This is a genomic window from Glycomyces tenuis DSM 44171 (assembly GCF_000427885.1).
Taxonomy (GTDB): domain Bacteria; phylum Actinomycetota; class Actinomycetes; order Mycobacteriales; family Micromonosporaceae; genus Glycomyces; species Glycomyces tenuis.
Window position 1 is genome coordinate 51313 of record NZ_ATYW01000017.1, and the last position, 55121, is coordinate 106433.

The 55121-nt window shown below is 69.2% G+C and carries 59 protein-coding genes, 1 tRNA gene and 1 pseudogene (1 of these 61 running past the window's edge); 27 read left to right on the forward strand and 34 right to left on the reverse strand.

Going from position 1 to position 55121, the window contains the following annotated elements; genetic code table 11:
- From YWW_RS0118215 to YWW_RS34275, 7 genes are all read left to right on the forward strand, one after another.
- Positions 1-439, forward strand: the 3' portion of a protein-coding gene (locus YWW_RS0118215; protein WP_035696914.1) for a hypothetical protein. The gene continues 59 nt to the left of window position 1, outside the view; only the last 439 of its 498 coding nucleotides appear in the window; the start codon falls outside the window, past its left edge; it ends in the stop codon at positions 437-439.
- Positions 440-464: 25 nt separating this feature from the next.
- Positions 465-650: a hypothetical protein gene (locus tag YWW_RS0118220; RefSeq protein ID WP_026931233.1), complete on the forward strand. Its 186-nt coding sequence runs from the start codon at positions 465-467 to the stop codon at positions 648-650.
- Positions 650-1783, forward strand: coding sequence for a peptidoglycan-binding domain-containing protein (locus YWW_RS0118225; RefSeq protein ID WP_026931234.1), 1134 nt, complete (start codon positions 650-652; stop codon positions 1781-1783). Before YWW_RS0118220 ends, YWW_RS0118225 begins: the two co-directional genes overlap by 1 nt.
- 14 nt (positions 1784-1797) lie before the next feature.
- The gene (locus YWW_RS0118230; RefSeq protein WP_026931235.1) at positions 1798-2067 is read left to right on the forward strand and encodes a hypothetical protein; all 270 of its coding nucleotides are present in this window, start codon (positions 1798-1800) and stop codon (positions 2065-2067) included.
- A complete protein-coding gene (locus YWW_RS0118235; RefSeq protein WP_026931236.1) occupies positions 2064-2759 on the forward strand; it encodes a hypothetical protein in 696 nt (231 codons plus the stop codon). The genes YWW_RS0118230 and YWW_RS0118235 overlap by 4 nt, the downstream gene beginning before the upstream one ends.
- Before the next feature lies 1 nt (position 2760).
- Positions 2761-2955 (forward strand): hypothetical protein, encoded by a 195-nt coding sequence (locus YWW_RS0118240; RefSeq protein WP_026931237.1) that lies wholly within the window; start codon positions 2761-2763, stop codon positions 2953-2955.
- A 683-nt stretch (positions 2956-3638) separates the two neighbouring features.
- Entirely contained in the window at positions 3639-4454 is an 816-nt protein-coding gene (locus YWW_RS34275; RefSeq protein ID WP_051326003.1) for a phage antirepressor KilAC domain-containing protein, read from the forward strand.
- Between the two features lie 64 nt (positions 4455-4518).
- On the opposite strand, the gene YWW_RS0118255 is transcribed toward YWW_RS34275, so the two are convergent.
- The 17 genes from YWW_RS0118255 to YWW_RS0118335 all read right to left on the reverse strand — a co-directional run bounded on the left by YWW_RS0118255 (position 4519) and on the right by YWW_RS0118335 (position 16896).
- Positions 4519-4809, reverse strand: coding sequence for a hypothetical protein (locus YWW_RS0118255; RefSeq protein WP_026931238.1), 291 nt, complete (start codon positions 4807-4809; stop codon positions 4519-4521).
- A complete protein-coding gene (locus YWW_RS0118260; RefSeq protein WP_081883401.1) occupies positions 4806-5153 on the reverse strand; it encodes a helix-turn-helix transcriptional regulator in 348 nt (115 codons plus the stop codon). The genes YWW_RS0118255 and YWW_RS0118260 overlap by 4 nt, the downstream gene beginning before the upstream one ends.
- 48 nt (positions 5154-5201) lie before the next feature.
- Positions 5202-5486 (reverse strand): hypothetical protein, encoded by a 285-nt coding sequence (locus YWW_RS0118265; protein ID WP_026931240.1) that lies wholly within the window; start codon positions 5484-5486, stop codon positions 5202-5204.
- Entirely contained in the window at positions 5486-7471 is a 1986-nt protein-coding gene (locus tag YWW_RS0118270) for a hypothetical protein (RefSeq protein WP_155830248.1), read from the reverse strand. The genes YWW_RS0118265 and YWW_RS0118270 overlap by 1 nt, the downstream gene beginning before the upstream one ends.
- Positions 7472-7516: 45 nt before the next feature.
- Positions 7517-9004: a hypothetical protein gene (locus tag YWW_RS0118275; RefSeq protein ID WP_026931242.1), complete on the reverse strand. Its 1488-nt coding sequence runs from the start codon at positions 9002-9004 to the stop codon at positions 7517-7519.
- Positions 9005-9118: 114 nt separating this feature from the next.
- Entirely contained in the window at positions 9119-9337 is a 219-nt protein-coding gene (locus tag YWW_RS36085; RefSeq protein WP_155830249.1) for a hypothetical protein, read from the reverse strand.
- Positions 9334-10692 (reverse strand): DUF2637 domain-containing protein, encoded by a 1359-nt coding sequence (locus YWW_RS34280; RefSeq protein ID WP_026931243.1) that lies wholly within the window; start codon positions 10690-10692, stop codon positions 9334-9336. The genes YWW_RS36085 and YWW_RS34280 overlap by 4 nt, the downstream gene beginning before the upstream one ends.
- Before the next feature lie 282 nt (positions 10693-10974).
- Complete coding sequence (locus YWW_RS0118290; protein WP_026931244.1) at positions 10975-11514, reverse strand: hypothetical protein; 540 nt, start codon at positions 11512-11514, stop codon at positions 10975-10977.
- A 52-nt stretch (positions 11515-11566) separates the two neighbouring features.
- On the reverse strand, positions 11567-11902 hold the full coding sequence (locus YWW_RS0118295) for a hypothetical protein (RefSeq protein ID WP_026931245.1): 336 nt from the start codon (positions 11900-11902) through the stop codon (positions 11567-11569).
- Between the two features lie 95 nt (positions 11903-11997).
- Positions 11998-12318, reverse strand: coding sequence for a hypothetical protein (locus tag YWW_RS0118300; RefSeq protein ID WP_026931246.1), 321 nt, complete (start codon positions 12316-12318; stop codon positions 11998-12000).
- 115 nt (positions 12319-12433) lie between these two features.
- The gene (locus YWW_RS0118305; protein WP_026931247.1) at positions 12434-13276 is read right to left on the reverse strand and encodes a hypothetical protein; all 843 of its coding nucleotides are present in this window, start codon (positions 13274-13276) and stop codon (positions 12434-12436) included.
- A complete protein-coding gene (locus tag YWW_RS0118310; protein WP_026931248.1) occupies positions 13273-13722 on the reverse strand; it encodes an Aca2/YdiL-like domain-containing protein in 450 nt (149 codons plus the stop codon). Before YWW_RS0118310 ends, YWW_RS0118305 begins: the two co-directional genes overlap by 4 nt.
- 52 nt (positions 13723-13774) lie before the next feature.
- On the reverse strand, positions 13775-13984 hold the full coding sequence (locus YWW_RS0118315; RefSeq protein ID WP_026931249.1) for a hypothetical protein: 210 nt from the start codon (positions 13982-13984) through the stop codon (positions 13775-13777).
- Positions 13985-14139: 155 nt separating this feature from the next.
- Positions 14140-14385, reverse strand: coding sequence for a hypothetical protein (locus YWW_RS0118320; RefSeq protein WP_155830250.1), 246 nt, complete (start codon positions 14383-14385; stop codon positions 14140-14142).
- Complete coding sequence (locus YWW_RS0118325; protein WP_026931251.1) at positions 14378-15118, reverse strand: DddA-like double-stranded DNA deaminase toxin; 741 nt, start codon at positions 15116-15118, stop codon at positions 14378-14380. Before YWW_RS0118325 ends, YWW_RS0118320 begins: the two co-directional genes overlap by 8 nt.
- 95 nt (positions 15119-15213) lie before the next feature.
- Positions 15214-15690, reverse strand: a complete 477-nt coding sequence (locus YWW_RS0118330; protein WP_026931252.1) for a protein kinase family protein — start codon at positions 15688-15690, stop codon at positions 15214-15216.
- A gap of 9 nt (positions 15691-15699) precedes the next feature.
- Positions 15700-16896, reverse strand: coding sequence for a helix-turn-helix domain-containing protein (locus YWW_RS0118335; RefSeq protein ID WP_026931253.1), 1197 nt, complete (start codon positions 16894-16896; stop codon positions 15700-15702).
- Positions 16897-17183: 287 nt separating this feature from the next.
- Here YWW_RS0118335 and YWW_RS0118340 point away from each other — a divergent pair, with 287 nt between their 5' ends.
- Complete coding sequence (locus YWW_RS0118340; RefSeq protein ID WP_156037346.1) at positions 17184-17393, forward strand: hypothetical protein; 210 nt, start codon at positions 17184-17186, stop codon at positions 17391-17393.
- A 232-nt stretch (positions 17394-17625) separates the two neighbouring features.
- Here YWW_RS0118340 and YWW_RS36090 read toward each other — a convergent pair whose 3' ends face one another.
- From YWW_RS36090 to YWW_RS0118355, 3 genes are all read right to left on the reverse strand, one after another.
- Positions 17626-17802 (reverse strand): hypothetical protein, encoded by a 177-nt coding sequence (locus YWW_RS36090; RefSeq protein WP_155830251.1) that lies wholly within the window; start codon positions 17800-17802, stop codon positions 17626-17628.
- A gap of 777 nt (positions 17803-18579) precedes the next feature.
- Positions 18580-19338 carry a hypothetical protein gene (locus tag YWW_RS0118350; protein WP_026931255.1) on the reverse strand — a complete coding sequence of 253 codons (759 nt, stop codon included), beginning with the start codon at positions 19336-19338 and terminating at the stop codon, positions 18580-18582.
- A gap of 258 nt (positions 19339-19596) precedes the next feature.
- Positions 19597-20346 (reverse strand): hypothetical protein, encoded by a 750-nt coding sequence (locus tag YWW_RS0118355; protein ID WP_155830252.1) that lies wholly within the window; start codon positions 20344-20346, stop codon positions 19597-19599.
- Between the two features lie 146 nt (positions 20347-20492).
- Between YWW_RS0118355 and phoU the strand changes: the two genes are divergently transcribed.
- The 4 genes from phoU to pstA all read left to right on the forward strand — a co-directional run bounded on the left by phoU (position 20493) and on the right by pstA (position 24359).
- Positions 20493-21140, forward strand: coding sequence for a phosphate signaling complex protein PhoU (phoU, locus tag YWW_RS0118360; RefSeq protein ID WP_051326004.1), 648 nt, complete (start codon positions 20493-20495; stop codon positions 21138-21140).
- A gap of 217 nt (positions 21141-21357) precedes the next feature.
- Complete coding sequence (gene pstS / locus YWW_RS0118365; RefSeq protein ID WP_051326005.1) at positions 21358-22395, forward strand: phosphate ABC transporter substrate-binding protein PstS; 1038 nt, start codon at positions 21358-21360, stop codon at positions 22393-22395.
- Between the two features lie 84 nt (positions 22396-22479).
- Positions 22480-23466 carry a phosphate ABC transporter permease subunit PstC gene (pstC, locus tag YWW_RS0118370; RefSeq protein ID WP_051326006.1) on the forward strand — a complete coding sequence of 329 codons (987 nt, stop codon included), beginning with the start codon at positions 22480-22482 and terminating at the stop codon, positions 23464-23466.
- On the forward strand, positions 23463-24359 hold the full coding sequence (pstA, locus tag YWW_RS0118375) for a phosphate ABC transporter permease PstA (RefSeq protein ID WP_026931260.1): 897 nt from the start codon (positions 23463-23465) through the stop codon (positions 24357-24359). Before pstC ends, pstA begins: the two co-directional genes overlap by 4 nt.
- Before the next feature lie 130 nt (positions 24360-24489).
- Here the strand turns inward: pstA and pstB are convergent, their stop codons facing one another.
- Positions 24490-25374, reverse strand: coding sequence for a phosphate ABC transporter ATP-binding protein PstB (pstB, locus tag YWW_RS0118380; RefSeq protein ID WP_026931261.1), 885 nt, complete (start codon positions 25372-25374; stop codon positions 24490-24492).
- Positions 25375-25565: 191 nt separating this feature from the next.
- Here pstB and YWW_RS0118385 point away from each other — a divergent pair, with 191 nt between their 5' ends.
- Entirely contained in the window at positions 25566-25952 is a 387-nt protein-coding gene (locus tag YWW_RS0118385) for a phage holin family protein (protein WP_026931262.1), read from the forward strand.
- 151 nt (positions 25953-26103) lie between these two features.
- On the opposite strand, the gene YWW_RS0118390 is transcribed toward YWW_RS0118385, so the two are convergent.
- Positions 26104-26580 (reverse strand): hypothetical protein, encoded by a 477-nt coding sequence (locus tag YWW_RS0118390; protein ID WP_026931263.1) that lies wholly within the window; start codon positions 26578-26580, stop codon positions 26104-26106.
- A gap of 253 nt (positions 26581-26833) precedes the next feature.
- On the opposite strand from YWW_RS0118390, the gene YWW_RS0118395 reads away from it, so the two are divergent.
- A complete protein-coding gene (locus YWW_RS0118395; RefSeq protein WP_026931264.1) occupies positions 26834-27769 on the forward strand; it encodes a cation diffusion facilitator family transporter in 936 nt (311 codons plus the stop codon).
- A 120-nt stretch (positions 27770-27889) separates the two neighbouring features.
- The gene (locus YWW_RS35235; RefSeq protein ID WP_081687573.1) at positions 27890-28063 is read left to right on the forward strand and encodes a DUF397 domain-containing protein; all 174 of its coding nucleotides are present in this window, start codon (positions 27890-27892) and stop codon (positions 28061-28063) included.
- Positions 28064-28144: 81 nt separating this feature from the next.
- On the opposite strand, the gene YWW_RS0118405 is transcribed toward YWW_RS35235, so the two are convergent.
- Positions 28145-28999 carry a helix-turn-helix domain-containing protein gene (locus YWW_RS0118405; protein ID WP_162145971.1) on the reverse strand — a complete coding sequence of 285 codons (855 nt, stop codon included), beginning with the start codon at positions 28997-28999 and terminating at the stop codon, positions 28145-28147.
- Positions 29000-29559: 560 nt separating this feature from the next.
- Between YWW_RS0118405 and YWW_RS36095 the strand changes: the two genes are divergently transcribed.
- Entirely contained in the window at positions 29560-29922 is a 363-nt protein-coding gene (locus YWW_RS36095) for a hypothetical protein (protein WP_155830254.1), read from the forward strand.
- Positions 29923-30057: 135 nt separating this feature from the next.
- On the forward strand, positions 30058-31671 hold the full coding sequence (locus YWW_RS31400; protein WP_051326008.1) for a protein kinase domain-containing protein: 1614 nt from the start codon (positions 30058-30060) through the stop codon (positions 31669-31671).
- Between the two features lie 51 nt (positions 31672-31722).
- Here the strand turns inward: YWW_RS31400 and YWW_RS31405 are convergent, their stop codons facing one another.
- Positions 31723-34767 (reverse strand): UPF0182 family membrane protein, encoded by a 3045-nt coding sequence (locus YWW_RS31405; RefSeq protein ID WP_162145972.1) that lies wholly within the window; start codon positions 34765-34767, stop codon positions 31723-31725.
- Positions 34768-34862: 95 nt separating this feature from the next.
- Positions 34863-35834 (reverse strand): YlbL family protein, encoded by a 972-nt coding sequence (locus YWW_RS0118425; protein ID WP_026931267.1) that lies wholly within the window; start codon positions 35832-35834, stop codon positions 34863-34865.
- Between the two features lie 281 nt (positions 35835-36115).
- On the opposite strand from YWW_RS0118425, the gene YWW_RS31410 reads away from it, so the two are divergent.
- Positions 36116-37390: a zinc-dependent metalloprotease gene (locus YWW_RS31410; RefSeq protein ID WP_051326010.1), complete on the forward strand. Its 1275-nt coding sequence runs from the start codon at positions 36116-36118 to the stop codon at positions 37388-37390.
- Positions 37391-37402: 12 nt separating this feature from the next.
- Here the strand turns inward: YWW_RS31410 and YWW_RS0118435 are convergent, their stop codons facing one another.
- Both YWW_RS0118435 and YWW_RS36695 read right to left on the reverse strand, forming a co-directional pair.
- Positions 37403-37924 carry a M48 metallopeptidase family protein gene (locus YWW_RS0118435; RefSeq protein ID WP_026931268.1) on the reverse strand — a complete coding sequence of 174 codons (522 nt, stop codon included), beginning with the start codon at positions 37922-37924 and terminating at the stop codon, positions 37403-37405.
- Between the two features lie 178 nt (positions 37925-38102).
- A complete protein-coding gene (locus tag YWW_RS36695) occupies positions 38103-38264 on the reverse strand; it encodes a DUF5679 domain-containing protein (RefSeq protein WP_169732271.1) in 162 nt (53 codons plus the stop codon).
- Positions 38265-38506: 242 nt separating this feature from the next.
- Here YWW_RS36695 and YWW_RS31415 point away from each other — a divergent pair, with 242 nt between their 5' ends.
- From YWW_RS31415 to YWW_RS0118455, 3 genes are all read left to right on the forward strand, one after another.
- Positions 38507-39814: an ABC1 kinase family protein gene (locus YWW_RS31415; RefSeq protein ID WP_342673583.1), complete on the forward strand. Its 1308-nt coding sequence runs from the start codon at positions 38507-38509 to the stop codon at positions 39812-39814.
- Between the two features lie 143 nt (positions 39815-39957).
- Positions 39958-41103 carry a hypothetical protein gene (locus YWW_RS0118450; RefSeq protein WP_026931269.1) on the forward strand — a complete coding sequence of 382 codons (1146 nt, stop codon included), beginning with the start codon at positions 39958-39960 and terminating at the stop codon, positions 41101-41103.
- A 31-nt stretch (positions 41104-41134) separates the two neighbouring features.
- On the forward strand, positions 41135-41596 hold the full coding sequence (locus tag YWW_RS0118455; protein WP_026931270.1) for a hypothetical protein: 462 nt from the start codon (positions 41135-41137) through the stop codon (positions 41594-41596).
- 272 nt (positions 41597-41868) lie between these two features.
- Here YWW_RS0118455 and YWW_RS0118460 read toward each other — a convergent pair whose 3' ends face one another.
- Positions 41869-42228, reverse strand: coding sequence for a WhiB family transcriptional regulator (locus tag YWW_RS0118460; protein WP_026931271.1), 360 nt, complete (start codon positions 42226-42228; stop codon positions 41869-41871).
- A gap of 692 nt (positions 42229-42920) precedes the next feature.
- The gene (locus YWW_RS37460; protein WP_026931272.1) at positions 42921-45158 is read right to left on the reverse strand and encodes an ATP-dependent DNA helicase UvrD2; all 2238 of its coding nucleotides are present in this window, start codon (positions 45156-45158) and stop codon (positions 42921-42923) included.
- Positions 45159-45305: 147 nt separating this feature from the next.
- Here YWW_RS37460 and YWW_RS0118470 point away from each other — a divergent pair, with 147 nt between their 5' ends.
- Entirely contained in the window at positions 45306-45551 is a 246-nt protein-coding gene (locus YWW_RS0118470) for a mycoredoxin (RefSeq protein WP_026931273.1), read from the forward strand.
- Between the two features lie 577 nt (positions 45552-46128).
- Positions 46129-47088: an EamA family transporter gene (locus YWW_RS31420; RefSeq protein WP_081687576.1), complete on the forward strand. Its 960-nt coding sequence runs from the start codon at positions 46129-46131 to the stop codon at positions 47086-47088.
- Here YWW_RS31420 and nudC read toward each other — a convergent pair.
- From nudC to YWW_RS0118490, 3 genes are read right to left on the reverse strand one after another with little or no spacing between them, the layout of a single operon-like run.
- Positions 47085-47954 carry an NAD(+) diphosphatase gene (gene nudC / locus YWW_RS0118480; protein WP_026931274.1) on the reverse strand — a complete coding sequence of 290 codons (870 nt, stop codon included), beginning with the start codon at positions 47952-47954 and terminating at the stop codon, positions 47085-47087. The two genes, YWW_RS31420 and nudC, sit on opposite strands and share 4 nt — an antisense overlap.
- Entirely contained in the window at positions 47951-49261 is a 1311-nt protein-coding gene (locus tag YWW_RS0118485) for a M16 family metallopeptidase (protein WP_026931275.1), read from the reverse strand. Before YWW_RS0118485 ends, nudC begins: the two co-directional genes overlap by 4 nt.
- The gene (locus YWW_RS0118490; protein ID WP_035696936.1) at positions 49258-50559 is read right to left on the reverse strand and encodes a M16 family metallopeptidase; all 1302 of its coding nucleotides are present in this window, start codon (positions 50557-50559) and stop codon (positions 49258-49260) included. Before YWW_RS0118490 ends, YWW_RS0118485 begins: the two co-directional genes overlap by 4 nt.
- Before the next feature lie 219 nt (positions 50560-50778).
- Here YWW_RS0118490 and YWW_RS31425 point away from each other — a divergent pair.
- From YWW_RS31425 to YWW_RS0118510, 4 genes and pseudogenes are all read left to right on the forward strand, one after another.
- Positions 50779-51495: pseudogene (locus YWW_RS31425) on the forward strand (methionine ABC transporter ATP-binding protein); the annotation flags it as partial.
- Positions 51496-51554: 59 nt separating this feature from the next.
- Positions 51555-52208: a methionine ABC transporter permease gene (locus YWW_RS0118500; RefSeq protein WP_026931277.1), complete on the forward strand. Its 654-nt coding sequence runs from the start codon at positions 51555-51557 to the stop codon at positions 52206-52208.
- Positions 52209-52269: 61 nt separating this feature from the next.
- Positions 52270-53103 carry a MetQ/NlpA family ABC transporter substrate-binding protein gene (locus YWW_RS0118505; protein WP_026931278.1) on the forward strand — a complete coding sequence of 278 codons (834 nt, stop codon included), beginning with the start codon at positions 52270-52272 and terminating at the stop codon, positions 53101-53103.
- Between the two features lie 89 nt (positions 53104-53192).
- Positions 53193-53265, forward strand: a tRNA-Trp gene (locus YWW_RS0118510).
- 62 nt (positions 53266-53327) lie between these two features.
- Here YWW_RS0118510 and YWW_RS31430 read toward each other — a convergent pair.
- Both YWW_RS31430 and YWW_RS0118520 read right to left on the reverse strand, forming a co-directional pair.
- On the reverse strand, positions 53328-54134 hold the full coding sequence (locus YWW_RS31430; RefSeq protein WP_211228615.1) for a nucleotidyl transferase AbiEii/AbiGii toxin family protein: 807 nt from the start codon (positions 54132-54134) through the stop codon (positions 53328-53330).
- 95 nt (positions 54135-54229) lie between these two features.
- Positions 54230-54817: a type IV toxin-antitoxin system AbiEi family antitoxin domain-containing protein gene (locus YWW_RS0118520; RefSeq protein WP_026931279.1), complete on the reverse strand. Its 588-nt coding sequence runs from the start codon at positions 54815-54817 to the stop codon at positions 54230-54232.
- Positions 54818-55121 lie beyond the last annotated feature (304 nt).

The following is a 55121-nucleotide window of genomic DNA, read 5'->3' on the forward strand; positions in this document are numbered from 1 at the left end:
CGTCGCGCTCGCCGCGCTCCTGCTCGTCTTCCGCGCCGGCCCCACACCGGTCGCGGGATCGACGTACACCACCAACGATTCGACGGTCTACCAGGACTTCGGTGGGACCGTCCGGAACACGGGGAGCGGCTGGTACGTCCTCGACGACGCCGGGCACACCCCGGACGACATCACCATCGGGACCGTCACCTCCACCTACGTCCAGGTCCACTACCCCGAATGCGCCGAGATCACCAGCGCCATCGTCGCCCCCGACGACACCTACGCGCGGGTCTACGGGGCTTCTTTCGGTGCGTCCGTTGGGCTCTCCTACCTGCTCATTTACGGGTCGATCAACGACAGCTCGGACTCCGGGACGGCGGCCGACACGTGGGACCCGACCACCGACTACAGCGCATCCTCGAACATCTGGATCACGGGCCGCTGCATCCCGGAATAGCCGTGCTCTGACGAGAGGAGACATCGTGGCCGAAGTACACGACTGGCACCTGCTCGACGCCGAGCGAGGCCTCGAGGTCCGCCAGACCACGCCTGATGGCGAGGGGAACTGCTGGGAGGTCCGATGCCCGGACGGGCGCGTCGAAGTCCTCGATGACGACGAGTTCGAGCAGTTGCGCTGCGAAGGACCCAACCCGAAGGGGCTGGACTGATGGCGATGGGCTCGTCCTACATCTCCCCCGCGATCGAGCGGGTCTGGCTCGGCGCCAAGCAGACGATCCCTGGTGTCCGGCTCGGCGGGATCTTCGCCCGGAAACGCGGCTACCACAACACCCGCCGAAACAACCAGGCCTCCTGGCCTGGCGACTACTCGATTCGCCTGTCGATGGACAAGCAGGGGTCGGCGACGCTCGCCGCGGCGATCGACCTGACCATGTCCACCACGGAGATGAAGAAACGCACCGCCTACCTGCGCCGGTCCGCGCTCGATGCGCGGGATGACCGACTCCGGTGTCTGCGGGAGTTCATCGGCACGCTCAACGGCAGGCGGGTGTTCTGCCTCATCGGGGGGAACGCCGGGCTCGGTGAGGGCCGCGGCGAGGAGGACTGGGGCCGGGATTCGTCCCACCTATGGCACGTCCACCTGAGCATTCTGCGTGCATTCGCTGCGGACTGGGCTGCGCTCGAGGGCATCGTGTCGGTCCTGTCTGGCGAATCGTGGGAAGCGTGGATCGCGCGCAAGGGCGGCTCATCGGTTTCCAACGTCCCGACTCCGACGCTCCGCGAGGGCGACTCCGGGCCGGACGTGGCGGCGCTGCAACGCGCGCTGAATGAGGCGATCGGCGCTGGCCTCACCACTGACGGCGACTTCGGCCCCGCAACGGCTGCGGCGGTCCGGGTACTGCAAGAGCGCGCGGGCATCACCCGAGACTCGATTTACGGCCCGGCTTCGGCGCGGGCCCTGGCTGACCTACTGGAGGACGATATGAGCTGGGATGAAAAGATTCCCCTGGTCACGGGCCAGGGCGTCAGCTATTCAGGTAAGGAGTGGCCGGCGAGTTTCGTGCTCGCGTCGGGCCATTACTACACGCTGAAGTACGGGCAGACCGTTGTCGCCGAGCAGGCGAAGCAGACCGCGCTGCTCCAGGCGATCGCCGCGGGCCAATCGGGGCTGACCGAGGAGGCTATCGCCGCCGCGGTCGCCGACGGTGTCCGTGCCGCAATCCCGCCGGTCTCCCAGATCGCCGAGGCGGTCGCTGCCGCGATCGACCACGACCTGGACACCGCCGCGGTCGCCGAAGCGCTGCGGGAGGTCCTCGGCGGGCTCGACGGGTCCGGCGAGTAGTCGAGGGATGTGGCGTGACGGATGAGGCGATCGGCCGCGAGATCCGGCAGCTCCGTGACGACATCAAGGACGACCTCGGGGAGATCAAGGGCGAGCTGGGGAAGCTCTTGCCGCGTGAGGTGTACACCGCGCGGCATGAGGCGCTCACCCGCCGGGTCGAGTCGCTGGAGCGCGAAGCGGAACTCGCTGAGACACGCCAGACCGCGACCCGCCGGTGGATGGTGTCCGCTGTGGTGATCCCTCTGGTGTCGATGACGGTGATGATCATCCTGGCGGTGACATGAGCAAGCTCGCGAAACGCCGCCTCGGGGACTGGGCGTGGGTCGGTATCGCGGTCGTGATCGCGATCTTGCTGGCGTGGACGCTGACGCAGGTGCAGCAGCAGGCCGACCGGATCGAGGCCCTCGCTGCCGCCCTGGAGGCGGAGCAGCAGGCGACCGAGGACCGGGGTGAGACGCCGGTCGCGCCGGACCCTGACGAGTTGATCGAGGACCCGGACGCGGAGGGCCCGCCCGGTCCTCCTGGCCCGCCGCCGACCGACGAAGCGGTGGCTGCCGCGGTCGCGGAGTATTTCGAGCAGCACCCGGTCGAGGACGGCGAGACACCCTCGCCCGCTGCAATCGCCGCCGCCGTCACCAACTATCTCGCCGAGCACCCACCGGAGCAGGGCGAGCCCGGCCCGCCCCCTACGGCGGGGCAGATCGCTGCCGCTGTCGAGGACTACCTGACCGTCCACGCCCCCTCCGATGGTGTGGACGGCGCGCAGGGTCCGCCCGGTCCACCGGGTGAGGACGGCGCCGATGGGGAGGACGGCCGGCCACCAACTCCCGAAGAAGTAGCCGCGGCGGTCGAGACCTACATCGAGGAGCACCCGCTCCCGCAATGCCCGGCCGGGACATCCGCTGAGGCCCTGACCGTATTGACCGTAGGCGCGCCGACCGAAATCGTCGGATGCGTCGTCCAAGAAGGAGAATGAGATGTCCGATACCACCCGAGCTGCGCTGTACGGCGTCGCTACCGCGGTCCTGGCGCTGCTGTCGGTGCTGGGCTACGTGTCCGCTGACGAGCAGTCTGCTTACGCTGAGGCGGTCGCCCAGTCGCTGGTCGCGCTGGCGACGCTGATGGCTGCGGTGAAGACGTTCAAGCAGCGCGGCGACACCAAGGCCGAGTAGCACTCGCCGCCGCGGGCGACCATCGCGGACGAGCCCGGTCGCTGCTCCCTCACAGGGGGTGGCGGCCGGGCGCTTTTCTGCGCTCTTGCGCGCCGTTGCACGCACTTATATGCCCACTAGTATCCCGGAGATTCCCGAGGTTTCCCGCCAATTCCCTACGTGCATGCAACACCATTACTTGCGTGTATGCATATTCCCTGGAAGAAATTCCCAGCTCAATCAGGGTTTGTGTAGGTAATACATTTGCTTGTGTGCAACACCGGCGTTGCGCTGGGGTGTCACACCGGTGTGACATTCCGACGGGAGTCCATCCTTAATGCACGAGCATCGTCCGATGTCCCACTCGAGAGACATTTATCCTCCGTTCGTACGAGGCCGTGACAGCTCAACATGACGCGTCACTATATACGCCGCTCGGTGGTACTCTTATCCGCGCGGGCCGCGTTGCGCAACTGCCGCCCGCAACCGTCCGGGGTAGCTTCCGGGCGATGAGTCTCCGGCCCGTCCGTTTCCCCGGCGGGCCGGAGAAATCCATCCGAGGGGAAGCGAAGGGGAAACACCACGACCCACACCCCACCTGGCGAGGCCAGGCCCCCAGAGACGGAGAAGCCCGCCGCGAGCGGTCACTCGACGACGGGCAGAGATCTCCGATTGCTTAGGAAATTACTAGTTCAGGAGATGTCTTGAACCATACCATCGTTTCGCGCGAGGAGCCGTATCACGGTGATAACAGCTCGCCGTTCGACCAGGTCAAACACACCGACGAGCATGGCAACGAGAACTGGACCGGCCGGTCCCTCCAGCCGCTCATGGAGTACTCCCGCTGGGAGGACTTCGCGACCGTCATCGAGAAAGCCAAGGATTCCCTGCGCCTCGTCGAAGGCCCCGAGCAGGCCGATCGTCACTTCGGCAAGTGCCGAAGTGACGGAGGGCGCTGGGGTAACCAGCAGATCGATGACTATCGCCTCACCCGGTTCGCCGCCTACCTCACTGCGATGGCCGGCGACGACACCAAGCGCGCCGTCGCCGAGGCCCGCATCTACTTCGCGGTCAAGACCCGCGAAGCCGAGGTACGAACCAATCTGACGGAGATCGAGGTGGCCCGCCGCTACCTCGCAGCACTGGAGTCCAAGCAGCAGCTTGAGGCTCAGGTGGCTGTCCTGGAGCCGAAGGCCGCAGTCGCTGACCAGTTCCTCGGCTCGGAGGACACGATCTACCTCAACGACCTCGCGAAGAATCTGAAGCTGACCAGGCACCGCCTGATCACGATCCTCCGCGACGAGGCGGTGCTGTACGCCGATGAACTCCAGTACCGTGCCGGCTTCGAGGACTGGTTCTGCGTCGAATGGGACTGGGTGTCCACGATCGGACAGCACAAGAAGGCGCTGAAGGTCACCCGGAAGGGGGTGCGGGCGATCTATGAGCTGTTGGTCGAGGGCGAGTGGATCAGCCCGGATCGGCGGCGCCCGACGCACGGGCCGCCCGATAACCGTCCCTGACCTGGCTTTGTACTGACGCCAGTAAGAAGGCCCTGTCTCTTCGGAGGCGGGGCCGTTTCGTCGTCTACGGCAGCGGGTCAGGCAGCGCCGACTCCATACCCGGAACGTCCTGGCATGCCCCGCACGGCACCAGCTCATCTTCCTCGGTGTCAGGACCGATCCGCTCGGCGAGGCCGATCGGGTCGGTCCAGGAGAGGTACCCGGTGCTACCGCAGATGCGGCAGTTCTCGGACCCGGGGTAGGGGATCGGGATCTCGAAGCGGGCCTGAAGCTCGGCGGGGGGCGGCATGGGGGCGTTGTCGGTCATGCTGGTGTAACGATCGCAGCGCCCGCGCGGCACGGCCTCGTTCGTCATGTCTCGGGGTAGATGATCCTGGCCCCGCACTCCTCGGCGGCCCGCCACGCGACCAGTTGATGCCACTCCGCCGACACCACCCGCTCCGGCCGGGACGCCCGATACGACTCGTCGGTCAGGTAGGTGACGATCGGGTTCTCCGGGCCGTGGACGGCGGCGAGGTCCGCTACCGTCTGGTCGGTGTAGGCGACGAGGTCGGCGAGCGCCTCAGCGTTCAGGCGGTAGATCGGCTCCCCCGCTTCCCATCTGGTGACCGTCCGCCGGGTGACCCCGATCGCCGCGGCGAGGCTGGTCACGGTGAGACCGAGGGATCGACGCAGGCAGAGCAGCCCAGCCCGGTTCATCTCCGACGGGTGCTGCACTGCGGGCCCTTCCCATGTAGGTGTGTGGGGTCACGATAGCGCTGAGGCGTGTGAGGGGAAACCGCAGTCGTCGACCTCCAGGTCATCCACCGGCTCGGCGGCGGCCTCGAACGCGGAGGCGACCGCCCGAGCAGCGATGCCAGCGGGGCTCGTGTCGGTGTCGTCGAGGTCCAGCTCCACCCGGATCGTGGGCCTCCCGGCGAGGACGGCGGTGGCGAGCGCGCACAGCGCCGCCACGCGCGGGTCATCCGCGCCAGCCTCAGCAGTTTTCAGGTGGGTTTCGGCGCGGGCGGTGAGCTCGGTGTAGCGGGACATTACGAGTCCTCTCGGGTGGTGTACCGGCCCGGCGATACCCGCCGGATGCGGCCTTGGCTGTGCATGCGGGAGAGGGTCGGGGCGATCACGCCCGGGTCGGCCTGGTCCCCGGTGCCTGCGAGGGCTTCGGCGATGTCGGCGGCGGTCATCCCCTCCGGGCTGCTGGACTGCTCCAGTATGGCGGTGATCGCCTCGGGGCGGCGTCCCTCAGACGGGCCATTGCTCAGGTCGAGGCCGTTCGCCTTGGCGATCGCTTCGAGCTGGGACCGGACCGCGTCATACACCTCCCCGCCCTCATCAGGGACTTCGCTGGTGTCGTCGCCATGGGTCAGGTAGGTCATCATCCGGTCGTCGACGAGCTGATGCCGGTTCGCGTAGGCAGCGCCCGCCGCGGCCAGACCCTCGGCCTCGGTGAGGCCACCCTGGACGAGATGCCGCCTGGCCCACGAGACATCGGCGATCGTCGCCCCATCATGCAGCCTGGGCTTCGACGGGTCGGTGGTCTGGATGTACGGCGCTTTCAGGTGGATCGGGTCGGCCTCGGACAGCAGGTAGAACTCGCCCCGGTGGTTGGGGACGGGGAGCTTGTAGTCGTTCGTGAGCCTCCCGGTCTCAGCCCAGTCCTTCGACCGGAACGCGTTGTTCACCGCGATGTTCGCAACGACATCGCCGCCGCGGTCGCCGAAATGGTCGACGGTCGAACGCTGGGTGGCGAGGTGGACGTTGACATCGCCGGAGGCGGCACCGCGCAGCTTCATCGACGCCAGCTGGGAGGCGGTCACCCACTCCCCCGCGAACCCGATCTGCTGCCGGGATTGGGCGACGAACGAGAACTCGTCGAGGAACACGATGATCTTGCGCCACTGCCTGCGGGACATAGGCTGGCGCTGGCGCCACCGTGCTACTCCCATGGCCGCGGCCATCATCGCGAGCGTGTCGGTCTGGCCGTGCGCGACCCAGTCGATCGGCGGCCGGAGACCGGTGTTGTAGTACGGCTCCAGCCACGGACCCACGAGGTCGTAGAGCTTCTGGACGCCACCGATCCACACGATCGCGTCGGTGCAGCGGGTGGCGTGCGCGAGCTTGAGGTTGATCAGGGAGGATTTCCCGGACGTGGAGGATCCGATGTCCCTGGTGTGCTGGTCGAGCCGTTCGCGGTGCTCGCGGCCGTCGATCTCGACACCGACCAACGCGGGGACGGTGATGCTCGTGGGCGTGGGGTCGTCGACGTAGAGGATGACTTCGGCCATGAGGTCCCGGTTGGTGACGGTGATCGAGTAGGCCCCAGCGGCGCGCTCTTTCCGGAGGCGGACCCAGTCGGACTCGACGCTGCGGCCGGTGATCTCCGCCAGGGCGATCGCGAGCGGCTCCATATGCTTCTGCGTCAGCTCAGCCTGGGCGCCGGCCCGCTCGCCCTTCGCAAGGACGGTCTTGGACTGGGTGCGGACGCGGAACTGCCAGCCCGCATCGGACCGGAGCGGTTCGGCTCCGGGCAGGACCCGCACGAACCCGAGCCCGGCGCGCTTCAACGCGGCCTTGAGGACCTTCTCCTTGGTGCCGAGCAGCGCGTCGTCGTCCTCGGTCTCGGCGTGGGGCTTGGGCGGGGCGGTGGTGAGCCGCCACTCCAGGCCACGAGCGGACCAGTACACGCCGACGGACAGCAGCCCGAGCGCTATCACCATGATGATGCCGGACGTCCACGACAGCGGCAGGAGCACGGCGGTGATCGTCCACGCCGCATACGCGATCGCCGAGGCGCTCGTCCCGATCCACACCTGCCTGCGCTGCCATTCAGCGGTACCCCGCCACATCGCGCACGCGTCGATGATGGCGTGACTGATCAGTACCGTCACCACCGCGAGCGCGGACGCGAGCGCGACCGCGAGCGGCATCCAGAGCAGCCCGGTCGCCCCTATGACGGCCAGTGCCAGCGACACGGCCGTGGCCGCGCCGACCCAGAACGTCTTCCACTCGATCACTGCCATCTCCAATCTCGTAGCCCGGCGGCCAGTCGGCCGCCGGGCAGTGGGTTAGACCGACTCGTAGGCAGCGGCGGCCTGGCGGCGCTGCTCGGCGGTCTCCTCCAGGCGGGCGGCCTCGGCCAGGAGCGGCTCGGCGGCGGCGTCGTTGCCCTTCTGCTGCCATTCGTTGGCATGGGCGCGCAGGGCAGAGGCTTCCTCTTCTTTCGTGGTGGCTTCGGCGCGCAGCTTCTGTGCGGCGTCGCGGGTTGAGGCGCGGAACGTCTCGGTCGACGAGGCGTCGATCATGTGGGCGTACGGGTTATCGGTGCGGTCGGACATGGTTCTCCTTACGGTTGTTGGCTTGGGCGCCTTGGGTTTCGGTTGCTTCGGTGCGGGCGGCGAGATGAACCCGCCGTCGTCGACGTTCAAGAGCTTCGGCGCGGGCCGCGGCGCTGGCTTCCAGTTCGGGTCCGGCGCGATCGGGAATCCGGCGTCGTCGAACTCGAAGTCATCGGCGGGAGCGGGCTCCGGCTTCTTCTCGGTCTTGGCCTTCGGCTTGTCGGGCTTCTTCGCGCTGTTCTCCTTCTTCTTGTCCTGCTTGGACTTCTCGCCCTTGGTGTCGTCGCTCTTCTCGTCGGTCTTGGTGTCGTCGGACTTCTTGCGTCGCAACCACCGCCAGCGGCGCCTACCGCCCTCAGCCGTGGGCTTACCGTCGGCCTTCTCGTCGGCCTTCTTGTCGCTGGACGGCTTCTTGCCCGAGTCCTTCTTCTCGCTCCTGCGCTTCCGCCACGCCTCCCGCTCGGCCTTCGCCGCGGCACGGCGCGGCCCGACCCATGTCGACGGGTTGGCGCGGCTGCGTGACCACCTGGCGCCGACGGCACCCGACGGCGCGGCCGACTTCGACCCGGCGCGGCTCCCGTGGGATCCGCCCGTGCCCGATGTGGCGCGTCGTCCGCGTGACCGTCCGGACGAGCCGCGCCCGCCGGAGCTGCCGCCCGCGTGGTTAGCGCTCCGGCGTCCGGTGCCGAGCCATGACCGGAGTCGCCCGGTGGGGCGTCCGGTGTGGCCGCCCGATCCGGCGGCCTGTCCGCTCGTCTGCGCCGATCCCTTGGCGGACCGTCCGGAGCCTCTGAGTCGTCCGATCGGATTCCACCGCGATCCGCGTCCGCTCCCGGAGTCGTGCCCGCGTCCGCCGCGCTTGGACCGTCCGCCGAGACCGAGCCCGCGCGCGACTCCGGTGCGTCCGGTCGGGCCAGTCGTCCACGTGCGAGTGGTCCGGGTGGTGCGTCCGCTCCGCCGCTGCCACCATCTGGCGACCGCCATGATGACGAGCCCAGCGACAGCAGCGATCGCGGTGGCGATCAGCAGCCACACTGAGATCGACCACAGCACGATCACCAGCACGACGGCCAGCAGCGGCACCGCCCACCCCCACAGGCGCGACGCAGGCACACCGCCCTGCTTCTTGTCGGTGGCGGCGGTCTCGCGCGCTGGCGGCTCCTCAGCGCGCTCCTTGGTCTCCTTGGGCGGCTTGACGCCGTCGAACAGGTCAGACATGGGGTTCTTCTCCTTGGGTCTTGAGCGAACGAACGAACGCCTGGTAGGGGGTCTGGCCTGCACGAACACGAGCAGGTCCCCCACGTTCGGCGTGTTCGTTCGTTCGGATGCAGGTCACTGGGTCCGCCTCCCCACGGCGGCCCGCACCCACACGGCCCCTCGGAGCAGCAGCGCCCCGACGAGCACGACGGTCGGCAGCGCGGCCACCGCCGCGTCGACGAAGGCGAAGATCAGGCCCGCGAACCCGGCAACGGGAACCGCGACCCCGAACACGATCAAGGGCACTCGACTCGGGTGGGCAACGGGCCGCGGCGTGCGGACTGGCGCGGTCATGAGGACACCTCCCGTCCGGCGCGGATGGCCTCAGCGCGGGCGGACAGTTCGTCGACGCGTTCAGGGTTGGACTGCATCCACGAGTGGATCGCGGACTTCTTCCGGACACCGCTCACAGCCGCCTCGATGGCGCGGGCGCCCGGACGCTTCCCGGTGTCCGACCACAGCTGGACGATTGCTTCCTCAACGGCGGTGAAGTCCCCGGACGGGCGCGGCTTGGCGGGCGAGGGCTTCGCGGGCGCCTGCTTGGACGGACGCGCCTTCGGCGCGGACTCGATCGCTGGGGCGGGCTTGGACGCCGGACGCGGCTTGGCGGCAGGAGGCGGCTCGGCAGGTTTGCGCCGGAACGAGAGGCGGAACCGCCGGACAGGACGCTTCGCGGCCTTCACCGCATTGGCGGCAGCAGCCTGGGCGCGCTCGGCTTCCCAGGCGGCCAACTGGGCACTGTCAAGGGCGGACTCCAGGGCGGCCTGTGCCGCCTTCGCGGAGGCCATCGCCGAGCTGCGCATGGCGGCAACCTCGGTCCTTGCCAGGAGCCTGGCGGCACCAGAGCCGACACGGTCCCTGACGTCGAGGGACCAGGCCCGCCATGTCGACCGGGGGTAGCGGATCCACCGGCGCACCCCGAACCGCTCCGGCGGGTCCGGGATGAGTCCGAGTTTGCGGAGCGCGTCGCGGTGCTTGGCGCCGGAGCGGACCTCCCACACGATGATCGCCGCGAGAGAGGACGCGCCGAGGACTGAGGCCATGACCAGGTCGTCGCGGTGTGCGACGAAGTTGATCGCGGAGGCGAACCCTGCGGCGATCCACGTCATCGCCGCGGGAACCAGGGCGCGCTCGCCCTTCAGCCGCAACTGGTGCGCGGTAAGCGCCATCGACAGCGCCAGGCCCTCCAGGAACACGGCCATGCCGATCCCGAAGATGATGGGCCAGCCGCGCTCGGTCGCCATGCTGATCTGCCCGTACACGGCCACATACAGGGCCATGGCGTAAATCCCGGATGAGTAGACCGCCGGGGCGTTCCCGGCGACGAACACGTAGACGCGCGTCGCGGCGGCCCTGGCGCGCTCGGTCCGCGCCTGACGGCGGGCGCGGCGCCGCTCAGCACGGCGGGCACGCTTAGCCTCGCGGTCCGCGGCCTTGGCTTCGCGCTCGATGCGCTCGATCTCGGCCTCACGGTGGCGCAACTCGATCGCGGACTCACGTTCACGGAGCCGCCGGGCGGACTCGGCATCACGCTCGGCGATGCGCGCCTCGGCCGCGCCGGTCCTCCGGGTGACCTTCGCGGCGGCCTTCGACTCGGCCTCGTGGGGCTGACGTTGTCCCGGGGGCGCTTGTACAGTGGTGGCATCCATCGTCTGGTCCAGTCCATTCGGTGGCTAGAGAGCCTCGTCGGGTAGCGGCCCGCCGGGGCTTTCGTCGTTTCTGGGAGTCGTACTGTCCCTATAGTATGTCTCACTGTGAGACATCGCTAGGGGTGGGGCTGCACGGGTTCTTCTCCGTCGGGTTCCGGACACGCGAAAGGCCCCGCCGGAGCGGGGCCTGTGGCTGGCCGGCCTGCGACAACCAGGAGACCAGCCGTGGTCAGCCTACGCGGCCGGACTATCCCCGGCGGGGAGGCGGGGCCGGGTGTCGGCTCAGGTAGCGGCGTAGTAGTCGCCGCAAGCAGCGATCGCGGCCATGATCGGGTCGTCCCGGTAGCCGCTGTAGCCCTGGATCAGGCCGACGAGCCGCTGACCGTCGTCGGTGTACCGGTAGGCGGCCAGCGGCCCGTCCGGGTCGGTGGCGGACCGGAGGTCGAGGAGCCCGATGGCGAGGTCGGCGACGCCCTCGGGGATGCTCCGGATCTGCCCGGCCGGAGTGATGAGGACCCGGTCTCCCCGGTAGCCCCAGCCGGTGATCGTGACCGGGGCGTCGTCGCGGCCTTCGGCCTCGGCGAGCGCGTCGTACAGGGCCTGGCCGGTCGGCATCCCGGACGCGTCGGTCTCGGTGAATTTGCGGCCGCGGAGCTCGTAGTACCCGTCGCCGGGGATGGTGGGGACGTACGGGCGCAGGGCGTCGGCGTTCCAGATGGCGGCTCGGTTGCCGATGATGGTGCGCCCGCCGTCGCGGGCGACGGTCACGAGCCGGTAGTTCGCGGGGAACATTTCGGCCCAGGCGGTGGTTTTGACGGTCATGTCGGTGTCCTTTCTGGTGTGGTGCCCCCGGCCGGAGCCGGGGCCGGAGTGGCTAGCGGTTGTAGCAGGTGTCGCAGGTGTAGAACTCGAACACCGCGGCACTACCCTTGCGGAGCCCGGCGAAGAAGTCGTTCGCGTAGGAGACCAGCTGGGCGGCGGTGCGCGGCCAGTCGCCGTCCTGCACGATCTCGGGGAACGCGTCGATGAAGTGGTCGTCGAGGTAGCCGCGGGCGATGTTGCGGACGTCGCGCTCGTGCCGGCAGACAGCTCGGGTCGTGTGGCGGGCCTGGGCGGCGTCGACGCGGGGGCGGAGTTGGCAGGCGAGGTGGCGGCGGGCCCAGGCGAGGGCGGTGCGCTTGTCGGTGGGGGCCTTGGTCGTGGCTACCATGGGGTTCTCCTGTTCTAGCGGATGGGAGTGGGCGGTCCGGGGATGCTGTGGAGGTGATCCGGGCCGCCCGTGGTGTTCTGGCCGGGGGTGGTGGGTCAGTAGCCGACGCAGGAGGCGACCAGGCCGAGCTGGGCGGTGTGCTTGTCCCACTCGGCGTCGGTCAGGTGGACCTCGGAGGGGTCGATGCCGGCGATCGCCATCGTGTCGCGGGCCTTGAGGCGCTGCACCAGGGCTTTCAGGCCGGGCTTGGCGTATTTCGCGGGGCGGTCTTCGAGCGCGAGCGAGTAGTCGATGAAGATGGTGAGGAATTCCTCGGTGCGGTCGGCCTTGGGGGCGAACGCTTCGGCGCAGCGCTGGGAGGCGGCCTGGTACGCCTGGTAGGCGGTGGAGGTGGTCTTCCAAGTCTGGTAGCTCATGGGTCCGAGTCCTTTACGGAGTGGCCGGGGCTGGTCCCCTTGCCTCATACCCCAATGTTACACCCTAAATTAGGGTGTAGCAAGTCGAAGGGGTCACCCGAACGGATGAATCTCCCTAACGGCCATGGCGCGCCGCCGCCACCGTCATCGCCTGGTCCAACACCGGGTGCTCGGACCGGTACTTCCGGAGCGTCTTGGAGGACACGCCGGCGCGCCTCGCCGCCGCGACTATGGACATACCACCCTCGATCATGGCCGCGATCTCATCGAACAAGACCGCATCGAACCCACGCCGGCGATACCGGTCGGCCGCGCACTCCATGGCCGCGGCCAACTCAGGATGCCGCTCAGCCTTCCGATAGATCCCCGCCTCAGATATCCCGAGCCGCTCCCGAGCCTCCTGGATGGAAGCACCGCCCTCCAGCAGCTCGATGGCGCGGTCGACGAGCAGATCGGAGATGTGAGTGTACTGCCGCGCCTCAGCTTCGACGATGTCCCGCAGGTACAGGGACAGCAGACGCTTGGCCTCCTCCAGGCGCTCATCTTCATGGAAGAGATGCAGCAGCTCGCCCGGTGAGATGCCGGTGTCGGCGTGGGCGTCCTCCTCACTGCCCACCGAGCGGCACAACGCGGCGAAGAAGTCGCCGACGCGCGCTGCCCGCTGCACACTGATCGGAGCGCCCTCCAGCGCACAATGCAGCTCGGAGTCGATCAGGGCGGCGGCCATGACCGCCTGTGTCGTCACGCCGACCTCGGCGACGGCCGCATCGAATGACCAGCCGCCGTTGATGATCGCGATGACCGCATCGCGCTGCTCGCGGGTGAGCCGCTTGCCGCGCTCGGCGGCGCCTTTCTCGGCGTTCGATCGCCGGCACCGGTAGCACCGGCCCCCGGACTGGTAGCCCGAGAGCGTCCCGCACAGCTCGGGCTTGGCCGCACAGACCGGGCCCTCGCTCACTGGGCGCGCCGCCCCTCAACCACGACTAGGCCCGGCACCTCTTGGGCCACGCGCATGAGGACCCGCCGATGCCAGGAGGCCGGCCAGCGCACCACGGTCCCGTCGTCGTGCACCCTGGCGGTGGTCTCCTCTCCTGGACGGTCGGCGTGGTAGTCCTCGTCGCTGTAGTAGGTGGCGACGGCGGGCTCGGGGGCATCCATGAGCGCGTCGACGTTCATACCGACGATCTGCGCGGTGACCTCCTCGAGCCGTTCGATCTCGAGCCGGATACGATCGGGGATCTTCGAGCGGCCCTCTTCCCAGTCGCGGATCGTGCGCGGGTTCACGTTCAGGCAGCGGGCCAGCCAGGGCCCGGAGACCCCGAGCCATTCGCGGACGGCCTTGAATTCGAGCCCGATCATGCGCTCGTTCTCGGGCATGCCGGGCGGGTCGGTGTAGTCGGTCATGGTGTCTCCAAACGGAAGGCCCCCGGTTCCCCGGGGGCCTCGCTATGGTCGGTTAGGCCTCGTGGGCGGTGAAGACCTCCTGGACGACGGCCCAGAACTCGTCGGGGGTGACGTTGTCGCGGTCTTCGAGCTTGAGGACCAGGGCCTCGCGGACGGTCTCGGGGAGTTCGTTGTCGCCGATGGCGGCGGTGAGCTCGTCGCGGATCTCTTCGCGGTTGAGGGTGGTGAAGTCGGTGATCTGGTCGCCTTCAGTGTTGATCATGATCGAGTCCTTTTTCGATCGGTGGTCCGGGGCTGTTCCCCTTGACCTGATGAACTCCACTCTACACCCTAATTTAGGGTGTGACAAGTCGGGAAGGGTTCGAATTCAAATGTTCACCCGAACGAGTGACACCGCCCAGCTAGCAGCACCTAACCTCACCAGCGCTCGGCACCCTCGGCGTAGATGACCGCTACCGCGTCCCACGCCAGCCACTCCACCCCGTCTTCATCACCGATGACGCAGATGCCCCACTTCTCGACGGCGGCGACCTCCGGCGGCGCGAACCCCTGCGACCGGATGTAGTCGGTGAACGCATCCCCGGTGTCGGTGGCCGTGTCGTACTCACCGATCAGCGCGTCGTTGCGTTCCCGGTCGCCGGTGACTCTCACCTGCTTAACCATCAGTCAGTGCCTCCCCGGTGCCTGTGATGCGCCTGCGGTATCGGATCCGGTTCTCGCTGTCGTAGACCTTGATGTCCAGGACCGATCCCGGTTTGAGATAGTGCGCGGTGTTGTCCTTGCATCCCTGCCCCTTATAGTCGCACGGTTGGACGTTGAGGAACAGGCTCGCCTTGGTTTCCCCGGTGTGGAGCATGTCGGCGGCGGCGTTGCCCTCGATGTGTCCTTGAGCGGGTTTGGTGTGCCGCCATTCGGGTTTGACCTCGCCGGGCTTGAACTTCGTCTCCCCTGGTGTCGCCTTCAACGGCCGGTCGTTCTGCCGCCCCGTGGCGAAGAACAGGTTGCCCTCGGCGGTGCCGGCCTCCTCGTAGGGGCGGATGCCGGCCATGCCTTCGCGTGGGGGGATCGTCGAGGGGTCGCGTCGTAGTGGCTCGGCCGCTGGCGTCACCGGAGGCGGCCCCGGTGGAGCGCCGCCACCTCCACCACCCCGGAGTGCCTCGGCTTGCGCGAGCACGGTCTCGGCGTGGCCGATTGCCGTTTGGGCTGCCGCCTGCTGCTCCTCGATGGCGTCCACGATCGCGGCCGTGTCGCGGGCCTTCCCCTCGGCGCCGAGGCTCGTGAACCGGTCGCGGACCTCTCCGGCGGTGGTACGCGAGGCGGTGATACTGACTGCGGCTGCGCGGATCTGTTCGAGGGCGTCGCGGATCGCGGCGGTGAGGGTGTCGATTGAGGGCACGGGGCTCCCTCCGTCAGGGGACGAGGGGGACGCTAAACGCCGTGGGGGTTGGTTGGTAGGGGTCTGTCGGATGCCCGACAGTGCCTGCGCCCTGTCTACGACCGCTCGGCGCCTTCGGGCCAGACCACCGTCACCGGCACACCCCGCTCCTTCGCGGCCTTGACGGCGTCCGCTGTGCCGCCGGTCTTCCACTCCGGTGAGGGCTGGCCGTCCCAGACCGCGATCATGGCATCGACCTCGTCGAGCATCTGGGCGTTGGCGGCGTCGTAGGCGGCCATCGAGGACGACTCGGCGACGTACCGGACCTCGTCGGCGGCGTCAACGAGCGCGTCGAACACGGGCAGGTGGGCCTCGGAGACGCGGGTGTCGCGGTAGTCCGGGGCCGGGAGGAGCGCGACCAGGCGACCACCAGCGTCAAGCACGGCTTGGGCGAAGAGGCTGTCGGCGCCCTCGGCGAAACAGGAGTACCCCACCAGGTGGTCATGGCCGGCGAGGAGCTTCTCGAGCTCGACCCGCACCAGCTCGCATGTCGCGGGGGTGAGGTTCATGTGGCCGGTAATGCCGATCCGCACAGAGGTCTCCTATCTAACTGCGAGTTCGTCCCGCAGCTCGACCGCAGCGGGGATGGACGGATAGCGGGCGGCCTCGACCAGGAGGCGGCGGGCGTACTCCTCGACGCGCGCCGACTGTACCGTCACCGCAGCGTCCAGGGCCTGCCGGGCGTAGACGCAGGCGTGTTCGGGTTCGTCGGCGGCAAAGTACACCAGCGCGGTGTGCCCGAGGTTGAGGACTTGCCCGCGCGGGAGGGGCCGGGCGAGGCGCGCGGTCCGCTCGGCGGCGTCGACGGCATTCGGGCGGTCGCCGGTGAGGTGGAGGCATTGGGCGATCCGGCCGTCGAGCCAGGCGTGGCCGACGTGCGAGATCCAGTCGGGGGCGCCGGGGCGGTCGGCGCGGTCCATGTCGGTCTGCGCGGCGACGATGAGCCGGGCGACCTCGACGGTGTTCCCGCCGAGGGCTTCACCGTGGGCGACAGCCATGCGGGCTTCACCGATGAGCGCATGGTCGCCGAGGCGCACGGCGCCGTCGACGGCGGCACGGCCGGCTTCGACTGCTGTCGTGGCGTCGCCGGTGATGGCGGCCTGATTGGAGGTGGCGATGATCGTCTCGCACGCCAACGGGCCGTTCCCGGCGTCCTCGGCGAGCTCAAGCGCCCGCGCGAAATGCGCGGAGGCGGCGGCTTGGACGCCAGCGTCGAACGCCGACCATCCCGCGAGGAGCGCGAGCTCGGCGACCGCGGACTGGAGCAGCCCACGAACCGGACTGGCGACCGGGCCGGTGAGCATCGGGAGTGCGACGGCGTCGAGGTAGGCCGCGATCGAATGGGTGGCGTGCGTCCCGCCGTGGTGTGAGTCGAGGGTGCGAAGCGTCGCGGTCATGGACCGGACGATGTCGAGCTGCGGGGAGCCGACCTGGCCGCCGCTGGATTCGGCGTCGGGGATGGCGGCGCCCATGAGCGCGAGGGATTGGAGGATGATTCTGCGGCGCACGCCGTTCTCTCCACAGGTCGCGAGATCGGACAGGAGCCCGTGCGTCCCAAGCTGTGTCTCCAGGTCGCGCAAGAGCGGGGCGCCCGGCGACTTGTGGCCGTTCTCGATGTTCCGCAGATGCGACTCGGAAGTGTGGCAGGCCTGCGCGAACTCGGGGCGTCCTCGTCCGGCGCGCTCCCTGAGCGACCGGATGACGCGGCCAAAGCTACGGCGGTCATCGGCGGTCGTCATCGGTGCGGCCCCGACGGAATCAAACGGAATCACTCCAGGTGTGGAGATTCATGCGTGCTGCGTCCCACACTACACAGGTAGGCACTGCGCGTCGTCCCCTGCTGACCCGGGCGGCGCCGGACAGACTGCGGGCCGCCGCGAGACCTTGGATCGGGCGGCGGCCCGTGCATCACCAGACAGAGATCGGACCTCTGACGATGACACAGCCCAGACTACGACCAGCCAGCCCACCAGGGCAAGACGGACTGATCGGCGAGTACTCGCCGCGGTACTCCGTCCGGTTGACCATGCACCGCATCGCCCCCGGCAAAGCAGTCGTGCGCCGGCACCGCGTGAAAGCCAGCATCCGGCCCGACGACATCGCCACGGTCACCTATTCGATGAAGAACGTCGAGATCACCTGGGACGAGCACCACCGTGACGCGGGCCTGGACTGGCAGCCGGGCGCGGTCACATGGATCCATGAGGTCGTCGCCTCGCTCAGGGGCGCGTCGTGAGTGCGCTGTATCCGGGTGCGGGCCGGTGGGATGTGCCGGCGCCGTCCACGCATCCCCGCAGGCCCATGGCCTGGTATGTGGAGCGTGCCCAGCGGCGACTGCGTCGAGCTGGCTGTCTGGCCTCTGGGCGTTGATGCTGGCCGCTGTGGCGCTGCGCGGCCGACCGGCCCGGCCCGTGGTGGGGGGTCGGGCCACCTAGTCCCCCGGCCGCCAACCCCACCGGCGGCCGGGCCTATCGCTCATCGGCAGGCCGCTCCTGCTCGTCGAGGTAGCGCTCGAGCGCGAGCATGACCAGGCCCGAGGAGGTCATCCGCCGCTCCTCCGCGTACTCCTTTGCACGGCGCCAGAGGTCCAAATCCGTCTCGCGGACGTAGACCGTCACGCGCTTGCCCCGCACATCACTGCTCACCTCTGGAGCATCAACCTTACGTCAGGTTGCGTCATGTTACGCACACGAGGTATCGTGCGGGCTCGCTATCACCCTTCCGGGCGGCTTATGCACACCGGTCACATGGATACGCCTGGATATATGCGACCCCTAGAACCCCGTCGCCTGCGGGCGGCGGGTAGGCCCGGTCATGGCCTGCCGCCTGGCCGGGCCGCCCCCATGTTTACAGGCTGTTACACGCTCGGAGTCGCTCCCAGGTTGCAACGATGGCATACCAGATAATGAAATGTGTACACGGACCGTTACAGGGTCACCCGATCGACCGATACCACTTTCAGAGTCGGGTAGGAGACACTTGACGTTCTAAGGCGGCAGGCGTAGCCAGGGCCCCGACCGACAAGAGGTTTAGCAGCACCTGTCAGCCGGGGCCCTGTCTTCATACCATCATGGACGGTCCCTGTACATCGATCGCGGGTACTGGTCTGCGTGACTGATCAGCCTGCTAGTAGCAGGGCCCGTAGCGGCCCGGTTCCGCGCCGATGGAGTGGACTGGACCGATGAAAACGATGGGACCTATGGACCAGCAGGTCACAGCGTTTTCATCGGTGCTATCCGGGCCATCGGTTTACCAGAGCCAACTCTTAATCAGCGGGTTCGGGGTTCGAGTCCCTGGCGGCGCACCAGACGAAAAGAAGGCCGGTCGTGGACCGGCCTTTTTGCTTGCCTGGATCGCTCCGTCATATGAGCGCGGGCCTCGTCGAATCGGGCGGCCGGGTCGGGACCCGGCCGCCCGATTCGCTATACGTAGTCGGCGAACATCTCGGCCGCCTGCTCGCCCAGGGACTGGAGGTACTCGTCGGCCACGGCCGGGTCCTGCTCGTCGGGGTAGATCCAGACTTCGGCATCGATCTCCAGGCCGCCCACGACGACGTGGATGCTGCGTTTCTGGTAGGTGTCACCCTCACCGAAGACCATGTGGTAACCGGCGTCGCCGAAGGCGGTGTAGTCGGTGACCACGTAGTCGGAGTCCTCGGACCAGGTCTCCTTCTCGTCCTCCCACCAGTCCATCGCGGAATCGGAGTCGCCCCACGCGTAGACGTACACACCTGAGGAGTCGTAGTTGGTGGTGTAGTAGTTGCACGACAGCGAGCCGGTGTCGCCGCTGGAGGACGCCGAGGTGTAGGACTCGTCGGGGTCGGGGGCCTCGCCGTAGAGCTCTTCGAACTTCGACTGGTCGAAGGCCTCGCAGGTGGCCTCGGTGAAGCCGGCGGCGTCGCCTCCGCCGTCGTCGGTGGGCTCCTCCTCCGTGGGCTCCTCTTCGGTCGGTTCCTCTTCGGTCGGCTCCTCCTGCGTCGTGGGCTCCGCCGCGGAGGTGGACGGGTCGCCGCTGCCGCCCTCGGTGGAGTCGTTGCTGCGCTGAAGGATGACCAGGACCACGGTCATGATGACGATGAGCACGACGATGACGGCCGACCCCACGAGCCAGAGGTTGGTCTGGCGCGGTGCTGGAGGCTGTCCGTACGGCGGCGTGTAGGACGGCTGAGAGGGGTACGACATTCGCTTACTCCCGGGAATCGATCATAGGTCCGGCCCTCACTGTAGCCTCGCACGTCCAGCCGCCGTCACCTGGAGACCTGTCTGCTCAGGGCTTCTACGGTCCGGGGTTCCCGGTCGGAGCCCACCCGAGTTCGGGCGGTTCGGGAGGGGGCCGCCGGAGCTGTGCGGGGGCGAGGTGGTGCGGCCGGTCCCGACCGGGCACGGAACCTCGTCGGGCCTGGAGGAACCCGTCCCCTGCCCGGTCAATGGCCGCCGGCGTCACATCTCATAGCCGGCGAACGACACGTAGAGCTCGCTGAGGAGGTCTTCGAGCATCGCGACGGCCGCATCCGCGTCGTGTACGGCGGGGTCGATGGAGGCTTCGGCCTCGAGCTCGATGTTGGCAACGGCGACGTTGATGAGAATCGTCTGATAGGAGGAGGTGTCCGTCGACTTGGCCATGTAGCCGGTGTCTCCGAGTGCGGTGTAGTCCGTGACCTCGTAGGTGCCGTCTTCGGCCTGGCTCACCTGCTCGTCCTCGACCCAGCCGATGTTGAACTCGGGGTCGTCGGTGACGTCGACGTAGAGCCGCAGGCTCCAATAGTCCTTGGTGTAGAAGTTGCAGCTCACACTGCCCGTCTCGCCGCTGGAGGAGGCCGAGGTGTACGTCTGGTCCGGATCGATCTCGTCGCCCAGGACCTCTTCGAAGGTGCTGAGGTCGTAGGTGGTGCAGATGTCCTCGCTGAAGCCTGTGGCGTCGCCGCCTCCGCCGTCGTCGGTGGGCTCCTCCTCAGTGGGCTCCTCTTCGGTCGGCTCCTCTTCGGTCGCGGACTCCTCGGCCGAAGTGCTCGGGCCGCCGCTGCCGCCCTCGGTGGAGTCGTCGCTGCGCTGAAGGATGACCAGGACCACGGTCATGATGACGATGAGCACGACGATGACGGCCGACCCCACGAGCCACAGATTGGTCTGACGCGGCGGCGTCGGAGGCTGCCCGTACGGTGATGTGTACGGCTGAGAGGGGTACGACATTCGTTCACTCCCGGCGATCGATCATAGGTCCGGCCCTCACTGTAACCTCACGCGTCCACGTCTCATCACCTGTCGGTCCGGGGCCTTAGACTGTGCCTGCACCGGGCGGTGAACGCGCCCGGACTCCGACCCGCGATTGGGCCATCATGGCGAACGTCTTCCATCGGCATCTCAACGACCTCAACGAACTCCTCGTCGACATGGCGCGCCGCGTGGGCGAGGCCATGGAGAAGGCGGGCGCGGCGCTGCTGGAGGGCGACACCGCGGCGGCCGAGGCGGTGGTGGCGGACGACCGGGAGGTCAACGCGCTCCAGTTCCAGGTCGACGACCGGATCGTGGAGTTGATGACCCAGTACGAGCCGGTGGCGTCCGATCTGCGGTTCATTCTCGGCGCCGTGCGGATCTCGGTGGACCTGGAGCGGATGGGCGACCTGGCCAAGCACGTCGCGAAGACGGTGATCATGCGCTCGCCGGCCCCGGCGATCCCCGAGTCGCTGCACGGGGACTTCGCGGCGATGGGCCGGGCGGCGGTGCGGATCTCGGAGAAGCTGGTGCGCATCCTCGCCGAGCACGACCGGCTCCAGGCCGCGCAGATGGGTCTCGACGACGATGAGCTGGACGCGATCCAGCAGCGCATCCACGAACAACTGCCGAGCTTCGGCTACGGGCCGCAGGCGGCGGTCGACGCGGCGCTGCTGGCGCGGTTCTTCGAGCGGTTCGGCGACCACGCGGTGCGAGTGTCGCACCAGGTCGTGTATCTGGTGACCGGTGACATTCACCTCGACCGTTCATAACGTTACGATCACGACACAGCAATCGTCTTATTAAAATCCCTGCTCACAGGCGTTCGAATCAGCGGCCGGGAGCCGTTGTTGCGAATCGCGCTCAGTCGTTCACCTCGAGTTCAACTCCAAGTCGCCAGGTGAACACCGGGTTTGGCTTTGATTGACCGCGAACAGTGAAGCAGTGACCCGGTGCGACCGGGAGACGGAGTAGAGACTAGCTGTGAATATGAAACTGAACCGCAGAGCCATCTTCGGCACGGTCACCGCCGGCGCCCTCGCGCTGAGCCTCGCGGCCTGCGGCGGCGACGACGGCGAGTCGAGCTCGCCTGAGATCAACGGTACGGGCGCCAGCTTCCCGGACGCGTTCTACGCCGCTGCCATCGAAGGCTACGCCGACGTCAACGCCGACGCGGTCGTCACCTACGACGCGGTTGGCTCGGGCACCGGCAAGTCCGACTTCGGCGAGGGCCTGAACGACTTCGCCGGCACCGACTCCCTGGTTGGCGAGGGCGACGGACCGGAGGAGGGCTCCTACCAGTACATCCCGACGGTGGCCGCCCCCATCACGGTGTCCTACAACCTGCCCGGCGTGGAGGCCCTCCAGTTGAGCCAGGAGACCCTGGCGCAGATCTTCCAGGGCGACGTCACCACCTGGGACGACCCGCTCATCGCGGCGGACAACCCCGAGGCCGAGCTGCCCGCCACCGAGATCACCATCGCCCACCGCTCGGACGGCTCGGGCACCACCAGCAACTTCTCGATGTTCCTCGACGAGGCCACCGAGTCCTGGACCCTGGGCGCGGGCGACACCATCGAGTGGCCGTCCAACTCGGTCGGCGGCGACGGCAACACCGGCGTGGCCCAGACCATCCAGGACACCGAGGGCGCCATCGGCTACGTCGACCTGGCCGACGCCACCGAGTCCGGCCTGGTCTTCGCCTCGGTCGAGAACGCCGACGGCAACTTCACCCAGCCGACCCTCGAGGGCACCACGGCGGGCCTGGAGGGCGCGGTCGTCAACGACGACCTGTCGTACAACCCGCTCAACGCCGCCGGTCCGGACGCCTACCCGATCACGGCTCCGACCTACATCCTGATTCGCACCGAGTACGAGGACGCGGAGGTCGGCCAGGCGGTCAAGGACTTCGTCGAGTACCTGCTCACCGACGGCCAGGAGCTGGCCGCCGAGGCTCACTTCGCCGCGCTTCCCGAGAGCCTGCAGCAGCAGGCCCTCGACGCGCTGAACGAGACGATTGCCGACTAGGAATCCGTGCCCGACGGCCCCAGCGGCGCCCCCGGCGCCGGTGGGGTCTTCGGCCGTTCCGCGAACGAAACCGGAGTTTCCATCTTGACCGCTACGGCACCACCCGAGACCTCCGAGGACCTCGACCTCGGCGGCGACTCCCGCGCCCGAGGAGCCGACCGGAGCTTCAGGGGCCTGGTCACTCTGGCCGGCCTCATGGTCCTGGTCATCCTGGCCCTGATCCTGGTCACCACCACGCTCCGCGCCATGCCCGCCCTCCGCGATGAGGGCCTGTGGGGCTTCATCACCGGCACGCGCTGGGCGCCGAACGAGGACATCTTCGGCACCTTCCCGATGCTCTACGGGACCCTGGTCACCTCGCTGATCGGCATGATCGTCGCGGTGCCGGTCTCGATCGGCATCGCGCTGTTCATCACCGAGATCGCCCACCGGCGAGTGCGCAAGTACATCGTCACCGTCGTCGACCTGCTGGCCACCATTCCCTCGGTGGTCTTCGGCCTGGTCGGCGTGCTGGTGGTGGTCCCGTTCATCACCGACTGGTACCAGGGCTTCGCCAGACTGGTCGACCCGATTCCGGTCCTTTCGTCGATCTTCGACGAGTCCAACACCGGTCGCAACTACTTCACGGCCGGCCTGGTGCTGGCGATCATGACGATCCCGATCATCACCTCGATCGCCCGCGAGGTCTTCGACACGGTCCCCGAGACCGACAAGCAGGCCGCCTACGCGCTGGGCGCGACCCGCTGGGAGATGATCAGGGGAGCCGTGCTCCCCCACTCCTTCGGCGGCCTGGTGGGGGCCTCGATGCTCGGCCTGGGCCGGGCCATGGGCGAGACGATCGCGGTGGCGCTGGTCATCGGCGGCTCGTTCCACATCTCGGCGAACATGTTCGACACCGGCAACACCATGGCCGCGGTGATCGCCCAGCAGTGGGGCGAGTCGACCGGGCTGCACACCGACGCGCTCGTCGGCATCGGCGTGGTGCTGTTCGCCATCACCATCATCATCAACTTCGTCGCCCGCTGGGTCGTCCGCCGGGCCGAGACCAAGATGCGAGGAGCCCACTCATGACCACTGTGACCCAGGGCGGCCCGCCGGACCTGTCGGGGAAGAACCTCTCGCTGCGCCGCGCCGCGGCGAACCGCGCCGCCACCATCGGCATCGGCCTGTGCGTGCTCATCGCCGCCTTCCCGCTGATCCTGGTCGCCTACCAGGTGGTGGTGCGCGGCGGCTCCGCGATCGGCCTGGATTTCCTGACCGAGGAGATCGCGCGCAACTACCGCACCGCGGGCGGAGGCATGGGGCCGGCCATCGTCGGCACCCTGCTGATCACCGGGATGGCCGCGCTCATCGCGATCCCGATCGGCGTGCTCGGGGCGGTCTATCTCAACGAGTACGGCAAGGACCGGCCGCTGGCGAAGTTCATCAGGACGATGGCCGACGTCATGACCGGTGTCCCGTCGATCGTGATGGGCCTCTTCATCTACGTCGCCTACGTCCTGGTCATCGGGGAGCGGACCGGTTTCGGCGGGGCGCTGGCGCTCGCGTGCCTGATGCTGCCGATCGTGATCCGCTCGACCGAGGAGATGCTGCGGCTCGTCCCCGACGAGCTGCGCCAGGCCTCGGCGGCCCTGGGGGCGCGCAAATGGCGCACCACGCTGTCGGTGGTGCTGCCGACGGCCTCTTCGGGGATCACCTCCGGTTCGCTGCTGGCGGTGGCGCGCGCGGCCGGTGAGACCGCGCCGATCATCGTCACCGTCGGCCTGACCTACCTGTACAGGCCGGACCTGTTCGCCGGTCAGAACACGACGCTGGCCGCGCAGATCTACCGCAACGCGACGCAGCCGTTCGAGGCCTCGCAGGAGCGGGCCTGGGGCGCGGCCCTGGTCCTGATCGCCATCGTCTTCCTGTTCACGATCCTGTCGAGGATCATCTCGGCGCGATTCGCCATCGACAGGCGCTGAGCGGGCTCCGGCCGGTCACTGTTCGCACGCCCCCGCGCCGTCGGCGCGGGGGCGTGCCGCCGTCCGGGGGCGGCACGGAGACGACGAGGGCCCCGCCGCGCGGCGGGGCCCTCGTGTGTGCGCCGGTGCTCTAGCCGAAGCGGCCGGTGACGTAGTTCTCGGTGCGCTGGTCGGCGGGGGTGGTGAAGATCCGCTGCGTGTCGTCGAATTCGACGAGGACGCCGGTGCGGGTGTCGCTGCGCTCGTTGACCTCGGTGGAGAAGAACGCAGTCTTGTCGGAGACGCGGGCGGCCTGCTGCATGTTGTGGGTGACGATGACGATCGTGAACTGCTTGGCCAGGTCGACCATGAGCTCTTCGATGCGGGCCGTCGCGATCGGGTCGAGCGCCGAGCACGGCTCGTCCATGAGGACGACGTCGGGCTGGAGCGCGATGGTGCGGGCGATGCACAGGCGCTGCTGCTGGCCGCCCGAGAGCGCCAGGGCGCTCTTCTTGAGGTTGTCCTTGACCTCGTCCCACAGGGCGGCCTTCTTGAGCGAGTCCTCGACGATGCCGTCGCGCTCCGTCCGGGAGGCACCGTGGATCTTGGGGCCGTAGGCGACGTTGTCGTAGATCGACTTGGGGAAGGGGTTGGCCTTCTGGAAGACCATGCCGATGCGGCGGCGCACCTCGACGGGGTCGACGCCGGGGTCGTAGATGTTCTTGCCGTGGTAGGAGACGGTGCCCTCGACGCGGGCGCCGGGGATGAGGTCGTTCATCCGGTTGAGCGAGCGCAGCAGGGTGGACTTGCCGCAGCCCGAGGGGCCGATGAGCGCGGTGATCTCGTTCTTGACGACGGTGAAGTTCACGCCTTTGACGGCGTGGAAGGCGCCGTAGAAGACGTTGGCGTCCTTGATGTCGAAGACGGTGGGGCCGTCGATTCCGGCGGGGCCGCGCTGGGGCGCGGTCTGAGGAGCCGCTCCGATGCGGCGGGGGCTCACGGTGGGGCCGGCGCCGGACATGGTCGGGTCGCTCATTGGTGGTTCTCCTCTGCGGCGAGCTGGCCGAAAGCGTTCGGGGGCTGTGGCGACGATAGACGCCGCGGGTAGCGACAGCTTCGCCCTTCGGTGAACGGGGGGTGAATGCGAGGGCGCGGGACCGTCTCGCGCCTCGTGCCAGTTGCCCGAGTTGCTGGACGGATGGGCGTTTGCGCGGTGATACTGACGCTATGAGTTTTGTGATACGTCTGCTGCTGACCGCGCTGGCCTTGTGGCTGGCCTCGGCGTTGATCCCGGGCATCTCGCTGTTCGGCGACTCGACGGGGGGCAAGGTCTTGTCGCTCCTGGTGGCCGCGGTGGTGTTCACGGTGGTGAACACCTTCGTCAAGCCGATCGTGATGGCGGTCGGCTGCGCGCTGTACGTGCTGACGCTGGGTCTGTTCGGTCTGGTGGTGAACGCGCTCATGTTCTGGCTGACCGGGTGGGTCTCGGAGCAGTTCGATCTGGGTCTGGCCGTGGACGGGTTCTGGGCGGCGTTCTGGGGCGCGATCATCGTCTGGCTGGCGATGTGGGTGATGGACCTGCTCATGCCCGGCAAGCAGGAGTCGCGGCAGTAGGGCCGGGGCGAGGCGGCGGGCCGCTCGCGGTGCCGCTTCGCGCTTCGGCGGGATTGGCGGCGCGCGTCGACGCCGTGGAGCGCGGCGGGCCCCCGGCACCTTGCGGTGTCCGGGAGCCCGGTGGTGCGGGGCGGGCCTGGCCGCCCCGTGGTCAGTAGAAGTAGAGCCCCGTGGCGGCGTCGTCGCGACGGGCCTCGGCCTGCTCGTCGGCCCGTTCGTAGCCGGTGGCGCCCGCGGCGTTGAAGGGCATGGGGCCTTGGGGCCCGGGCGCCTTGCCGAGGCGCCTGCGGACCACGTTGAGGTTGTGGAGCCCGGCCAGCGCGTAGGTGCGGATGCGTCGGTACTGCTTGGTCTTCTTGGCCGTCTTGAGGGACTGGTCGGCGTTGCGGTGGAGTTTGCGCGCTCGGTCCAATGCGGCGGCGGCCTCGTCGTCCGTGACGTGGCCGGGCGCGATCAAGAGTTGGCTTGCGAGGAGTCTGGTCCAGGCTTCGGCGTCGGCCTTGGCGCGGGCCTTCCGGCGTCTTCGCGTCTCGATGGTCGATCGCAGCCCGAGGACGGCTGCGAAGACGAGAACGATCGCGACGACCGCCCCGAACGAGGCGATGGCTACTTCAATGGCGTTTTGCATCGTCACCCCCCGTGCCCAGTGTTGATGTGTCTCTGACGAATATTATTCCATTCTCGCTCCGGGTTTTATGAAACTCCCCCTTGTTCGATGAGCCTGGGCGGTTTCCAACATTTGACGCATCTTCATCCCGATGGCATCTTCCGGACGCTTCACATGCAAAAATGCGCATGTTAGCATTCATCCGTCGAGGGGCATGCCTCGCCGGAGACCCTCGTCCGGACCGACGCATCCGGCATGGGAAGGGAACAACCGCATGGGACACGACCACTCGCACGGCGCCGCCAGTCTCGGCGCCCGGCACCGCGGACGGCTCTGGCTGGCGCTCGGCCTGGCCCTGACCGTGATGCTCGTCGAAGCGGTCGCCTCCTGGTACACCGGCTCGCTCGCCCTGCTCTCCGACGCCGCCCACGTCGCCGGCGACTCCTTGGGCATCGCCATGGCCCTGGCCGCCATCACGGCCGTCCGGCGCGACACCTCGGCGCGCGACGAGCCCGGAGCGCCGCGAAAGCCCCGCCGGACCTTCGGCATGTACCGCCTCGAAGTGCTCGCCGCGCTGGCGAACACCGTCCTGCTGTTCGGCGTCGCCGGCTTCGTCGCCTTCCAGGCGGTCACGCGGTTCGACGATCCGCCCGAAGTGGAGTCGCTGCCGATGCTCGCCGTCGCCATCGTCGGCCTGGTCGCCAACATCGTCGCCCTGCTGCTCCTGCGCTCGGGCGCGGCCGAGTCGATCAACGTGCGCGGCGCCTACTTCGAGGTCCTGGGCGACGCGCTCGGCTCGCTGGGCGTCATCGCCGCGGCGGTGCTCATCTGGCTCACCGGCTGGTACTACGTCGACAGCGTCATCGCCGTGGCCGTGGCGCTGTTCATCCTGCCGCGGGCGGCCAGGCTCGGGCGCGACGCGCTGCGGATCCTGCTCCAGCACGCGCCCGTCGGGGTGAGCATGTCGGAGGTCGAGGACGCTCTGGAGACACTCGATGGGGTGAAAGAAGTCCACGATCTTCACCTCTGGACGCTCACTTCCGGCATGGACGTGGCCACGGTGCATCTGGCCCTGCGTTCGGAGGCCGATCCGGGCGCCGTCCTCGCCGACGCCCAGCAGACGCTGGCGCAACGCTTCGGGATCGAGCACACGACGGTCCAGATCGAACCGGGGGGCTCCGCTCAGACGTGCGATGGGCCGAAGTGGTGAGTACCCGGCGGACATGTCAGGAAACCGATAGTGACAAATTTGTGACGTTTGCCATTGGGCCGGTTGACTATGGTAAACCCGACCTGGGGACTCGAAATGCTCCTTGGAAGGAGGAGATCCATGTTGACCCACACATGGAGGAAGAGCAGTAGATCAGGCCCGAACGGGGCCTGCGTCGAGGTCAGGCTCGCGGAAGGTGTCGTTGAGATCAGGGACACCAAACTTGCCCAGAGCCCGATCCTGCGGACCAGCCAAGCTGACTGGCTGTCGCTGCTGCACCAAGAAGGCCGGTAACCCAACGGGCTGACGGGGCGGCCGCGGTGAGAACCGCGGCCGCCCCGTCATTGTGTCTCCAGGCTTTGACGCGAGCAGGACTCACATGGCTTTGAGCCGGTTGGCCTGCTGCTCGATGAACTCCAGGCTCTGGCCGGGCCCCAGGGCCGCCGAGCGGAGGTTCCCGAACACCTCGTGGAACGGGGCGACGTCCTCGCCCTCCTCGTACACGTCGCCGTTGTGGCCTTCGATGTAGACCACGTCGGGGTGCCGGTACCCGGGGTCGACCTCGCCGTCGACCTCACCGAAGCCCAGGATCGTGAACGAGGAGAGCATGCCGGGATAGGCGCCGCCGTCGAAGGGCAGGACCTGGAGGTGCACGTTCGGCAGCGCCGCGAGTTCGAGGAGGTTCTGGAGCTGGTCGATCATGACCTTCGGTCCGCCCAGGACGCGGCGGATCGCCGCCTCGTCGATGACGTTCCAGATCTTCAGGTCCTCGCGCAGCCGCGCCTGGCGCTCCATGCGCAGCTGGATGCGGTCCTCCATGAACCGCCGCCCCTGCTCGAGCACGTAGTCGAACGTGGCGCGGGCGTAGTCGGGCGTCTGGAGCAGCCCGTTGATGATCAGCCCGTCGTACAGGTACAGGCTCGAGGCGTCCTGCTCCAGGCCCACATAGGTCGCGTACGGCGGGGAGATCGTGTCGGAGTAGCGCGCCCACCAGCCGCGCTTGCGGCCGTCGCGGGCCAGGCGCACCAGCTCCTCGATCTGCGCGGCGTCGCTCACCCCGTAGACGTCGGTGAGCGCCATGACGTCGCGCGGCTTGATGCCGACCCGGCCGAGCTCCATGCGGTAGATCGTGGAGGTGGTGACCTCCAGTGCGTCGGCCGCCGCCTGGGCGTCCCTTCCGGACTGCTCGCGCATCTGGCGCAGGATCTTGCCCGCCCTCCTGCGGCGCACGGTGGGACTGCCACCTGAAGGCATCGCCTTGCCCCCCAACCTTTTCGGCAGATCGTTGTCAGCGTCGTCGTTCGATGTTCCCATTTGACACCCTGATCCCTCCGGTTTCGGTGAGGACGCACCGACCGGGGAGGACTTCTGGCCGATCACCGGTGCGCCGCACGAATTGACGGCTCCGCGAACGTCGCCGAGGCTGCGAGCCTCCTGCTCCGCAAGCGTCATCGTTGCCGCACATTCACGACTGCGCGGGCATCGCCGGAGCGGATCGGCCCGCGGCGCCGCGGACGCGCGGCCCCCGAATCTCCTCAAGCCACGGAGCCGCGATGGCTGACGCCCTGGCCCCGAGGCATACTGCGGAAAACACGCCACCCGATCCGGTTATACCTCTTGCATCGAAAATCTGCATGTGCAATTCTACTTGACGGAGGGGCTACCCGCCTCGTCCGACTGTACCGATTCGACACCGCGACTCGAAACCGACCGTCCCGCCCGGAGACGGGCATCCAACGCCGCTCGCACAGGCGAGATCCGGCGTCGGCACGACACGAAAGGCAACCCGCGTGCGAAGTCCGTACACACTCGACAACCCTCCGCCGGACGAGCCTCCGAGCGGGGTCCCGGTGCCGAGCCTGTGGCGCGTCCAAGCGCGGTGGTGGAAACGGCACACGCCCGCGCTCGATCAGCGAAGCACCAGGCGGCCGGTCTGCGGCCACTGCCTCCAGGCCTGGCCCTGCCACTCCTGGGCCTGCTGGGACGGGCAGCTCGGCGAGGCCGTCGGCGTCCCCGGGCTCGACGCCGAGGCCGTCTCCGGTGCCGCAGCGCCCCGGCCGGTCCCCGAGTCCCGCATGAGCGAACCGTCGCCCATCAGCGTGCGGGCACGACAACTCGCCGCCGGTCAGCGGCACCAAAAGAGCGCGGCCTAGCGCGTAGCCTCAGCCGGTCACGGTCGTTAAACCCCTTGAGAGAAGAACCGACTCTGGGCGAATTTACGACTTGCGGGCTTCGCCGCGAAGGCGAACCACGGCCCGCGAGCTTCGCCGTGAAGGGGAAAGCGCCGGATGCTGAGCACGCGCAACCTCAAGGCAGGCGACGTCCTGGACGGGCGGTACCGGCTCGAACGCCGCGTCGGCGGCGGCGGCATGGGCGACGTCTGGGAGGGCACGGACACGATCCTGTGGCGCACCGTCGCCGTCAAGGTCCTCCTGGCCGACCTCGTCGACGACCGCGGCTTCCGCGAGCGCTTCCGGCGCGAGGCGCGCGCCATCGCCGTCATGAAGGGCCCCGGCGTCGTCGAGGTCTACGACTACGGCGAGATCGACGACGGCGACGCCGCCATCGCCTACCTCATCATGGAGTTCGTCGACGGCAAGCCGCTGTCGCGCCTCCTCGGCCTGTGGGGCAAGCTCGGCGCCGCCGACACGCTCCGCGTCGTCGGCGGGGTCGCCGAGGCGCTCCAGGTCGCCCACGACGCGGGCATCGTCCACCGTGACATCAAACCCGGCAACATCCTCGTCCGCGACGACGGGTCGGTCGTCCTGGTGGACTTCGGGATCGCCCGGGCGGGCCACAACCTCACCCTCACCACCACCGGCGTCGTCCTCGGCACCGTCACCTACATGTCCCCCGAGCAGGCCGCCGGAGAGAACCTCACGGCCGCCTCGGACCTGTACTCCCTGGGCGTCGTCGCCCACCAGTGCCTGGCCGGGTCGCCGCCGTTCAAGGCCGACACGCCGCTCGGCGTGCTCTCGGCGCATCTGCGCAACGCCCCGCCCGGGCTGCCTCCCGAGGTGCCCCGCGAGGTCGACGCCATCGTCGCCAAGGCCCTGGCGAAGGAGCCCTCGGACCGCTGGCCGAACGCGGCGGCGTTCGCCGCGGCCTGCCACGAGACGCGGACGATGATCACCGCCGCGAAACCGGCTCCGGCGCCGGGCCGGACTCGCGAGCAGTCGCCCCCGGGCACTCCAATGGTCCACACAGGACAGCATACCGGGCCCCGCACCGGCGCGAACCCGGTGCCGCCCGCCCCGGCCGAAGTGCCGGAACCGGCCGACGCAGGGCGGCCGCGGGGGCGCAGGCGACTGTGGGTCGCGTTCAGCGGGACGCTCATCGTGCTCGGCGCGGCCGGAGCGATCGCCGCCGCGAGCCCGTGGCAGGACACGGCCGCCCCCGGCATCGCGGCCGCCACCGAGAGCGGCGAGGACGGCGGCGTCTCCGGCCGGTCCAGCGACGAGCCGGCCCCCGCCGGCGAGGAAGGCGCCCTGCCCGAGCCCGACGGCGAGTCCGCCGCGGCCTCCGCCGCGGCTTCGGCCGATGAGCCGCCGGACGGGCGGACCTCGCCGCCGCCGGCCGGCACCGAGCCCACCGGCGGCTCCAGCGCCTCGCCGAGCCCCAGTGCGAGCCCCTCGCCCACGCCCGAGGCCAAGGTGCCCGTCCCCGACGTCGGGGGCATGTCCGAGTCCGCGGCGCGCCAGCGCATCGAGGAGTCCGGCCTGGCCCCGGTCGTCACCAGCAACGGCACCGGCGACTACCAGTGCGGTGTCGTCCGCCAGTATCCGAGCGCGGGCACCGAGGTCGCCCCCGACTCGACGGTGCAGGTCACCGTCCAGAAGGCCGACGACGCCGCCGGGTGCAAGACCGAGGCCGACGAGACGGAGGCTCCCGGCGGCCCGTGACGGCCGCCGGGAGCCTCCGGCGTCGGCTGTTCTCTTATGGGCGCTCGCGCCTCACTGCCCGGCCGCGTCTCTGGCGGCCTGGAGCTGGTCGAGCGCCGCGAACAGTGCGTCCAGGGCCGCGCCGGCCTCGGCTTCGCTGCCCGAGGCGCGCGCCTCCTCGTAGGCCGCCTGCGCCTCGAGGACGTCCTGGATGGCGGCCTCCACTTCCGGCGGTTCCTCGCCGGTGGCCGGCGGCGCCTCCGTGGTCGGCGCTTCGGTCGTCGGCTCGTCCGTGGGCTCCTCCGTGCCTTCGGTGCCCTCCTCGACCTCTTCGGCCGCGGTCGGCACGCCGCGCAGATAGTCCTGCACGACCTGCTCGAGCGCCCCCAGTTGGTCTCTGGGGTACTCGGCGAGCGGCGTCTCCTCGAAGTTGCAGCTTCGCTCCGGATCGTCCGGGTCGACGCAGGTGAACTCCGCCGCGTAGCCGACGTAGCCGCCGTAGCTGACCGCGACGCGCCGCAGCAGCGGCAGCGTGGTGCCCTCGCCGCCCGACTGTCTGCGCAGGTACATCGGCTCCATGTAGAGGATGCCGTTGCCGACCGGCAGCGCCAGCAGGTTCCCCCATTCGACGTCGGTGCCCTGCTGCTGGAAGAGTCTCAGCTCCTCGGCCACGTCGGTGGTGGAGGTGATGATCTGGTGCACCTGCCCCACCGACTGGTCGTCGCCGCCTGAGACGTCGTAGAGCACCAGCTGCGGATCGCCGTTCTCGTCGTAGTAGCCCGACATGAGGCTCGCCAGCGCGTTCTCGCGGTTGCGCGGCACGTACGTGCCGGTCAGCTGGAAGTGCGACTGCTCCTGGTTCGGGTACTGCGCGAAGACGTAGTACGGCGGCTGGGTGACCCCGTTGCCCTGCGAGGGGTCGTCCGGCGTCGCCCAGGCCTCGCCGCCCTCGATGAAGGCCCGCGCCTCGTCGACGTGGTAGCGCTGGAGGATGGTGCGCTGCACCTTGAACAGGTCCTGCGGATAGCGGAAGTGCTCGACCAGCTCCGGCGGCGTGTCCTCCTTCGGCGTGATGATGTCGCCGCCGTAGACCTCGTTCCACGCCTCGAGGATCGGGTCCTCGGTGTCGAACTCGTAGAGCTCGACCGAGCCGTCGTAGGCGTTGACGACGGCCTTGACCGACGAGCGGATGTAGTTGACCTCTTCGGACTCCTGGGTGGCCACGCCCTGCCCCGAGTAGGTGTCGTTGGTGGCGTCGGCCAGGTTGACCCGGTCGGAGTAGGGGAAGTCGTTCGTCGTGGTGTAGCCGTCGACGATCCAGACGATCTCGCCGTCGACGACCGCCGGGTACGGGTCGGCCTCGATGGACAGGAACGGGGCCACGTCCTGCACGCGGTCGCGGATGTTGCGGTTGTACAGCAGCTGCGACTCTTCGTTGATCTGGTCCGACAGCAGGAAGCGGGGCTCTTGGAACTCCCAGGCGTACAGCAGTCGCGTGGTCCACGAGCTGATGTCGACGCCGCCGTCGCCTTCATAGGTGGTGTAGCGGTCCGAGCCGCGCTCTTCGGCCTCGACGTCGTCGGGATCCTCGGTGGTGACGGCGATGTCGGCCGGGCGGTCGTACTCGCGCGGCGTCTCGCCTTCGGGGACGCCGACGATGGCGTACTGGTTCTCGTTGGTCAGCAGCCCGTAGTAGATCTGGGGCCGCTCGACCGCGAGGAAGTCCTCAGTGGCCTCGCACTGTCCTGCCTCGGCGTCGTCCGAGCGCATGACGCCGTTCATGAAGTACGGGCCGCCGTTGCAGTTCTCGGTGCTCGAGGCCGCGACGAAGCCCCAGCCGTGGGTGTAGACGGTGTGCTGGACGGTCCAGTCCTGCTGCTCGCCGGTGAGCTGGTCGGGGTTGAGCTCGCGCAGGCCGACCACGAAGTCCTCGGTGACCTCTTCGCCTTCAGCGTTGGTGTAGGTGTAGCGGTCGATGTCGAGCTTGTCGTTGAAGTCGTAGAAGCTGCGCGGCTGCTGGCGCTGCGTGAACGCGTCGGAGACGATGAACGGGTCGATCAGGCGCGTGTACGGCACGGTGCCGGTGTCGGTCTGCAGCTGCTGGGCGTCGGGAGTGGCCGTGACCTCGTACGTCTCCTGTTGGAGGTCCTCCATGCCGTAGGCGTAGCGGGTGCCGTCGATGGTGTACTGGGCGTACTCGCCTTCGCGCTGGGGCCGGTTGGGCTCGACCTGGAAGTTGCGGACCACGGCCGGGTAGATGCCGCCGGCGGCGATCGCGGTGACCACGACCAGGCCGAGGGCGGCACCGGGCAGGGCGAGCGACCTCGTGAGGCCCCAGGAGAAGACGAGGATGGCGACGGCGGCGATGACCGAGACCCAGATGAGGGCGGTCTTGGCGTGCATGAGCGCCTCGATCTCGGTGTAGCCGCCACCGACGATGTTGGTGACCTCGTTCTCCTGCGTGGTGAAGTTGAACCGGTCGAAGTAGTAGGCCACGGCCTTGAGGCCGAGGAACAGCGCCACCAGGACCGACAGGTGGATGCGGGCGATGTTGGTCATGCGGTCGCCCTGGCCGGAGAAGCGCAGTGCCCCGTACAGGTAGTAGGCGCCCAGGGAGGCGACGATGGCGACGACGACGGCGGCGAAGCCGAAGCCGATGAGGAACTGCCAGAACGGGAGCCGGAACACGTAGAAGCCGGCGTCCATGTTCATGACCGGGTCCTCCCAGCCGAAGTCGCCTCCGGCTCGGAACAGCAGCCAGGTCTCCCAGCGGGACTGGGCGGACATGCCGGCGAAGACGCCGACGACGACGGCGACACCGGTGATCCACCAGCCGGCCCGCGGGGAGATCAGCTCCCGGTAGCGTTCGAGGCCCTCCTGTTCGGAGGTGGCCGGCCACGTGTCGGGTCGGAAGCGCCAGGCGAGGTAGAGGTTGAGCGCGGTCCAGGCGGCCATGACGAGGGTGAACACGGCGAACAGGCCGACGCGCGTCCACATCATGGTCGAGAAGACGGTCGTGTAACCGACCGAGTCGTACCACAGGTAATTGGTGCGGAGGCTGACCAGCCACCCGAGCACCGACAGCAGGACGATGGCGGCGACGAGGAGGATCAGCACGTAACGTCCTCGTCGGCTCATCCGTGGGGGCGTGGGCGTCCGATTCGCCACTCTAAGCAACTCCTTTGTGTTTCATCGAGCCGATGCGGTGGTGTTCAGCAGGTCGTCACTGCGTCGCCGGCGGCGATGGACTCCAGTGCGGCGACTGCGTCCGCGAGGGTCTCCACCCTGACAATAGTCATATTCTCGGGCGCCACCGAAGCGGCGTCGGCACAGTTCGAAGCCGGAGAGAGGAACACGTCGGCGCCCGCGTCCGAGGAGGCGGTGATCTTCTGCTGGATGCCGCCGATGCCGCCGACGTTGCCCTGGGCGTCGATCTCGCCGGTGCCCGCGACGGTGAGGCCGTCGGTCAGCTCGCCTTCAGTGACGGTGTCGACGATGCCGAGCGCGAAGATCAGGCCGGCCGAGGGGCCGCCGATGTTGAGCGCCTCGGTGTCGATCTCGATGCCGTAGGGGTCTTCGCGGGTCAGTTGGAGTTCGGCCTCGCCGAGGGCGGCGGTCACGGCGGTCTGGGCGCCGTCGCGTTCGACGGTCACCTCGGTTTCGCCCTCAGCGAAATCTTCGAGGGAGGAGATCTCGTCCACGGGGGTGCCGTCGACTTCGAGGATGAGGTCGCCTTCGAGGAGGCCGCCGCCGTCGGCGAGGGCGAGGAGCTCGGCGGGCTGCTCGAGGTAGGCCAGCGCGGCCTGTTCGGCGTTCGACTGGGACTCGATCCAGTCGGCCTCCTGTTCGGCGCTGATCTCTTCTTCGGACTGGCCGGGCGGGTAGATCAGGTTGCGCGGGACGATGGCGTGCTCATCGGACATCCAGTACTGGAGGGCCTGGGCGAGGGTGACGCTCTGCTTGACGCGGACCGTGGTCAGGTGCAGCTCGCCGGAGGTGTCGTACGCGACGTCGGCGCTGATGATCTGGTGCTCGACGCCCTCCTCGTCGACCGTGGCGCCGAGGACGTCCTCGGTGGGGCCGGGGCCCATGGCCACATAGGCGACGTCCATCGTCAACGACTGCCAGGTCAACAGTGCCACCAGCGCCGCGCCGATCAGGACCGTTATTCCGCGCCTCTTCATGGGCGGAAGCCTACATGGCGAAGCCCATGTGGGCTTCCGCCCATGAAGTGAAGAAAGCACAGCATGGGCGGAAGGCCCGCGCAGCGGGCTCCCGTCCGACGCAGGAGAACGGGACCTACACGGCGAAGCCCATACGGGCCTGCGCCCATTGAGCGGAGGGCCCGGAGCCGGGGCCGCGTCGGTGAACAGGGGTCGGCCCGTTCACTATGAGCTGACGGAACAGGGCCTCTCAGATTGCCGGGGCGTGGTTATCGGGGGAGGCTCTGACGTACGGTTGGCGCATGGGCTCCGACATTCCATTCGGCTTCGGCAACTTGGGCGGCGACCTGCCCGACCCGAACGACCCGCGAGTGCAGCAGATGATGCAGCAACTCCAGCAGATGATGGCGCAGTCGCTGTCGTCCGGTCCGGTCAACTGGCAGCTGGCCAAGCAGCTCGCCGAGTCCGAGCTGGCCGACGAGAACATCGTGGGCCCGGCCGACCAGGCCGCGGTCTCCGAGGCCGTGCGCCTCGCCGACCTGTGGCTCGACGGCGTCACCGCCTGGCCTTCGGGAGTCTCGGCCACCGACGCGTGGACCCGCAAGCAGTGGATCTCGCAGACCGAGGACTCCTGGAAGCAGCTGACCGAGCCGCTCGCCGCCCAGATGGGCGAGGCGATGCAAACGCTCGTGCCCGAGGAGATGTCGGGGATGCTCGGCCCGATGGCCGACTTGATGAAGGGCGTCGGCTCGGCGCTGTTCGGCGCCCAGATGGGGCAGGCGCTCGCCAAGCTCGCAGGGGAGGTCCTCTCCTCGACCGAGGTCGGCCTGCCGTTGGGCAAGACCGGCGTCGCCGCGCTCCTGCCCGGCAACGTCGCGGCCTACGCCGAGGGCCTGGAGCTCCCCGTCGAAGAGGTCCGGCTGTTCGTCGCGCTGCGCGAGGCGGCGACGCACCGGCTGTTCACGCACGCGCCGTGGCTGCGTTCGCACCTCTTGGGGGCGCTCGAGGCGTACGCGCGTGAGATCCGGATCGACGAGGCCGCCATCGAGGAGGCCATGTCCGAGATCGACCCGACCGATCCCGAGGCCGCGGCCACGATGGATCTGAGCGAGGTCTTCAAGCCCGAGGACACCGAGCAGCAGAAGGCGGCGCTGGCGCGGCTGGCGACGACGCTGGCGCTCATCACCGGCTGGGTCAACGAGGTGGTCGCCGACGCCGCCGGCGAGCGGCTGCCGACGATGGACCGGTTGCTGGAGTCGGCCAGGCGCCGCCGGGCGACCGGCGGGCCGACGGAGCAGACCTTCGAGGCGCTCGTGGGGCTGCAACTGGACCAGGGCAAGGTGGTGGCGGCGACGCGGCTGTGGAGGTCGCTGGCCGAGGCGCGCGGCGTCGAAGGGCGCGAAGCGGTCTGGGCGCACCCGGACCTGATGCCGAGCGCGGCCGACCTGGAGCACCCTGAGGGCTTCGCGTCGGTGTCCGAGGCGCTCGGCGACCTGGACATGTCGATGTTCGACCAGCTCGCGGTCAACGACCCGAAGCCGCCGGAAGGCGACGACGAGGACGAGGACGACAAGTAGCGCGGGCCGGTCTCAGACCGCTTCGGCGTCGGCGATGCCCTCGAGATAGCCGCGGGCGCGCTCGGCCTTGGTGTAGCGGCCGACGAGGTCCCAGAACGGCCGCGAGTGGTCGGGGTGGACCAGGTGCGCCAGTTCGTGGAGCAGCACGTAGTCGATGACCCATGACGGCATCATGGTGATCCGGCGCGAGATCCGGATGGTGCCGTCGTCGGGGGTGCACGATCCCCAGCGCCGCTGCTGGTTGTCGACCCATTTGACACTGACCGGCTCGGCGCATTCGGGGTGGTCGGGATAGTAGCGCCTGGCGAGCCGAATGGCCCTGGCCTTGAGCGCGGCGTCGCTCGCGCGGCCGTCGCGGGCCTCGCGGCGGCGCAGTCGCTCGAGCATGTGGTCGATCCACTCGCGCTCCTCGGTCTCCGAGAAGGTGCTGGGGATCATGACGACGACGCGGCCTCGTTCCTCGTAGGCCGCCACGGTGGCACGGCGCCGGGTTGAGCGCCGCACTTCAACGGGGGGATGCACTTTGCGCGCCATGACCGCACATTAATCCCTGGGAGTGACAATCGCATAACACGAACGTCGCGATTATGTGGGTCAAAGCGTGAACATCACAAAAGTCCCCTCGCCAGTTTCCCGGTATCCGGGACGAGGCGAGGGGTGAGGGCGTCCTCGGCGGACTCCGCGGGCCGTCGCCGGGCCCGCTCGACGGCAGTCAGGCCTTGCCGAGGATCCGGTTCATCTTGGTGCCGCACTTGGGACACGTCCCCTTGGCCATCCGGCGCCCGGAGTCGGACACGACCACATGGCCCTCGAAATCGCGCTTCTGCCGACACTTGACGCAGTAGCCGTTGTAGGTCTCGGTAGCTTGAGCCACTGGTATCCCCCCGTTGCTGTCAACGGTCACGCTGTGCGACCGCCTGGCCTCAGAATGCCACATATTTCACAGTTGTAAGTCTCGCCGCGCCGCTTCACCCGTGCGGGGTACCCCCGAATGCGAGCCTCACCCGCATGGGGGGCGAAATACGGTCTCGGCGTGAGAGCATGGGGAACGTGAGCGACAGGCATGGAAACACCCATTCGGGCGACGACCTTCCGCGGCGGGCCTTCTCCCGCGGCATGAAGCTCGCCTCCCTGCCGCTGGGCCTGGCCGGACGCGCGACCGTCGGTCTCGGCAAGCGGGTCACGGGCCTGGCGGACGAGATCCTCGGCGAGCAGGCGCAGCGACGGACCGCCGAACACCTGTTCAGCGTGCTCGGGCAGCTCAAGGGCGGCGCGATGAAGCTGGGCCAGGCGCTGTCGGTCTTCGAGGCGGCGCTCCCCGAGCACCTGGCCTCCCCCTACCGGCAGGCGCTGACGAAGCTCCAGAACGCGGCGCCGCCGCTGCCGGCCGCCAGCGTCCACGGGGTGCTCGAGCGGCAGATCGGGCCCGAGTGGCGCGAGCGGTTCGCGTCCTTCGACGACACCCCGGCCGCGGCGGCGAGCATCGGCCAGGTGCACCGGGCGGTGTGGCACGACGGGCGCGAGGTGGCCGTCAAGATCCAGTACCCCGGCGCGGGCGACGCGCTGCGCTCGGACCTGCGCCAGCTGGCGCGGATCGCGCCGCTGTTCAAAGTGCTGCAACCGAACTTCGACGTCAAGAAGCTCACCGTCGAGCTGCGCGAGCGGCTGCTGGAGGAGCTCGACTACGAGCTGGAGGCGGCCACGCAGCGCCAGTTCGCCGACGCCTACCGCGACGACGGGCAGATCCTCGTCCCCGAGGTCGTCCACGCCGGTTCCGAGGTGCTCGTGACCGAGTGGATCAGCGGGACGCCGCTGTCGGAGGTGATCGCCGAGGGCACGCCCGAGATGCGCGACCGGGCGGGGCAGCTGCTGGCGACGCTGCACTTCTCGGCGCCGAAGCGCGCCGGGCTGCTGCACGCCGACCCGCACCCGGGGAACTTCGCGCTGGGCGACGACGGCCGCCTGATCGTCTACGACTTCGGCGCGACCGCGCGGATGCCCGGCGGGATGCCGGTGCAGGTGGGGCGCCTGACGAAACTGACGCTGGAGGGCAAGGCCGATGAGGTCGTCGAAGGGCTGCGCAGCGAGGGCTTCGTCCCGGCGGACCTCGAGATCGACGCCCCGGCGATCCTGGACTTCCTGACGCCGATGCTGGCGCCGCTGGGGGCCGAGGAGTTCCAGTTCTCGCGGGAGTGGCTGCGGGGGGAGAGCACGCGGCTGACGAACCAGAAGTCGGAGGCGTACAAGCTGAGCAAGCAGCTGAGCTTCCCGCCGTCCTACCTGCTGATCCACCGCGTGACGATGGGTTCGATCGGGGTGCTGTGCCAGCTGGGCGCCAGGGGCCGGTGGCGGGACATCCTCGAGGAGTGGCTTCCCGGCTTCGCCGACCCCGGCCAGGACGAGGGACGCGAACTCGAGGCGTGACCGGCGGACGAGGGACCGCCCGCCGCCGGAGTCGTCGCGGAGGCGCCGCCCGCGCCGGACGGCGTGCCGTCTGACTGCGGATCAGAAGGCCGGGGGCTCGCGTGCCGGAGCAGGGTGGACGGACCGCCTTACGCTCGGGGAGCATGACCGGGTTCCTAGCACTCCCCGAGGACATCAAGAGCCTCGGCAAGCTCGTCGGCACGCAGGCCGACCACGCCGCCGCCTGCCAGCGCTACATCCTCAACAACACCGGCCTGCAGGGAGGCGAGGGCTGGCTCAACGATCTCAGCGGCGCCCACGAGGCCCTCGTCGGCAACACCGCCGACTGGTTCTCCACCCTCAGCCGCTACACCCTCGAAGCGGCGGAGTTCTCGATCACGGACTCCGCCGACTACTACGCGAAGACCGACGCCGACAGCGCCGCGAAACTCGACTCCCAGCTCGAGGGCTACCAGACCAGCCCGCCGGAGGGGCACGAGTACCACTACGAACGGATCGAAATCGTGGTCGGGACCTTCGGCGAGAAGTACGACCCCGAGTCGTACCTCACCGAACCCGACGACTACGCGGCGCAGGGCGCCTGGCGGTGGGAGCCCAGCTGGTCGGATTACGCCTCCATCTCCTCTGCGGGGCGCGGGGCCATCATGGCCGCCACCGAGGGGCTCTCGTGGCTCGGCCTGCTCGACCGGTCCTACGACCCGTACGAGTTCCTGCTCAAGCCGGTGACCGGCGACTGGGCGGGGTTCCGCGCCTGCGCCGACGTCTACCGGAACACCGCCAACGCCTGCCGGAGCATCGAGTTCAACATCAACCACGGCAGGATCGGGCTGCCGAGCGCGTGGTCGGGACGAGCCGCCGACTCGTGCGAGCACTTCCTCGCCGCGGTGTGCGCGGCGCTGCCGGGGGCCGCCGACGTCCTCGACGACATCGCCGAGGAGTACGAGGACGCCGCCAAGGGGGCCCTCGAATTCTCCTCGGTGGTCGGGAGCCTCATCTCGAGCCTGGTCGACGCGGCGGTGATCTGCGCGGCGGCACTCGGAGGCGGGGCGGCCTCGGCCTCCACGATCATCGGTCCGATCATCGGGGGCGGTGTCGCCCTGTACGAGGGCAAGAAGATCGCGGACATGATCAACAGCCTGGTGGACGTCTACAACACGACGAAGGACATCATGGCCGCGGTCGAGGCCGGGATGAACAGCTTCGGGCAGCTCCAGGCGTCCGACAAGTCCCTGCCGAAGGCGCCGGAAGCCGGGGACGCCGACTCTTCCATGGGGCAGCTGCCCGGATGACGCCGCCCACCAGCGAGAGGAAGGTCCCGAATTGAGCGAAGCCGAGACCCCCGACGACGAGATACCGGAGTCGGGCCCCGAGCGGTACATGCGGCTGCTGGAGGGCACGCCGTTGGGCGAGCAGCTCGCCACTTCCGAGGGAAGGCGGAAAGCCCTCTACGACATGCTCGCCGACCACCCTGATCCGCTGTGGAGGGAAATGGGCGAGCAGCTCAAGGACGGCCGGATGCGGCCGATCGACATGTTCGCCACGCCCGCCTACCGCGAGCACCTGCTCGCGGGGCTCGAATCGGCGCGGGAGCACCAGGACGAGATGTTCGAGGCGATCGAGGCGGCCGCCGAGAACGGTGAGCTCCCCGGCGCCGGGGAGCCGGAGGGGCCGGGGCAGGAGGAGGCGGCCGCCGATCCGCCGGAGGAGCCCGAGACGGGCCTCAGGACCTGCCCGAGCTGCGGCCGGGCGCTGACCGGCCCGGACTGCGTCCACTGCATATAAGACGAGAGGGGCCCATCCCTGTCGGGATGGACCCCTCTGGCCAACGCATTCGCTGCGGCGTCAAAGCCTTCTCCGGCGGTGCCTGGGTGCCGTCAATTCGGCCCCGGCATGCCCGGATTCCTTCCACAGACTCCGCATGCGGATGCGTCCGACCCGTCCGAGCAGCAGCTCTGCCGAGCTCCGCGCCCGACCGGCCTCGAGTCGCCCGGTGGGCAGATCGAAGTCCCGCGAGCCGACGTCACGCTTGAGGTGGCGGCTCAGGTGTTCGACCGTCACGACACATTCACCCCCGCCAGTGCGAGTTCGGCGGTCCGCGCCTCGAGCTCGGCCTGCGCGGCCTGCTCGATGAGGGCGGCGTCCTTGCGGGGCCGTCCGCGGGGCCGCTTGCGGGCGACGACGGCGCCCTTCTCGAAGATCTCGCCGCCCCAGACGCCCCAGGGCTCGTGGCGCTGGAGGGCGCCGGTGAGGCACTCCACGCGCACCGGGCAGTCGGTGCACAGGGACTTGGCGAATTCGAGTTCCGTCGGGGACTCCGAGAACCACAGGTCCGCGTCGTATTCGCGGCAGGGCAGGTCGCTGCCGGTCTCGCAGGCCTGCTCGCGGAGCTCAGGTCCGATGAGGGTGTCGGTCATGAACTCGGTCTCCTCTCTCATTTCGATCGGCATCGTGCTCGATGAAGTCGGTCGCGTCCGTACTTGTTGAGGACTCAATTGCTTCGCAATCTGTCTCGTTTTGTTCTTTGCCTGGTGGTGGGCTTCGCGACCTGGTCTGATGCCATAAAAAATGGCCGCGATCCCGGTTGCGGGAGTCGCGGCCTCGAGAGGTCCGGTGGGGCTTCCTGTAAGCCCCTCAGATGTTCTCGAGGCGGTCTCCCGCGGGTGGCGCCGTGGCGCTTCTTGAGGCCGAGGGCCGGCTGGAACCAGTCGGCCAGGCCGACGGCGGATCCGTCCCAAACGCGCTCAATGAACGCGACAGCGCCCATATCGGTGCTGTGGACATTCGTCGTGCCCTCGACCGTCGTGGGTTCGATGACGGCGGAGGGCAGAGTGGTGCCACGGAGCGAAGCGGGGACGGGTGCGAGCTGACGATAAACAGCGGCAGCGGGCAGCATCGTCTCCACGCGCTTGCCTGCGAAGTCATTTGTCAGCAACACTTTCAACCCCTCCTTCCTTGATCCGTGGTCGCCATCGTTACATCTCCTTAGACAGCCTGGTGAGGCGCAGACCTCACCCCGGCATGGGCAACGCTACGCCCGCTGGCATCGGGAACGCAACGCCTTTTTCGGGGAGTCGTCAAAGAATTTTCTTGCAAGTGGTCATCGGTGTCAGTTTCCTTCACTGGAGATTGCAAGCGCTTCCTCCACAGTACCGCCGTTGACCAGGCACAACACCGCTGGTCCATACTTGTCCAACTTGGACTTACCGATGCCGTGGAGGGAGGCCAACTCAGTGTCGGATGCCGGACAGCGCTCTGCAATGGCGATCAAGGTCACATCAGTGAACACGGTGAAGGCCGGTTTGCCACCCTCCTTGGCGACGGTGACGCGCCACTCCCGGAGTCGCTCGAACAGCTCTTCGTCCATTGTCGACGGACAGTCGGGGCAATGCCCCAGCTTGCGGTCCCGCGCATCGGTCAGCGGCTTGCCGCAGCCCGAGCAGTCGAGCACCTTCGCCGGTTTCCGCGTCCGCTGGCGCGGCCCGGCCGCCGAGGGCTCGGGCGCGCGGGGGAAGCCGCCGAGCCCGAGCGGGGCGAGGTAGCGGCTGAGCCGCCTCTCGCGCCCGCCCGGGTTGCGCGAGAGGCCGTACGAGAGTTGCAGCCACTCGCGGGCGCGCGTGATGCCCACGTACAGCAGCCGCCGCTCCTCCTCCAAGGCGTCGTCGGTGCGGGCGAACGTCGTCGGGAGCGTGCCGTCGGCCAGGCCGACGAGGAACACCGCGTCCCACTCGAGGCCCTTGGCCGAGTGCAGGCTGGCGAGGGTCACGCCTTCGACGGCCGGGGCGTGCTGCTCCGCGGCGCGGCGGCCGAGCTCGGCGCAGAACTCCTCCAGGGACGGACCTGAGCCGTCGGCCGCCGCGGTCTGCTCCGCACTCGACCCATCGTTCGCTCCGCGCTGCTCCGCACTCGACCCATCGTTCGCTCCGCGCTGCTCCGCGCTGGATTCACTGTTCGCTCCGCGCTGCTCCGCGAACTGCTCGGCGAGGCCCACCAGGGCCGCCACCGCCTCGTACTGCTCCCGCTGCGCTCCGCCGGAAGGCGCGGCGCCCGGCCGCCAGCCGACCGCCTCCAGCGCCGCCGGGACGGCCTCGACCAGCGGCAACTCGCCGATGTCGTTCTTGGCGGCCGCGCGCAGCGCCACGACGGCCTGGCGCACCTCGGGCCGATCGAAGAACCGCGCCGCGCCGGTCACCACGGTCGGCACGCCGTAGGAGGCCATCGCCTCCTCGTACGCCTGCGACTGGGCGTTGGTGCGGTACAGCACCGCGATCTGTGAGGCGCTGGTGCCGTCGGCGATGAGCTGGGAGCAGCGCCGGGCGACCATGTCGGCCTCCTCGGCCTCGTCCTTGAACGTCTCGGCGAACACCTCCGGCCCGGTCGGGCGCTGGCCGACCAGTTCGAGCCGCATCGCCGCCTCGCGGCCCTTCGACTCGGCGATGATGCTGTTGGCCAGCCCCACCACCTGCGGCGTGGACCGGTAGTCGCGCACCAGGCGTATCAGGGCGGCCGACTCGTGGCGGCGGGTGAAGTCGAGCAGGTACCGCGAGGTGGCGCCGGTGAAGGAGTAGATGGTCTGGCTGGCGTCGCCGACGACGGTGATGTCGTCCCGGTCGCCGAGCCACGCGTCGAGCAGCCGCTGCTGGAGCGGGGTGACGTCCTGGTACTCGTCGACGACGAAGAAGCGGTACTGGCTGCGGATCCGGTCGGCGGCGGCCTCGTCCTCGGTGATCATGTCCGCGGTGTGGGCGAGCACGTCGGCGAAGTCCATCAGCCCCGAGCGCCGCTTGCCCTCGACATAGGCCGCGTAGACCTTGGCGACGTCTTCGGGGGCGGCGGGCGCGTCGCGGCCGAGCTTGGCGATGGCCGCGACGTAGTCGTCGGGCCCGATGAGCGACGATGCGGCCCACTCGATCTCGGTGGTGAGGTCGAAGTTCTTGGCGCGGGAGGTCTTGAGGCCGGTGCGGGCCGCGGCGATGGCGACGAACTTGAGGGAGGAGTCGACCAGCTCGGGCATGCCGCCGCCGAAGCGGCGGGCGCCGAAGTAGCGCAGCTGCCGCAGCGCCGCGGAGTGGAAGGTGCGGGCGTTGACGCCGGTGACGCCGAGCCCGCGCAGCCGGTCCCGCATCTCCCCCGCGGCCCGGGCGGTGAAGGTCACGGCCGTGACGTGCTGGCCGCGCATGTCGCCCCGCCGTACGCGCCAGGCGATCCGGTGGGTGACGGCGCGGGTCTTGCCGGTGCCGGCGCCCGCGAGGATGCACACCGGCCCGGCGTCGGCGGTCACCGCCTCGCGCTGCTCAGGGTCGAGATCGGCTAGGAGTTGATCGAGTTCCCGGTCGCGCGAAGTCACCCCGACAGTGTCGCAGAGTCCTGTGACAGGCTCGTGGCCCTGCCCGGTGCCCCGGCGGCGGGGTGTGCGAACGGACACCACGGGCGCCGCTTCGCGCGGAATGCCGCGTGCGCGCTTCGCGTTAGGGTTCATGACGAAGGAGGATCCATGATCACCATGTACAGCACCACGTGGTGCGGTTACTGCAGACGGCTGAAGAGCGGGCTCGACCGTGAGGGCATCCTGTACAAGGAGGTCAACATCGAGGACGATCCCGAGGCCGCCGACTGGGTCATGGGTGTCAACGGCGGCAACCAGACGGTGCCGACGGTGCGCGGGACCGGCCCTTCCGGCGAGGAGTTCGCGTTGACGAACCCGAGCGTGGGCCAGATCAAGGCGGCGCTCGGCGGCTGAGCCGCCCGTCGCGCCCGCGGGCGCCGGGTGCTCCCCGGTCACGACGACGGCCGAACGGCCAGTGGCGTTTCCGCGAGCATCGCGCACTCCCCCGGCCGCGACGGCGGCGGTCGATGCCGCGCGAGTGAAGCCCGCCCCTCGACGCCGAACGCGAAGCGGTCGAGACCACTCGGCGCCGCGCGCGAGCGACGGCCGCGCATCGGCGGTGCCGCAAGGATGTCAGAGAGGCGCGGGCTCCCGTCCCGTGGCGCTCCCACACCCGTGGCGCCGCAGGCGAAACCGATAAAAGACGAGATTGGCGCTTGACTTGTGCCACATGCCGAGACTATGGTCACGTTTAGGACACAGAGCCGGTAACATGCTCTATAGTTGAGTCGTCAAGCTTGCTTGGCTGCTTCGAGGGGTGGCAGCCAAGCATTCAGGCCCGGGATGGATCCGTCCCGGGCCTTTTCTCTGCCCCCGCGCAGACGGCGCGCCACCGGACCTGGGTTCTCCCGTCCGGGCTCGCCGCCCCGTCCCGGTCGCCCCGCCGAGCCGCGCATCGGCTCGGCGGCCTTCGCCCATGAGGAGCCGCCCGATGTCGTCCCCCCGAGCCGCTCTCGGCGTCGTCCTGATCCTCCTGGCATCCGTGTTCTTCGGCGTCTGCGGTCCTTTCGGCAAGGTCGTCATCCAGGCCGGTCTGACGCCGGTCCAGGTGACGTGGCTGCGCATCGTCGGCGTCGGCCTCATCGCCGTCGCCGCGGCGATCTGGCCGCTGCTGCGGGCCCGCCGCCACGGGCCGAAACCGCCGCTGGCGGCGCTGGTCCTGTTCGGGCTCACCGCCATCGCCGGCGTCCAGGCCTTCTACTTCGTCGCCGTCGAGCGGCTCCCCGTCGGCATCGCCCTGCTGCTGGAGTTCATGGGCCCCATCGTCGTCGTCGCCTGGGTCCGGTTCGTGCGCCGCAGCCCGCTGCCGCGTGCCGCCGTGGTCGGCGCGCTGCTCAGCCTCGCGGGGCTGTGCATCGTCGTCGAGGTGTGGTCCGGGCTGCGGCTGGACGCCGTCGGGCTGCTGGCCGGCTCGGCCGCCGCGGCCTGCCAGGCCACCTATTTCCTCTCCGGCGAGCGGCTCACCGCGAAGGTGGACGTGCGGGTCATGCTCGCCGTCGGCTTCACCGTCGGCACCATTGCGCTCGCGCCGCTGGCCGCGCCGTGGGCGATGGACTGGGCCTCGCTGTCGTCGCCGGTGACGCTCCTCGGCGCCGAGGCCACGAGCCTCGCCAGCCTCGTCGCGCTCGTCGTCTGCACCGCCGTGGCGTACACGCTCGGCCTGACCGGGCTGCGGTTCCTGTCCGCGCCGGTGGCCGGGGCGATCGGCTACGCCGAGGTCGTGGTGGCCGCGCTGGCCGCCTGGGCGCTGATCGGCGAGGCGCTGACGGTGCCGCAGATCATCGGCGGCCTGGTCGTCATCGCCGGTGTCTTCACCGCCCAGCGGGCCGTCGCGAAGCGCCGCGCCCCCGACGACGAGGACGAAGCCGAGCTGGCGCCGACGGCGGTCTAGCCTTCGGCGAGCCAGCCCTCGATGAGGAACCTGGCGACCGAGATCCGCACCGCGCTCGGCGTGTCCCGATCGGTCTCGATCCACATGCGGCGCACCTCCTCGCGGGTGAACCAGCGGGCGTCGACGATCTCGTCCTCCTGGATCCGCAGCTCCTGGGAGGGGTCGGCGCTGGCCCGGTAGGCGAGCATCAGCGACCTGGGGTAGGGCCACGGCTGGCTCGAGACGTAGGCGAGCCGGTCGAGCTTGATGCCGGTCTCCTCGCCGACTTCGCGGTGCACGGCGGCCTCGGCGGACTCGCCCGGTTCCACGAACCCGGCGATGCAGGCGTAGCGGGCCTTCCGCACCGATGCGGACGAGCCGCCGTAGCGGCGGTGATGGGCGAGCAGGACCCGGTCGGCGCCGTCGTCGATGAGGACGATGACGGCCGGGTCGGTGCGCGGGAACACGCGGTCGCCCGCGGCGGTCTCCAGTTCCCATCCCGCCTGCGCGGGCGCGAGCTCCTCGCCGGTCGTCGGGTGGTACCGGTAGGCGGAGCGCCAGTGCATCATCGCGATGGCCTCCACGGCGACCGCGAGGTCGCGGCGGTTCCAGTGGCCGCCGATCCAGCGGGTGGGCAGGCCGTCGGGGACGCTGCCGATGACGGCGAACACCGGCGGGTCCTCGCCGCCGAGGTAGACGCGCTCGCCTTCGGGCGCGGTCTCGGCGTCGAAGTAGCGCAGGCCGTCCTCGTCGGCGTCGATCCGGTCGGCCGCGGGGTCGCAGACGACGATCTGGGCCCGCTGCCAGGCGTCGGAGATCCATTCGGGCTCCCAGCGGTGCTCGGCGCACCGGTCGAGCGCCTCGATCGCCAGGGGCGGGCGGTTCACAGGACCTCGATCTCGGCGATTTCGGAGAGCGGCGCGGTGACGTGGGAGCCGTCGCCGAGGATGACGGTGACCGCGCCCTCGGGGCTCATCCGCTCGGCGGCGACGCGCTTGATGTCGGTCGGGGTGACCGCGCGCAGCCGCTCGGAGTGCTCGGCGAGCCACGACAGCGGCAGGCCGCAGGAGGCGAGCGCGGACGTGTAGTTCGCGATGCCGGCCTGGGTGGCGGTGGCGAGTTTCACCGAGCCGAGCGCGTAGCGGCGGGCCAGGTCGAGCTCGGCCTCGTCGGGCGGGTTCTCGGCCATGCCGCGCAGTTCGGCGACGACTTCGGCCAGCGCCGGCGCGGTCACCTCGGTGGCGACGTCGACGCTGGTCAGCTGCACCGAACCGGCCGGTGAATGGTCCACTCTGGATCGCGGCGAGTAGCCGTAGCCCTTGGATTCGCGCAGGTTCATGACCAGGCGCGAGGTGAAGTAGCCGCCGTAGATCAGGTTCGCCAGGTGCTGCGCGGCGTTGTCGGCGTGGGTGCGCGCCACGGCGGGGTAGGCGACGCGGATCGCGGACTGGACCGAGCCGGGCCGGTCGGCCAGGACGATCGGGCCGGGCGCCGGCTGCGGCAGCGGCTCCATGTGCCGCGGTTCGCCGACGCCGTTCCAGGAGCTCAGGGACTTCTCGATGGCGGCCCAGGTCGCGTCGGGGTCGATGTCGCCGACGATGATGAGGCGCGCCCCGGTCGGGTGGAGGCGGGAGGCGTGGAGGGCGCGCACGGCCTCGCGTTCGACGGCGGCGACCTCGGCCGCGGTCGGCTGCTGGTGGCCGTAGGGGTGCTCGCCCCACAGGCGGGCGTCGAGCGCCCGGGAGACCTGGAACTCGGGCTGCTGCTCGGCGACGGAGAGGCCGTCGATCATGCGGGACCGCTCGACGCCGAGCGGCCCTTCGGGGTAGTCGGCGGCGGTGAGGAGCTCGCCGAGGACGTCGAGCAGCTCGCCCAGGCCGCTGGCGAGGCAGTTGCCGGAGGCGGCGATCCGGTCGGGGTCGGCTCCGGCGCCGAGACTGCCGCCGACGCCTTGGAGGCGCTGGGCGATCTGGGTCATCGTCGAGGACTCGGTGCCGGAGAACAGGGCGGCGGCCAGGAGGTCGGCGACGGCGAGGTCGGCGTGCGCGGCCGGGATCGACAGGCGCACTTCGGCCAGCGGGACGCCCGGCCTGCGGACCAGCGTCACCGACAACCCGTTGGGCAGGGCGCGCTCGACCGGGGTCGGCAGCGCGAGCGGGACTTCCGGCGACAGTGCCGGTACGGCGGTGCTCACTGGTTTCCTCCGGGAACGACTTCGATGACGGCGCGGCGGTTCGGGGTCAGGGTGGCGGCGGCCCGCGCGACGGACTCGGCGGTGACCTCGCCCAGGAGCGTGGCGAACCTGGTGGCGTAGCGGGCGTCGCCGTGGAAGACCTCGGCGGTGGCCAGGCGGCGGGAGCGGCCCATGACCGAGTCGTCGCCGCGCAGCAGCTGGGCGGCGACGCGGGCCTTGACGCGGCCGAGTTCGGCCTCGTCGAGGCCGTCGGCGACGCGGGCGAGCTCTTCGCCGACGCCGGCCATGACGGTGTCGGCGTCGCCGGTCGGCGGCAGGAACGCCTGGATGAGCAGGGCGGTCGGGCCTCTGGAGGCGAAGGGCTCGGCCATGAAGGTGGCGTGGGCGGCGACGGCGGTGGCGGTGCGGTCGCGGTGGACGAGGCGCTCGACCAGGCGGGAGGCGTCGCCGTCGGTGAGGAGCTCGCCGAGGACGACGTAGGGCAGGAAGCCGGTCAGCTCGGTCACGGGGTCGGGGGTGCGCCAGGCCATGGCGACGGCCGGGAGCGTGGCCCGCTCGTCGACGTAGGACTCGCGGCGCTCTTCGTCCAGGTCCGGTTCGGCGAAGGAGGGCAGGACCGGGGCGGGGCGGGCCGCGACGTCGCCGAAGTGCTTCTCGACCAGGGCGCGGGCGGCCGCGGGCTCGAAGTCGCCGGCGACGGAGAGGACGGCGTTGGAGGCCGGGTAGTAGGCGTCGAAGAAGGCCTGGGCCTCCTCGACGGTGGCGGCCTCGAGGTCGTCGAAGGAGCCGTAGCCGTCGTGGGCGTTGGGGAAGGTGTCGAACATGACCGGCGGGAGCTTGAGCCAGGGGAAGCCGCCGTAGGGCCGGTTGAGGACGTTGACCCGGATCTCCTCTTTGACGACGCTGACCTGGTTCTCGAGGTTCTCGGCGGTGATCGCCGGGCCCCGCATGCGGTCGGCCTCCAGGAACAGGGCCAGCTCCAGGCCGTTCGCGGGGAGGAGGTTGAAGTAGTCGGTGTAGTCGATGTGGGTCGAGCCGTTGAAGGTGCCGCCCGCGGACTGGACGTGCCGCATGTGCTCGGCCTTGCCGACGTTGTGCGAGCCCTGGAACATCATGTGCTCGAACAGGTGCGCGAATCCGGTCCGGCCCTCGGGCTCCGAACGCATGCCGACGTCGTACACCACCGCCACGCCGACCACCGGAGCGCCGGGGTCGGGGGCCAGGACCACCCGCAGTCCGTTGTCGAGCCGGAAGGTCTCGATCGCGAACGCCGGTGCGGGAATCGTCGCAACAGTCATGGCCAGACCCTATCTCAAGAGACCGCGCGGTGTTGATCACAGAAACTTGGATCCCGTACGTTCACCTGCTTCACTTGCCAACTGTGAACAGGTGGTACACGATCTCCGACCGCGGCGCTCGGCGCGTCGCGGCCTCGTGCTGCCGAATGTGCGCCGTCTGAGGGCCCCCACGTCCGCCGCGCCCCGAAGCGGCAGTGAACCCACGGCGAAAGCGATTCAATGTCCAAGCCCAGCATCCGCCTGTCCGGCGTGAGCAAACGCTTCGGCGCCACCGTCGCGCTCGACGGCGTCGACCTCGAGGTCCAGCCCGGCGAGATCTTCGGCATCCTCGGCCGCTCGGGGGCGGGCAAGTCCACGCTGCTGCGCACCGTCAACCTCCTCACCAGGCCCGACGAGGGGACCGTCCACGTCGACGGAGCCGAGCTCACCGCCCTGCGAGGGCGCGAGCTGCGGGCCGCGCGGGCGGGGACGGCGATGATCTTCCAGCATTTCAACCTGCTGTCCAACCGCAACGCCGCCTCCAATGTGGCGCTGCCGTTGCGCTTCGCGGGGGTTCCCCGCGCCGCGCGCCGCGCCCGCTCGGTCGAACTGCTCGACCTGGTGGGCCTGGCCGACAAGGCCCGCGCCTACCCCGGGCAGCTCTCCGGCGGGCAGCGCCAGCGCCTGGCGATCGCCCGCGCCCTGGCGGCCGATCCGACCGTGCTGCTCTCCGACGAGGCCACCAGCGCGCTCGACACCGACACCACCGACGAGATCCTCGACCTGCTCGCCGAGCTCAACCGCGAGCTGGGGCTGACGATCCTGCTCATCACCCACGAGCTCGAGGTCATCACCCGGATCTGCCACCGCGCCGCGGTGATGGAGGCCGGGCGTTTCGCCGAGACCGGCGCCGTCGCCGAGCTCTTGGGCGACCCCGACACGCGCCTGGGGTCCTCGGCGCGGCGCCTGGCCGCGCGGCTGCTCGGCGAGAGCGCCCTCGACGGGGGTGAGCGGGCGTGAACGACCGCTTGACCGAGCAGCTGTACGAGTCGCTGCTGGAGACCCTGCACATCGTCGGCGTCTCGGGGGCCTGGACGCTCCTGGGCGGCCTGGTCCTCGGCGTGATCCTCTACGTCACCTCGAAGACCGGCCCGAGGCCGCTGGCCGTGGTCAACGCGCCCCTCGGCCTGGCCGTCAACATCGGCCGCAGCGCCCCGTTCGTGCTGCTCATGGTCGCGGTGGTGCCGCTGACCAGGGCGATCACCGGGACGACCATCGGGACCGAGGCGGCGATCGTGCCGCTGGCGGTGGCGTCCATCCCGTTCTTCGCCCGGCTCGTGGAGTCCTCGCTGCTCGAAGTGCAGCCGGGGCTGATCGAGGCGGCCCGCTCGATGGGCGCCTCGACGCCGGCCCTGGTGTGGCGCGTCGTGCTGCCGGAGGCGACGCCGGGGCTCATCCGCGGGTTCACCGTGACGCTCGTCGCGGTCGTCTCGTACTCGGCGATGGCCGGCATCGTCGGCGGCGGCGGCCTGGGCGACCTGGCCTACCGCTACGGGTACCAGCGCTTCGAGACCGAGTACATGATCTGGCCGCTGGTCGTGCTGGTCGTGCTCGTGCAGCTGTTCCAGATTCTCGGCGACCGGGGCGCCCGCACCCTCGACCGCCGCTAGACCCACCCCTGAACGTCCCTTGCCAACCGCATCCAGCAATTTCCTACTAAAGGAGTAGAATATGTTCAACCGTCGAGTCCTCCTGGGCAGTACCATCGCGGCCGCCTCGACCCTGGCCCTGACCGCCTGCGGCGGCTCGGACGAGTCCGAGGCGACCGAGACCAACGGGACCGTGGTCGTCGCGGCGACGCCGGTGCCCCACGCCGACATCCTGACCTTCATCTCCGAGGAGCTGGCCGACGACGCCGGCATCGAGATCGAGATCGAGGAGTTCACCGACTACGTGCAGCCGAACGTGGCGACCGCGGACGGCTCGGTGGACGCGAACTTCTTCCAGACCGAGCCCTACCTGGAGGAGTACAACGCGGCGAACGGCACCGACCTGGTCACCGTGGCGCCGGTCCACATCGAGCCGCTGGGCCTGTACTCCGACAAGGCCGACTCGGTCGAGGCGATCCCCGAGGGCGGCCAGGTCGCCATCCCGGGCGACGGCTCGAACGGCGGCCGGGCCCTGGCCCTGCTGGCCGACGCGGGCCTGATCACCCTGGCCGAGGGCGTCGACCCGACCCTGGCCACCGAGGACGACGTCGCGGAGAACCCGAAGAACCTCGAGTTCGTCCCGCTCGAAGCCGCGCAGCTGGCCCGCTCGCTCCCGGACGTGGACGCGGCCGTGATCAACGGCAACTACGCCCTCGAAGCCGACCTCAGCCCCGCCGAGGACGCCCTCGTGAGCGAGTCCCCCGAGGGCAACCCGTACGCGAACTACCTGGTCACCACGTCGGCGAACGCCGAGAACGAGGACGTCCAGAAACTCGCCGAGCTGCTCCAGTCCGACGAGGTGCGCCGGTACATCGCAGAGACCTGGGCGGACGGCTCCGTCGTCCCAGCCTCCTGACCTGCGCCAACACCACCGGAACCCGGTTGCACCGGCCTGGAATCGCCACGTAAGATGGTTGCGGCCAGGCCGGGCAACGGGTCTGGCGTAGGGGCGTGGCGCAATTGGTAGCGCATCGGTCTCCAAAACCGAGGGTTGCAGGTTCGAGTCCTGTCGCCCCTGCAGATGATCAGTCGAGGCGCGGTCGTCACATTGTGACGACCGCGCCTCGTTTTCTTTGTCTCTCAGGCCTGCTCATCCCATGTTCGCGCTCGGCCGCTCCATCGTGAGTTCGCGGCGCTGCCGCTCAGCAGCGGGTCCGCGAAGCGGATGACATCGGCGATCAGTGCTCCGAAGCCTTCGGGATAGCTCTCGACCTCGGCTCCTTGCCTGCGGCGCCAGGTCCGGTAGTTGCCTTCGCGCGAGTCGACCAATGAGCCGATTCGCTGGGACAGCGGCCCGAGCGGGATGCCCCGATACTCGGCTGTGCGTCGCAGCGCCTCGGAAAGCGTGCCGCCATCGAGGTCGTGCCCGCCTGTGAGCCGCCAGATGTCGGCCCAGTCCCGCTCCCGGGTATTGATCTCGCCGAGGTTCACCGCCGTGGTGATCTTCTCGGCGAGGGCGGTCTCGATGGGGTACGCCAGGATCTCGAAGCTCTGGGATTCGAGCACACTCGGATAGGGGATGCGAACCGCTCCCGGTGTGACGGGATCGCCGAAGTTGACATCCAGGGCCAGCTTGATCCGTGCCTTCCCGAGGAAGGCGGGCATCGTGATCCGGAGGCCGGAGTACAAGTCGTCCTCACGGATGACCGTCGCACGGATCTGGTCGGTGTCGAACTGGAGGCCGTCGTCGACACCGATACCGGCGATCTCACCGACTCGGTCGACGAGTACCTCGACGTCGTTGTCCATGCGTCCGAGCAGGTCGGCGTCGCGGGTGGGCCTGCGAGCATCGAAGGCCGCGAGCAGCAGTCCGCCCTTGAGGATGAACTGCTCCCGATAGGGCGAGACGGAGACACGGTAGAGCCAGCGCTCCAGCGCGTAGGCCACCAAGAGCTCGTCAGTGCCTCGTTGCTGTCGCCGAGCGGTGTTTCGCAGATCGTTGAACACACGACCCGCCGTCGTGTCTCGAGAGGGAGTCGGCATCAGCTGAGTATCACCCGCATCGCATCGGTCAACGCGGAGGCACGGCCAAGCCTCCTGGCAACGTTCATCAGTTCCGCGGGTCGACCGCGCTTCTCGGCGAGGTAGGTCCGCAACGCCGCGAGCGCGACACCCTCACCGACCAGGTGGCGCATACGCATCGCGTCAGCGATGGCACGCTCGGGCGAGTAGACGTTCACCGACTCTCCGGGCGCTGCTTCGAAGGGCTGTTTGCCGATGTCAAAAGTGGCGGGATCGAAGCGGTGCACCTCTGTCGGCGGATAGGCGATGCGCGGCGGATTGACGCCCCTCGGCACCGCCAGCTGCACAGCCGGCGGAATGTCGTCGGTCAACTCATGGAGCGCCAACGCTGACACCAGGCAGACGACCCCGCGTGGAGCGCGCTTGGCAGCCGCCAGGACGTCGAGGTACGCGGTCTCGGCCGCGTCGGCCTTGCGGTACACGCCTCGGGAGATCTGGACGACCTTCCCCGAGTCTCGCCATGAGTACACCGCTCGTCGGGACCCGCCCGCGGCGATGACCTCCGGGAGCGTGAACGTGGCTGGAAGCTCATCCAGTTGGACAGCCATGAACAAAACCATACCATGTTTATGTTTAAGGTATGGACTTGTTCCTTGCCATGTTCTTGTACATGGCTCTCACCTGCGGAAACAGATTCCCATAGGCATCGATGAGGCCTGCAGATTGAAAGGGTCCGAACCGCATGCGGTTCGGGCCTTTTTGGATGTTGTGATCACGACGGTCGCTCAGCCGGGCCCTTTTCCCTGCACTCGCCGTACGAGAAGCGGGCCCGACAGTCGCTACCCCTGAGAAACTTGGTGTCGACACGCCGATAATCTTGGTACTCAGAGTTCCAGAATCTTGGTATTGTGG

What these genes read in the sequence shown, in the direction of transcription:
- YWW_RS0118225 (WP_026931234.1), top strand. Translation starts at nt 650, where the DNA reads ATGGCGATGGGCTCGTCCTACATCTCCCCCGCGATCGAGCGGGTCTGG.
- YWW_RS0118235 (WP_026931236.1), top strand. Translation starts at nt 2,064, where the DNA reads ATGAGCAAGCTCGCGAAACGCCGCCTCGGGGACTGGGCGTGGGTCGGT.
- YWW_RS0118240 (WP_026931237.1), top strand. Translation starts at nt 2,761, where the DNA reads ATGTCCGATACCACCCGAGCTGCGCTGTACGGCGTCGCTACCGCGGTC.
- YWW_RS0118255 (WP_026931238.1), bottom strand. Translation starts at nt 4,809, where the DNA reads ATGACGAACGAGGCCGTGCCGCGCGGGCGCTGCGATCGTTACACCAGC.
- YWW_RS0118260 (WP_081883401.1), bottom strand. Translation starts at nt 5,153, where the DNA reads ATGAACCGGGCTGGGCTGCTCTGCCTGCGTCGATCCCTCGGTCTCACC.
- YWW_RS0118265 (WP_026931240.1), bottom strand. Translation starts at nt 5,486, where the DNA reads ATGTCCCGCTACACCGAGCTCACCGCCCGCGCCGAAACCCACCTGAAA.
- YWW_RS0118270 (WP_155830248.1), bottom strand. Translation starts at nt 7,471, where the DNA reads ATGGCAGTGATCGAGTGGAAGACGTTCTGGGTCGGCGCGGCCACGGCC.
- YWW_RS0118275 (WP_026931242.1), bottom strand. Translation starts at nt 9,004, where the DNA reads ATGTCTGACCTGTTCGACGGCGTCAAGCCGCCCAAGGAGACCAAGGAG.
- YWW_RS36085 (WP_155830249.1), bottom strand. Translation starts at nt 9,337, where the DNA reads ATGACCGCGCCAGTCCGCACGCCGCGGCCCGTTGCCCACCCGAGTCGA.
- YWW_RS34280 (WP_026931243.1), bottom strand. Translation starts at nt 10,692, where the DNA reads ATGGATGCCACCACTGTACAAGCGCCCCCGGGACAACGTCAGCCCCAC.
- YWW_RS0118290 (WP_026931244.1), bottom strand. Translation starts at nt 11,514, where the DNA reads ATGACCGTCAAAACCACCGCCTGGGCCGAAATGTTCCCCGCGAACTAC.
- YWW_RS0118295 (WP_026931245.1), bottom strand. Translation starts at nt 11,902, where the DNA reads ATGGTAGCCACGACCAAGGCCCCCACCGACAAGCGCACCGCCCTCGCC.
- YWW_RS0118300 (WP_026931246.1), bottom strand. Translation starts at nt 12,318, where the DNA reads ATGAGCTACCAGACTTGGAAGACCACCTCCACCGCCTACCAGGCGTAC.
- YWW_RS0118310 (WP_026931248.1), bottom strand. Translation starts at nt 13,722, where the DNA reads ATGACCGACTACACCGACCCGCCCGGCATGCCCGAGAACGAGCGCATG.
- YWW_RS0118315 (WP_026931249.1), bottom strand. Translation starts at nt 13,984, where the DNA reads ATGATCAACACTGAAGGCGACCAGATCACCGACTTCACCACCCTCAAC.
- YWW_RS0118320 (WP_155830250.1), bottom strand. Translation starts at nt 14,385, where the DNA reads ATGGTTAAGCAGGTGAGAGTCACCGGCGACCGGGAACGCAACGACGCG.
- YWW_RS0118335 (WP_026931253.1), bottom strand. Translation starts at nt 16,896, where the DNA reads ATGACGACCGCCGATGACCGCCGTAGCTTTGGCCGCGTCATCCGGTCG.
- YWW_RS0118340 (WP_156037346.1), top strand. Translation starts at nt 17,184, where the DNA reads ATGCACCGCATCGCCCCCGGCAAAGCAGTCGTGCGCCGGCACCGCGTG.
- YWW_RS0118350 (WP_026931255.1), bottom strand. Translation starts at nt 19,338, where the DNA reads ATGTCGTACCCCTCTCAGCCGTCCTACACGCCGCCGTACGGACAGCCT.
- YWW_RS0118355 (WP_155830252.1), bottom strand. Translation starts at nt 20,346, where the DNA reads ATGTCGTACCCCTCTCAGCCGTACACATCACCGTACGGGCAGCCTCCG.
- phoU (WP_051326004.1), top strand. Translation starts at nt 20,493, where the DNA reads ATGGCGAACGTCTTCCATCGGCATCTCAACGACCTCAACGAACTCCTC.
- pstS (WP_051326005.1), top strand. Translation starts at nt 21,358, where the DNA reads ATGAAACTGAACCGCAGAGCCATCTTCGGCACGGTCACCGCCGGCGCC.
- pstA (WP_026931260.1), top strand. Translation starts at nt 23,463, where the DNA reads ATGACCACTGTGACCCAGGGCGGCCCGCCGGACCTGTCGGGGAAGAAC.
- pstB (WP_026931261.1), bottom strand. Translation starts at nt 25,374, where the DNA reads ATGAGCGACCCGACCATGTCCGGCGCCGGCCCCACCGTGAGCCCCCGC.
- YWW_RS0118385 (WP_026931262.1), top strand. Translation starts at nt 25,566, where the DNA reads ATGAGTTTTGTGATACGTCTGCTGCTGACCGCGCTGGCCTTGTGGCTG.
- YWW_RS0118390 (WP_026931263.1), bottom strand. Translation starts at nt 26,580, where the DNA reads ATGCAAAACGCCATTGAAGTAGCCATCGCCTCGTTCGGGGCGGTCGTC.
- YWW_RS0118395 (WP_026931264.1), top strand. Translation starts at nt 26,834, where the DNA reads ATGGGACACGACCACTCGCACGGCGCCGCCAGTCTCGGCGCCCGGCAC.
- YWW_RS35235 (WP_081687573.1), top strand. Translation starts at nt 27,890, where the DNA reads ATGTTGACCCACACATGGAGGAAGAGCAGTAGATCAGGCCCGAACGGG.
- YWW_RS31400 (WP_051326008.1), top strand. Translation starts at nt 30,058, where the DNA reads ATGCTGAGCACGCGCAACCTCAAGGCAGGCGACGTCCTGGACGGGCGG.
- YWW_RS0118425 (WP_026931267.1), bottom strand. Translation starts at nt 35,834, where the DNA reads ATGAAGAGGCGCGGAATAACGGTCCTGATCGGCGCGGCGCTGGTGGCA.
- YWW_RS31410 (WP_051326010.1), top strand. Translation starts at nt 36,116, where the DNA reads ATGGGCTCCGACATTCCATTCGGCTTCGGCAACTTGGGCGGCGACCTG.
- YWW_RS0118435 (WP_026931268.1), bottom strand. Translation starts at nt 37,924, where the DNA reads ATGGCGCGCAAAGTGCATCCCCCCGTTGAAGTGCGGCGCTCAACCCGG.
- YWW_RS31415 (WP_342673583.1), top strand. Translation starts at nt 38,507, where the DNA reads ATGAAGCTCGCCTCCCTGCCGCTGGGCCTGGCCGGACGCGCGACCGTC.
- YWW_RS0118450 (WP_026931269.1), top strand. Translation starts at nt 39,958, where the DNA reads ATGACCGGGTTCCTAGCACTCCCCGAGGACATCAAGAGCCTCGGCAAG.
- YWW_RS0118460 (WP_026931271.1), bottom strand. Translation starts at nt 42,228, where the DNA reads ATGACCGACACCCTCATCGGACCTGAGCTCCGCGAGCAGGCCTGCGAG.
- YWW_RS0118470 (WP_026931273.1), top strand. Translation starts at nt 45,306, where the DNA reads ATGATCACCATGTACAGCACCACGTGGTGCGGTTACTGCAGACGGCTG.
- YWW_RS31420 (WP_081687576.1), top strand. Translation starts at nt 46,129, where the DNA reads ATGTCGTCCCCCCGAGCCGCTCTCGGCGTCGTCCTGATCCTCCTGGCA.
- YWW_RS0118490 (WP_035696936.1), bottom strand. Translation starts at nt 50,559, where the DNA reads ATGACTGTTGCGACGATTCCCGCACCGGCGTTCGCGATCGAGACCTTC.
- YWW_RS0118505 (WP_026931278.1), top strand. Translation starts at nt 52,270, where the DNA reads ATGTTCAACCGTCGAGTCCTCCTGGGCAGTACCATCGCGGCCGCCTCG.
- YWW_RS0118520 (WP_026931279.1), bottom strand. Translation starts at nt 54,817, where the DNA reads ATGGCTGTCCAACTGGATGAGCTTCCAGCCACGTTCACGCTCCCGGAG.